Origin of the sequence: Nibribacter ruber, assembly GCF_009913235.1 — a bacterium.
Classification (GTDB): domain Bacteria; phylum Bacteroidota; class Bacteroidia; order Cytophagales; family Hymenobacteraceae; genus Nibribacter; species Nibribacter ruber.
The window spans coordinates 2,140,083-2,197,753 of the sequence record NZ_CP047897.1; the positions used below are offsets into that span (position 1 = coordinate 2,140,083).

The 57,671-nt window shown below is 51.6% G+C and carries 36 protein-coding genes (2 of these 36 cut by a window edge); 5 read left to right on the forward strand and 31 right to left on the reverse strand.

Annotation, left to right across the window (positions count from 1 at the left end; translation table 11 throughout):
• Window positions 1-602 carry the 3' portion of a DUF6929 family protein gene (locus GU926_RS09055; protein WP_160691108.1) on the forward strand. Its footprint begins 412 nt before the window's first position, so only the last 602 of its 1,014 coding nucleotides appear in the window; the start codon falls outside the window, past its left edge; it ends in the stop codon at window positions 600-602.
• A gap of 77 nt (window positions 603-679) precedes the next feature.
• On the opposite strand, the gene GU926_RS09060 is transcribed toward GU926_RS09055, so the two are convergent.
• From GU926_RS09060 to GU926_RS09140, 17 genes are all read right to left on the reverse strand, one after another.
• Complete coding sequence (locus GU926_RS09060) at window positions 680-1,090, reverse strand: T9SS type A sorting domain-containing protein (protein ID WP_160691110.1); 411 nt, start codon at window positions 1,088-1,090, stop codon at window positions 680-682.
• Between the two features lie 94 nt (window positions 1,091-1,184).
• Window positions 1,185-1,892, reverse strand: coding sequence for an SGNH/GDSL hydrolase family protein (locus tag GU926_RS09065; RefSeq protein WP_160691112.1), 708 nt, complete (start codon window positions 1,890-1,892; stop codon window positions 1,185-1,187).
• A gap of 156 nt (window positions 1,893-2,048) precedes the next feature.
• A complete protein-coding gene (locus tag GU926_RS09070) occupies window positions 2,049-3,413 on the reverse strand; it encodes a lysophospholipid acyltransferase family protein (protein WP_160691114.1) in 1,365 nt (454 codons plus the stop codon).
• Window positions 3,414-3,514: 101 nt separating this feature from the next.
• Window positions 3,515-4,249: an adenine nucleotide alpha hydrolase gene (locus GU926_RS09075; protein ID WP_160691116.1), complete on the reverse strand. Its 735-nt coding sequence runs from the start codon at window positions 4,247-4,249 to the stop codon at window positions 3,515-3,517.
• Window positions 4,250-4,326: 77 nt separating this feature from the next.
• Window positions 4,327-4,818: a DUF4112 domain-containing protein gene (locus GU926_RS09080; protein WP_160691118.1), complete on the reverse strand. Its 492-nt coding sequence runs from the start codon at window positions 4,816-4,818 to the stop codon at window positions 4,327-4,329.
• Between the two features lie 44 nt (window positions 4,819-4,862).
• Window positions 4,863-5,462 (reverse strand): GNAT family N-acetyltransferase, encoded by a 600-nt coding sequence (locus GU926_RS09085; protein ID WP_160691120.1) that lies wholly within the window; start codon window positions 5,460-5,462, stop codon window positions 4,863-4,865.
• Window positions 5,463-5,626: 164 nt separating this feature from the next.
• The gene (locus tag GU926_RS09090; protein ID WP_160691122.1) at window positions 5,627-7,081 is read right to left on the reverse strand and encodes a carbon starvation CstA family protein; all 1,455 of its coding nucleotides are present in this window, start codon (window positions 7,079-7,081) and stop codon (window positions 5,627-5,629) included.
• Window positions 7,082-7,213: 132 nt separating this feature from the next.
• A complete protein-coding gene (gene nagB, locus GU926_RS09095; protein WP_160691124.1) occupies window positions 7,214-9,133 on the reverse strand; it encodes a glucosamine-6-phosphate deaminase in 1,920 nt (639 codons plus the stop codon).
• A gap of 42 nt (window positions 9,134-9,175) precedes the next feature.
• Window positions 9,176-10,360 carry an AGE family epimerase/isomerase gene (locus GU926_RS09100; protein ID WP_160691126.1) on the reverse strand — a complete coding sequence of 395 codons (1,185 nt, stop codon included), beginning with the start codon at window positions 10,358-10,360 and terminating at the stop codon, window positions 9,176-9,178.
• 11 nt (window positions 10,361-10,371) lie between these two features.
• Complete coding sequence (locus GU926_RS09105; protein ID WP_160691128.1) at window positions 10,372-11,307, reverse strand: DUF4434 domain-containing protein; 936 nt, start codon at window positions 11,305-11,307, stop codon at window positions 10,372-10,374.
• 130 nt (window positions 11,308-11,437) lie between these two features.
• Window positions 11,438-12,127: a GDSL-type esterase/lipase family protein gene (locus GU926_RS09110; RefSeq protein ID WP_198001475.1), complete on the reverse strand. Its 690-nt coding sequence runs from the start codon at window positions 12,125-12,127 to the stop codon at window positions 11,438-11,440.
• Window positions 12,128-12,131: 4 nt separating this feature from the next.
• Window positions 12,132-14,009 carry a sodium:solute symporter family protein gene (locus GU926_RS09115; RefSeq protein WP_160691130.1) on the reverse strand — a complete coding sequence of 626 codons (1,878 nt, stop codon included), beginning with the start codon at window positions 14,007-14,009 and terminating at the stop codon, window positions 12,132-12,134.
• A 45-nt stretch (window positions 14,010-14,054) separates the two neighbouring features.
• Window positions 14,055-15,518 carry a DUF5009 domain-containing protein gene (locus GU926_RS09120; RefSeq protein ID WP_160691132.1) on the reverse strand — a complete coding sequence of 488 codons (1,464 nt, stop codon included), beginning with the start codon at window positions 15,516-15,518 and terminating at the stop codon, window positions 14,055-14,057.
• Window positions 15,519-15,770: 252 nt separating this feature from the next.
• A complete protein-coding gene (locus tag GU926_RS09125; RefSeq protein ID WP_160691134.1) occupies window positions 15,771-17,132 on the reverse strand; it encodes an alpha amylase family protein in 1,362 nt (453 codons plus the stop codon).
• Between the two features lie 101 nt (window positions 17,133-17,233).
• The gene (locus GU926_RS09130) at window positions 17,234-19,123 is read right to left on the reverse strand and encodes an FAD-dependent oxidoreductase (RefSeq protein WP_160691136.1); all 1,890 of its coding nucleotides are present in this window, start codon (window positions 19,121-19,123) and stop codon (window positions 17,234-17,236) included.
• A 261-nt stretch (window positions 19,124-19,384) separates the two neighbouring features.
• Entirely contained in the window at window positions 19,385-21,643 is a 2,259-nt protein-coding gene (locus tag GU926_RS09135) for a GH92 family glycosyl hydrolase (RefSeq protein ID WP_160691138.1), read from the reverse strand.
• Window positions 21,644-21,714: 71 nt separating this feature from the next.
• On the reverse strand, window positions 21,715-22,845 hold the full coding sequence (locus GU926_RS09140; RefSeq protein ID WP_232058475.1) for a glycoside hydrolase family 10 protein: 1,131 nt from the start codon (window positions 22,843-22,845) through the stop codon (window positions 21,715-21,717).
• 353 nt (window positions 22,846-23,198) lie between these two features.
• On the opposite strand from GU926_RS09140, the gene GU926_RS09145 reads away from it, so the two are divergent.
• Complete coding sequence (locus GU926_RS09145; RefSeq protein ID WP_160691142.1) at window positions 23,199-24,431, forward strand: ROK family transcriptional regulator; 1,233 nt, start codon at window positions 23,199-23,201, stop codon at window positions 24,429-24,431.
• A gap of 122 nt (window positions 24,432-24,553) precedes the next feature.
• Here the strand turns inward: GU926_RS09145 and GU926_RS09150 are convergent, their stop codons facing one another.
• The 11 genes from GU926_RS09150 to GU926_RS09200 all read right to left on the reverse strand — a co-directional run bounded on the left by GU926_RS09150 (window position 24,554) and on the right by GU926_RS09200 (window position 42,713).
• The gene (locus GU926_RS09150; protein ID WP_160691144.1) at window positions 24,554-26,221 is read right to left on the reverse strand and encodes a phosphodiester glycosidase family protein; all 1,668 of its coding nucleotides are present in this window, start codon (window positions 26,219-26,221) and stop codon (window positions 24,554-24,556) included.
• Window positions 26,222-26,293: 72 nt separating this feature from the next.
• On the reverse strand, window positions 26,294-28,150 hold the full coding sequence (locus GU926_RS09155) for a family 10 glycosylhydrolase (protein WP_160691146.1): 1,857 nt from the start codon (window positions 28,148-28,150) through the stop codon (window positions 26,294-26,296).
• 14 nt (window positions 28,151-28,164) lie between these two features.
• A complete protein-coding gene (locus GU926_RS09160; RefSeq protein ID WP_160691148.1) occupies window positions 28,165-30,381 on the reverse strand; it encodes a beta-N-acetylhexosaminidase in 2,217 nt (738 codons plus the stop codon).
• A gap of 86 nt (window positions 30,382-30,467) precedes the next feature.
• Window positions 30,468-31,163: an SGNH/GDSL hydrolase family protein gene (locus tag GU926_RS09165; RefSeq protein WP_160691150.1), complete on the reverse strand. Its 696-nt coding sequence runs from the start codon at window positions 31,161-31,163 to the stop codon at window positions 30,468-30,470.
• 84 nt (window positions 31,164-31,247) lie between these two features.
• The gene (locus GU926_RS09170; RefSeq protein ID WP_160691152.1) at window positions 31,248-32,381 is read right to left on the reverse strand and encodes an SGNH/GDSL hydrolase family protein; all 1,134 of its coding nucleotides are present in this window, start codon (window positions 32,379-32,381) and stop codon (window positions 31,248-31,250) included.
• A 32-nt stretch (window positions 32,382-32,413) separates the two neighbouring features.
• Window positions 32,414-33,589, reverse strand: coding sequence for a copper amine oxidase (locus tag GU926_RS09175; RefSeq protein WP_160691154.1), 1,176 nt, complete (start codon window positions 33,587-33,589; stop codon window positions 32,414-32,416).
• A 211-nt stretch (window positions 33,590-33,800) separates the two neighbouring features.
• Window positions 33,801-34,943, reverse strand: a complete 1,143-nt coding sequence (locus GU926_RS09180) for a glycoside hydrolase family 10 protein (RefSeq protein ID WP_160691156.1) — start codon at window positions 34,941-34,943, stop codon at window positions 33,801-33,803.
• 15 nt (window positions 34,944-34,958) lie between these two features.
• Entirely contained in the window at window positions 34,959-35,837 is an 879-nt protein-coding gene (locus GU926_RS09185) for a hypothetical protein (protein ID WP_160691158.1), read from the reverse strand.
• Window positions 35,838-35,920: 83 nt separating this feature from the next.
• The gene (locus tag GU926_RS09190; RefSeq protein ID WP_160691160.1) at window positions 35,921-37,729 is read right to left on the reverse strand and encodes a DUF5018 domain-containing protein; all 1,809 of its coding nucleotides are present in this window, start codon (window positions 37,727-37,729) and stop codon (window positions 35,921-35,923) included.
• 57 nt (window positions 37,730-37,786) lie between these two features.
• Window positions 37,787-39,664, reverse strand: a complete 1,878-nt coding sequence (locus GU926_RS09195; RefSeq protein ID WP_160691162.1) for a RagB/SusD family nutrient uptake outer membrane protein — start codon at window positions 39,662-39,664, stop codon at window positions 37,787-37,789.
• 19 nt (window positions 39,665-39,683) lie between these two features.
• Window positions 39,684-42,713, reverse strand: coding sequence for a SusC/RagA family TonB-linked outer membrane protein (locus GU926_RS09200; RefSeq protein ID WP_198001395.1), 3,030 nt, complete (start codon window positions 42,711-42,713; stop codon window positions 39,684-39,686).
• Window positions 42,714-43,234: 521 nt separating this feature from the next.
• Here GU926_RS09200 and GU926_RS09205 point away from each other — a divergent pair.
• The 3 genes from GU926_RS09205 (at window position 43,235) to GU926_RS09215 (ending at window position 48,616) form a co-directional block, all read left to right on the forward strand.
• Entirely contained in the window at window positions 43,235-43,987 is a 753-nt protein-coding gene (locus GU926_RS09205; RefSeq protein WP_160691164.1) for an SDR family oxidoreductase, read from the forward strand.
• A 186-nt stretch (window positions 43,988-44,173) separates the two neighbouring features.
• The gene (locus GU926_RS09210) at window positions 44,174-47,593 is read left to right on the forward strand and encodes an amidohydrolase family protein (protein ID WP_160691166.1); all 3,420 of its coding nucleotides are present in this window, start codon (window positions 44,174-44,176) and stop codon (window positions 47,591-47,593) included.
• A 363-nt stretch (window positions 47,594-47,956) separates the two neighbouring features.
• Window positions 47,957-48,616 (forward strand): 3-keto-disaccharide hydrolase, encoded by a 660-nt coding sequence (locus tag GU926_RS09215; protein WP_232058278.1) that lies wholly within the window; start codon window positions 47,957-47,959, stop codon window positions 48,614-48,616.
• A 143-nt stretch (window positions 48,617-48,759) separates the two neighbouring features.
• Here GU926_RS09215 and GU926_RS09220 read toward each other — a convergent pair whose 3' ends face one another.
• The 3 genes in view from GU926_RS09220 to GU926_RS09230 are tightly spaced (at most 20 nt apart) and all read right to left on the reverse strand, a layout consistent with a single transcriptional unit that may run on beyond the window.
• Window positions 48,760-49,923: an OmpA family protein gene (locus GU926_RS09220; protein ID WP_160691170.1), complete on the reverse strand. Its 1,164-nt coding sequence runs from the start codon at window positions 49,921-49,923 to the stop codon at window positions 48,760-48,762.
• 20 nt (window positions 49,924-49,943) lie between these two features.
• Window positions 49,944-50,939, reverse strand: coding sequence for a PorP/SprF family type IX secretion system membrane protein (locus GU926_RS09225; RefSeq protein WP_232058279.1), 996 nt, complete (start codon window positions 50,937-50,939; stop codon window positions 49,944-49,946).
• Window positions 50,939-57,671 carry the 3' portion of an HYR domain-containing protein gene (locus GU926_RS09230; RefSeq protein WP_232058280.1) on the reverse strand. It continues 71 nt past the right edge of the window, so 6,733 of the gene's 6,804 nt are visible here — the last part of the coding sequence; its start codon lies beyond the right edge, outside the window; its stop codon occupies window positions 50,939-50,941. The genes GU926_RS09225 and GU926_RS09230 overlap by 1 nt, the downstream gene beginning before the upstream one ends.

The following is a 57,671-nucleotide window of genomic DNA, read 5'->3' on the forward strand; positions in this document are numbered from 1 at the left end:
CGCAAGGCAAACCCGGCAAAGTGCGGCATATTGATCTAACGCCTCTGTACCAAACCCTGCGTGACAACCAGAGAGTGACCGGCTCTGGTGCTTTGAACATAGAAGGCGTGGCCGCCAATGAGGAGTTTCTGTACGTGCTGCAACGGTTTAACCCCGGCGGCGAGAATGTGCTGTTGCTGTATGCAATGGAAGAAATGGTTCCGTTCTTGATGGGCCTGTCACCGGCACCGGCGGCACGGCAGGTCCAACCTTGGGCGCTGCCCGATCTGGAGAACATCAAAACCGGGTTTTCAGGCGTGATGCCCTATGAGAACGGCCAGCTGTTGTTCACGGCGTCGGCAGAAGAAACGCCCAATGCCGTGCTGGACGGCGAGGTGTATGGCAGTCTGGTGGGTTGGATGTCTCCCACGTTTGGGACCAACAATATCCAGAAGCCCCAGCAGATAGCCGTGGTTACGGAACAGGACGGTACTACCTACAAAGGAAAACTAGAATCCATCTCCTTGGTAGAACCCTTGGCTGAGGGTGGTTACCAGGCCGTTGCCGTAGCCGACAGTGACGATGGCCGCTCTGAGCTGGTGGTCCTCAAACTCACATTCTAACTTGATTTGATACTCATAAGAAAGGCCTTCTGCACCATGGTGCGGAAGGCCTTTCCTATTTTGAAAGAGGTAGCCGGTTAGGGCTTAATTCTTAGTTTCTTCCAGTAAATGGTATTGCCGGTTTTCACTTCTACCAGGTACACGCCGTTGCGCAACACGCCCAGGTTCATGGGCGGCGCCAGCGTATGGTTTCCCGCCGAAAGATTTTTGGTAAACAACACTTTACCGGCACTGTTGGCCACCGTCAGGACACCATCCTCTATCAGGTTCTGCTGAAAGGAAAGCATGAAATCCTTGGACTTGCCTTTCTCCTCATACAGGTCAATGCCAGACAGAGTCTCGCGTCTAATCACTTTCTCAGGGCCTTTTTTGGCGGTGTCTGCCAGAGCTAGCGTTCCTTTGGCGGGCGTTTGGGCGTGCGTAGGCGTCCATAACGCACAGGCTCCCAACCATACTAACATTCCCAGGGTAGTCTTTTTCAGCTTCATTCTTTCCAACGGTAAGGTTCTTACAAAGACCGCTTGTGCGGCTGGTAAGCGCTATGCACATTCTGTTCCAAAAATGCAGTTTCCCTGAAAAAAATTATTCTTTGATAATGGCGACCGCCGTAGGCAGGGCGCGCTGGGCCCACAGTCCGTACATGGCGCCGCTGTAATGCAAACCGTCTGGCGCCACAAAACCCTGGTTGGAGGTTACCATTTTAGAAAGGTCATTTACGTTCACCACTACCACACTCGCCTTCTGGCCTTCCTCCAGAATCACGGTGTTAAACTTGTTGATCTGGCTGGTGATGGTGGTGGTATTGCGGCCGGTGGCATATGGGGTGAGGCCCCAGTCTGGAATGGTGAGCAGCATCACGTTTTTGGCGCTCTTGTTGGCCAGCCCCGTGGCAATGCTGATCAGGGACCGCAGCTCGCTCCTGAACTCCTCCAGGGAACGGTTTTGGTATTGGTTGTTGACACCAATCTGCAAGGTGACCAGGTCATAGTCACTGGGCATGCTCACGGTGCGCAGATAGCTTAACAGATTGCCGGTGGTCCAGCCGGTTTTGGCCACATACAGAGGCTCTCCCAGCTGTATGCCTTCCTTTTCTAACAAGACGGATAATTGCATGGGCCACCGCTCCGTGGGCAGGACCCCCTCGCCAATGGTGTAGGAGTCGCCCAGAGCCAGGAATTTGGCGGCCATGCCCGGCGCCGGAAGCGCGTCTTCCAGCTCATCCATGGGAGACTTTTCACAAGAAGTAAACAACGTAGCAATTACAATAAGCAGGGGGAGTAAATAACGCATAGACACATTATTAGCGTGAAACCTTTTCCTCAAATGGCCGTTTTAGGCCTCGCCAGCACAACAGGAATTGAAATATAATTGTTCAACCCCTTCCCGAATTTCAACACCACACACCCTCTCTTGAACTTTGATAAGATAAGCATTGTACGTATCAAATTAATTTTCAGGTACAGATGCCAAAAACTCTTTTCTGGCCTGTTCCAGTTCGGTCATGAGGTGTTGTCGTTGAGCCAACAAAAAGGCCAAAATAGTAGACCGCCGGGTAAAAAGCGAAAGAAAAATCCAGCCACGGCGGGCCACTTCAACGCGGTGCCAGTAGTGCAGCACAAAAAAGCCGGTGATGGGCAGCGTGACCAGGTAAGCCACCAGGCTCCAGCCGCTCAGGCCCAGCCAGGCATGCGCCGCCCAGCCCAGCAAGGCATAAAAAATGAGGAACGTGAACATGCCAATGGTCATCATCATGGGGGCGTGAAACTCCACGTCTTTGGTAAGCGATTTGGCAATCTTGGCGGGCAGGATGTAGGGCAGGTAATTGTGCAGCACCCCGTACACGTAAAACGGAAACCCCACCAACAGATATAACACCGTCTCTACCGTTCCCCAGGCCAGATGGCGGCGCTTGGGCAGGCTTTTGATGGCGCTGGGCCGTAGCCCTACGCGATCCAGATGGTCCAGGTACTCCTGCAAGTCTGTGCGCAGTTGGTGCACGCGCTCTGGCTGCGTGGTCTCAAAATGCTGGATGCTTTGTACAATGCCCTTGGTAATGAGAAACCGTTCTTCTGACTCGTTTTTGGCCAGGTCCAGTTCCTCCACCAGCGTGTCTTGGTAGACGGCTTCTACCTGGCGGGCCAGCAAATCTTCTTCGTCCGTCTCGGTGTGGATGACCAGTTCTTCCAGTCGTTCTTTGAGATGGTCTGTCAAGGTGTGCGCAGCCTGGAACGGGTCTTGCGCATACGCCTCCTCAAAATCTTTGACCTGGATGGGCTCGCCTACGTTCACAAACACCTCGCTCCTGAACCTGGAGGGGTCTGAATAGTTAAGCCCCACCGGAAGAATGCGCACGCCCAACTTGAAATCATGCTGAGCCTCGGCGCCTAGGGCAATGCGGGCCGTTCCCGTCTTGAGCGGCCGCAACCGGCGCTGCATAAAACTATTGCCCTCCGGAAACACCATAAGCGTGCCGCCCTTGCCCAGAAACTCATAGCATTTGACAAAGGTGGCGTCATTCTGGGCAGTGCCCCCGGTTCCTACGTCTTCGCGGCGGTACACGGGTATCATGAACAACTTGTGGAACAGCCAGCCCTGTATGCCCGGTTTGAAGAAACTGCTCTTGGCCAAGAAGTAGATGTTCTGCTTCATGAGCGAGGCCGTGACCACCGGGTCCATGAGCGTGTTGGGATGGTTAGAAACCACTATCAAAGGACCTTGCGCAGAAAGAAGGTGCTTGTGGTTGACCGTGAACCGGCTAAAGAACACGCGCAACGCCATCTGAAAGAGGGTCTTCAAAACGAAATACAGCATACAGGCTCTGGATTAACACAGGAAGCTACGCATTTTTGGCTTTATTTCTGGAAAACAGGCCAAAAACGGTACCAGGGCCTTCTCCTTCATAAGGCGATGGATCAACTGCCTGGCAACAAATCACAGAACCAGAAACCGGTGTCATAGGCGGGCGGGTTGGCGACAAAGCAGTCATCGTCGGCGGTTTGGCTGGCGGGTGCGTAGCTTTTGAAGACCGTCTCTCCTACCTGCACCGGCACGGGCGCTTTGAAATTGGGACCGTCATAGACAAAGGTGTGGTACTCGCCGTTTTCGCCGCAGGGGTCTATGCCGGCGGGCAAGTCTTTGATGAAGGCTTCGTCCAGGTCACGGCCCGCGAAGGAGGCGTCCAGGTGCTTGCCGTTCACGCAGACCACCTTCGCCTTGAACCCCAGCCGCCAGAATTCCTCCAACAGATCAGTGGTATCTTGCTGCCAGATGGGAAAGACCGCTTTCACGCCTACTTCGGCTAATTGGGTCTCCCGGTACTGGCGCAAATCCTCCAGATAAATATCTCCGAAGATGGCGTGCGTGACCCCGGCCTTGGTGAAATCTTGCCACGCGGTTTTCATGGCTTGGTTGTAGTCCGGCAAAGAAACGCCTTCTGGCAGAAACAAAGGTTTCCAGGGAAGGCCCAACTGCTGAAGTTGCTGGCGCATAAGTTCTTCGCGCACGCCGTGCATGGTCACGCGCTGGTGCGCCTGGCTCAATGAGGTGAACAGGGCGTGAAGGTGGAACTGGTCTTGTTGTTGCGTGCGGTGCAAGGCAAGGGCAGAGTCTTTGCCGCCGCTCCAGTTAAAGATGGCTGTAGGTTTCATGGCGACAAATTACGGAAAGCCCGCGCCCTGCAAAGGCGTTTTTGGCGTATTATCCAGAAAACAGGGCAAAAACGATGTTAGAACGCCGTAGACACCCAGTCCCAGCCAAAGGCTACCAATTGCCAGATGCCATACAACACCAACCCGAACAGCACCAGAAACACCAACAGTACGCCTACCACAAACCCGGTGCCGCGTCCCTGGTACTTGCCATGTATGTAATGGTGACGCAGCAGCTCTACGTTGCGTTGGTTGGCCTTGAACCCGAAGTCAAAAATCCAGCCCAGCACCGGAATGGCGCCCACCACCGCATCTAGCAGAATGTTGAACAGCATGCGCACCACCAGGGCACCGCTGGCCCCGTGCCGGGCCATGGTCATGACCATGACGCCTGACATGGCAAAAGAAGAGAGGCTGCCCACTACGGGTATGAAGTTGAGTACCGGGTCCACCCCAAACCGGAAATTGGTACCAGGCACCTTGAACTGGTTGTCCAGGAGCCGGGCCATGGACTCTACCCATTTGAGGCGGTCATCTAAGGGCATTTGCGGAGGGGGAGGCGTTTGCATGGTGGTTCGTTTTTTTCTCTCATACGCAGAACCGGCCTCCGGGATTATTTACCCCTGCCCTCTGCCAGCATCTGCTCCAGTCGCTGCTTCACCTCTGGCCACTCGCGGTCAAGTATGCTGAGCATGACGGTGTCCCGCACGCGGCCGGTAGAGGTGACCATATGGTTGCGCAGGATGCCTTCTTCCTTGGCGCCAATGCGCAGCATGGCGTTTCGGGAGCGCTGGTTCAGGACATCGGTCTTCAAGGCCACTCTAAGGCAGCCCAGGTCTTCAAAGGCATGGCGGAGCAAAAGGTATTTGGCCTCTGTGTTGACGCCCGTACGCTGGTAGGCAGGTATGATCCACGTCCACCCAATCTCCAGACCACCGTGGGCCACTTCAATGTTCCCGAAGCGGGTGCTCCCAATAATACCGCCCGTCACAGGATCTACCTGCACAAAAGGCAGAGCCGCGCCCGCAGCCTGGGCTTTCAAGGCGGTGTGCACGTAATGGGCCATGTCTTCCGGCGTCTTCACCACGCTTAAGCCAACGGTCCATAGACTCTCCTCCAGACCCACCCGGCACAACTCCGGAATGTCTGTTTCCTGCATGGGCCTAAGGAGGACGTGCTGACCGGTGAGGGTGATGGGCGTGGGCTGTTTCATGAAATCAAATAGTTGAATCCTGTAATCTTGAAGGCATCAAAAGGATAGAAAGTAAAAGTATAGTGCTAGGAGCTTAAAGCAAAAGCAGAAAACCGGGAATAGTTTTCTGCTTCTGAAAAATAAACAAACCAAACGAAATTCTTAACGGACGCGCGGCACCTGGCTTACTCTATTAAGGCTCCAACCGCTTGATATTCTTTTACTCGTGAAACCTTAAAGAGCGTAAAAATCAAAAGCACTGTGGCCATGCCAATACCTGCCCCATAAGCAATGGGAACGGGCAGCTGGAATCCTTCGGGGGCCACCAAGATATAAGAAGTGGCTACGGCGGTCATGAACACGGCAGGTATTAAAGACACCCAGTACTGCTTTCTTTCCTGAATCAAATATGCGGTAATCACCCACAGCACCACCGTGGCCAGGGATTGGTTGGTCCAGGCGAAATACCGCCAGACCACGCCAAAATCTATGCGGGTAAGGGCATAGCCGGCCGCAAAAAGCGGAATGCTGATGAGCAATCTATTTTTGAATGGGCCCTGGTCCGTTTTTATGAAATCGGCTATAATCAGGCGGGCACTCCTGAAGGCGGTATCACCAGAAGTAATGGGTGCGGCCACCACGCCCAAGAGCGCCAGCACACCCCCCACCTTGCCAAGCAATGAATTGGATATCTCACTCACCACCCAGGCCGCATTGCCGTTCTGCTGGGCCATGACCTCGTTCAGCTCGCTTACGCCGCCAAAGAAACTCATGCTAATGGCTGCCCAGATTAAGGCTACTATGCCTTCTGTGATCATGGCGCCGTAAAAAATACTTCGTCCTTGTTTTTCATTGGTCATGCAACGTGCCATCAATGGTGACTGTGAGGCATGGAAGCCCGAGATGGCCCCGCAGGCAACCGTCACGAACAGCATGGGAAACAACGGAAATTTTTCTGGATTGGCATGCAGGTTGGAAAGACTGGCCCAGGTAACCTCCGGCACATGCAATCCATCCTGAAACATCACAACCGAGATGCCCACCGCCATGAACAACATGGCCACGCCAAACAACGGGTACAGCTTGCCAATGAGTTTGTCTATGGGCAGAATGGTTGACAAGAAATAGTAGACGAAAATAATCCAAACCCACATGGTCACGCCGCCGCCTACCCCGTTGAACACGTCATCCAGAATCTTGGCTGGCCCCATGATGAAGACCGCGCCCAGCATGATCATTAAGATGATAGTGAACACCCGCATAAATTGCTTCATGCCATTGCCCAGGTACCGGCCGGTGGTTTCCGTGATGCTTTCGCCGCCGTGGCGCAGGGACAGCATACCAGAGAAATAGTCATGCACGCCGCCCGCAAAAATAGATCCCAGCACAATCCAGATGAACGCAGACGGGCCCCACATGGCGCCGGCCACGGCCCCGAAAATGGGCCCCAGGCCGGCAATGTTCAGGAACTGGATCAGGAAGATTTTCCATTGGGGCAAGGGCACGTAGTCCACGCCGTCTTGCATGGAAATGGCCGGCGTGGGGCGGGCAGGATCAATGACGAAGATGCGTTCTACCACCTTGGAATACAGGAAGTAGCCCACAACCAAAGCCAGTACCGAGAGCAGAAATGAAATCATACGAATGTTGGTTAATGCGTAAAAAAGAGCTGCCCTACCGTCCTGTAAATTCCTGACAGAGAAGAGCAGCTCTTTTTAATCTAATTCCAGAAAAACTGGCCAAAATCGCCTATTTATCTGGGAAAGCCTCTGTTAGTAATGGTACCTCACAAACGCTTCCATGGCCTCATAATCGGCTAGGCCCAGGCGGTCATAGCGGCGGGCGGTGTCACGGTTGCGCTCCTGCGCCCGCAGCCAAAACTCGCGCTCATCATCTCCCGGGAACACCGGCGTGTCTTTCTGGCTCTGGTGCTTGAAGATGGCGTTGCGCTTGCGGGCCACTTCTTGCGGAGAGAGGGGCACGGCCATCTCTACCTCATGGGTGGCAAATTCATGCCAGGCGCCGCGGTACATCCAGAGCCAGCAGTCCTGCACCCAACTCTCAGTTTGGCGCAGTCTCCTCAGGGCTTCCACTACAATGTTAAAGCAGACAATGTGGGTACCGTGCGGGTCTTCAAAGTCGCCGGCGGTAAACACTTGGTGCGGCTTCACTTGTTGCAGAAGGTTCATGGTTAGTTGAATGTCCTCTTCCTGCACCGTGGCCTTCTGGGTTTTGCCGTTCTCATAGAAAGGCAGGGCCTGAAAGTGAATGTGGTCATCTGCCAAGCCTGCGTAGCGCGCGCCGGCAATGGCCTCGCTCTTTCTAATGAAGGCCTTGACGTTCTGTATCTCGGGGGTGTCAATCTGGTTAGGCTGCTTCTGCTCAATAAATTGACGCATGTCCTCATAGATGCCTTTCAGGCGAGAACCCTCCTCGCCAATGCTTTGGTTGAAGTCAATGGCAAACTCCACATACCGCAGCACGTCATCATCCCAGACAGCGGTATTCCCCGAGGTCTGATAGGCCACGTGCACATCATGCCCCTGGTCCACCAGCCTAATGAAGGTACCACCCATGGAAATAACATCATCATCTGGATGCGGCGAGAAGATGATCGCGCGTTTCTGCTCTGGCAAGGCGCGCTCTGGCCTGCCGGCGTCATTGGCGTTTGGTTTGCCGCCGGGCCAGCCGGTAATGGTGTTCTGCAGCTTGTTGAAAATCTCAATGTTGATATTGTACACCGGCCCGCGGTCTACGGCCAGCTGGGCCATGCCGTGCGCATTGTAGTCTTCCTCGGTGAGCTTGAGAATGGGCTTTTGCAGGGTCTCAGACAGCCAGATGACCGCCTTTTTTGTCAAGACAGGGTCCCAGACGCAGTCTTTCACCAACCACGGGGTATTGAACCTGGTGAGGCCAGAGGCGGCATCCTGGTCTAAGACAAACTCCACATTGTCTGACAACTGCAGATAGGTAGCGGGTACCTCGCCGGAGATTTCACCCTCCACGGCTTTTTGCACAATGGGAGCTTTCTTGCCGTTCCAAGCCATGAGCACAATCTCACGGGCTTTGAAGATGGTGCCAATGCCCATGGTGATGGCCTTAGTGGGTACGTTGCCCTTCCCCCCGAAATCACGGGAGGCGTCACGGCGGGTAAGATCATCCAAGGTTACCAAACGGGTACCCGAGTTAGGCGCAGAACCAGGCTCATTGAAACCAATGTGACCGGTACGGCCAATGCCCAGCACTTGTAAATCCAGGCCACCCAGCTCCTCAATCTTCTTTTCATAGGCCAAACAGAACGCTGGAATCTCCTCTAACGCCAGGGTTCCGTCTGGGATGTTGACGTTGGCCTTGTCTATGTCTATGTGGTTGAACAGATTTTCATCCATGAACCGCACATAGCTCTGCGGCGCGGTGGGCTGCATGGGATAATACTCATCCAGGTTGAAGGTGATGACGTCTTTAAAGCTGAGGCCTTCCTCACGGTGCAGGCGCGCCAGTTCTGAGTATACACCTACGGGCGTAGCTCCCGTGGCCAATCCCAGCACCGTCTTCTGGCCTTGGGCCTGCTTTCTTTTGATAAGGTCAGAGATGCGGCGGGCCACTGCCTCTGAAGCCTCCTTCTGGTTGTCATAGACGGTGACCGGTACTTTCTCGTAGCGGGTTTCTTCCAATAGATTTAACCTACTCATAATTTTGCGGGGAATTTTTAATGATACGTCAGGGGTACGCCTTTACAGCTTCACCAACTCAGGTTGGTTTACTTCTACATTCTCCAGGGTCTTATACACCTGGTACAGTCCGCGCGGCACATGGAAACATCCTTTCCACTTGCCGCCTTTCAACGGCAATAATACTTCATTCCTTCGGTTCAAATAGCCAAACCACTCACCATACTGCTCATCTCTGAAGCTGTTCCAGGTGTAGTCATGCAGTTTGTCAAACCACTTCTGGCAACGCTCGTCACCGGTTGCGGCATAGGCTTTGGCCATGCACACCAATGCCTCTACGTGTGGCCACCAAAGTTTCTGATCCCACTCCAACTGCTGCGGCGGAAAGCCGTTAATGTCTTTAAAATAGAACAAACCACCAAATTCTTTATCCCAGCCATACTCCAAGGCATTCAAGGCAATTTCAATGGTTCTCTTTACCAATGCCTGATCTCCCTTGCGCACGGCCAGGTCCATGATAAACCACATGGCCTCTATGATATGGCCCGGGTTGATGACGCGTCCTTCAAAACAGTCGGCAAAAGAGCCGTCCTGGTAGACGTTCTCCAGAATAAGGCCGCTCTCTGGGTGAAAGAACACGCCCATCACCTCCTGGATAATTTCCTGACTCAGGGACTCAATCAGGCTTTTGTCCAACAGGTGCTCCATCTCCAGCGACAAATTGCTCAAAATCATGGGCAATGAGAAATTGCGCAGGTCACGGGTGCCTGGGTAGGCCTTGCTGTACTTGCCCTTGGGGTTCTCGCGACGGTTGAGAATGTTCTGGAAGGTGGTGCGGGCAATGTCTGCGTACTCGTCTTTGGGGTTCACTTTGTAGAGAGCGCCAAAGCCCATGGCTGCAAAACAGTCTGAGAAGATGTTGTAGGGCTGCACCAAGGGCTGCCCTTGTTGGTTCAAAGAAAAGTAAAAATTACCCTCGGCGTCGCGGCCGTGTTTTTTCAGGAAATCTGCGCCGTGCACAGCCATGTCTAGCCACTCCTGCTTCTGCTCTACTTTGTCATAGAGCATGGAGAACATCCAGGTCTCACGGCCTTGCAGCCAGATGAATTTATCAGTGTCAAATACGTTTCCAAATTGGTCTAAGCAAGTGAAAAAACCGCCGTGTTTCTCATCCTTAGAATGCTTCATCCAGAAAGGGATGACGTTCTCCAACAGCTCCTGCTTGTACAGCGTAGAATATTGCTTCATATAATCTTTGATTAGCGTAAACTCTGTAAGTATTCTTTGTATCTATTGTATAAATGGCCCGCCTGCAAATACGCGCTCTGCGGACTCATAAAATGTGAAAACTCAAACGTGATGGCCTTGTCATAACCGGCTTTGCGGGCTGCCTCTAACTTGAGCCGTAGTTTCTCAAACTTGATGGGCAGGAACTTGATGGGCATGTCGCGGTCAAAGCTCTCGGCGTTGGTCCAGCACTGCAGGCCAAACTGGTCAGCCATTTTCTTGTTCACCGCGAAGAAATCCTCTAGTTCATGGTAGTCAATGTGCCCGTCTTGGAACGCTACTGCGTCTACAGAGCCGTGCAGGCCTGAGAAAATCTCGCTCCATTCCTCTTCATGCTGGCGTAAAGAGACGGCATCCTCTTTAGACAACTGCGCCGTGGCCGCCATCACCGCTTTCTTACCGTCAATCCAAGGCGAGATGAACGTAGGCAGACCGCCGCTCACGTCTTTGCACTGCTGGCCCAGGGTCCTGAAAGCCTCAGTGGCGCCTTTGGTCTTGCGGCTGATTTCCATGCTCAGGTACCATCCCCCGAAGCTCTGGTAATGGCCGTACTGTTTCCAGACTTCGTCAATGACAAAGCGGTTGGCGTCCATCTCGTCCTGCAGGTTGCCGGTGTCCCAGTAGTGGCCGCTGTCATACAAGCCGAAGTAGAATTTCAGGCCGTGCTTGTCTGCCAGTTCCAGAAACATGCCTACTAAATCCACGGGCGGCGCATAGCAACCATAGTTCTGCTGCAGGTACTGTGACGGATAGGTAATGAACCGCCGGTAGCCGCTCCTGATCATAATAACCGTGTCAATGCCCACGGCTTTCATATAGGCAAAATCACGATCCCATTCCTCGCGGCCCCAGTTCTGGTGCGGAATGTCATGGGAGATTTCATCTATGAAGGTTCCTGTTATCTGCATGCTTTTTTAATGAGTGAATGAGTAGTTGAGAGAATGAGTGAATGTGTTTTGGGTCAATCCTTCTACCACTGGGGTTCCTTACGTTTTTAGACTGTTTCCTGGAAAAGAGGCTAAAAACGGCTTATCAACTTTACAGCGCCTTTTCCTTTTTTAATTGTTCTACCCACTTGATGTAGGCCACCAGTTTCAGGTGAAGCCCGTCGGTGGAGAGGTCTTTGTCTAGTTGGCCGGTGCTGTCTACCAGCGCCGGATGAATGTTCACGTACCGCACGTTCTTCTGGCCCTGGGCCAAGGCCTGCAACTGGGTGTTCAGTTCTTGAATGCGGGCGTTGGTGATGTTTTTGTAAATGGCGGCCAGCATGGGTTCGTTCACGGGCAGAATGCTCTGCAGGTACACCTTGGTCTTTGGCGACTCTTGTTGGATGCGCTGCAGCATACGACGGTAATTGTGCACAATGTAAGAGGTAGGCGTACCCCGCTTGATGTCATTCACGCCAATGGCGATGAAGATTTTAGCAGGTTTAGATGCCAGCACTTCGTCCAGCCTGGCCAACACGCCCCAGGACACGTCACCGCTTATGCCCCGGTTCACTACGGGCAGGCCCGGCAACAACTCCTGCCACTCGCCTACTTCGGTGATGCTGTTGCCCAGAAACACAATTTCTTTTTTCTGGTTAGGCATTTTGCGGTAGAAGTCCAGGCGCATGGTATAATGCCCGCCCAGGTAACTGCTGTCTACTTTAGCGGTTTCCTGTGCAAAACCTTTCTGACCCGCCAACAGGCAGAACAGTAGTATTATCAGTGAAGCTTGTCTCATCATGTGCTTAGCCTGCTTTAACTAATTCCTTTTCTTCCACCAAGGGAGCCGGCTCCTCATCGGCCTCTTTTAATTTATCCCACCAGTTTCTCTTCAGAAACACGCTGGTCACAATCAAAACCGCCACCCAGGCCGCAGTGTAGTAATTCTCTCTGATCATGAAGTAGATAGGAATGAGCACCTGCGCCATCTGCCAGACAATACCCACCAGAATATTAGAAGCATCACGGCCTAAGTCTTTATTGGGCACAAAGGTTGGGTCCTCGGCCATCACCTCACGCTTGATAGGTCCCCAGAAACCCCAGGGGCGGGTCTCGCGGTAGTAGTTCTTCACGGCTTCGCGGTTAGGCAATGGTGACATGTAGGTACCCACCAAACAGCCAATCAAAGAGAACAACAGAATGAGCGGAAACACATAAATGTCTACAATCTCTGGGAAGACGAACAGCTTGATGGTGGAGGCAATCAACCCGAACAGCATGCCGTAGAAGTACCCAAAGCCCGTAAAACGCCACCACACCCATTTGAGCAGGTTGGCTGCCACGTAACCACCGTACAGCGCCGAGGTAATCCAGAGCGTCAATTTATTCAGGGAACCCGCATTGAACCCGAACACGATGCCTATCATCACCAGCACAATGGACGAGATAATGCTCAGACGCACGTATTTTTTGTCTGAGGCCTTGTCATTGATGTACTTGCGGTAGATGTCATTCACAATATAGGCCGGGGCCGAGTTCACGAACGCCGAGAACGTACCCATAAACGCCGCCAGCAGACCGGCCAGCAGTAAGCCCCTGAACCCGTCTGGCACAAACTTGTTGATGGCCAGCGGCAGGATCTTCTCAAAGTCCATGTTGGCACCCATGCTGTTGAGTTCGGGCACCAGGTACACCAGCGCCAGCACCGCAAAACCCGCCACCATTAAATACCGTGGAATGTACATGACCCAGATAGTGGTAAAGCTCATCTTGGCCGCCTCTGAGGGCGTACGCGCCGAGAGCACCCGCTGCATGTCATAAGACGGTACCGGACCGGCAATGGACGCAAAAATACCTTTGAACAGCATCATCATGAACAGGAGGCCAAACAGGTCAAAGCCATCGGTGGCCAGTTTCTGATTGACTGCGGGGAACGGCGTGCCGCTCCAGTCCAGGTTCAGGTTCCAGCCAAAGGTGAGGTCTTTCCACCCCGGCGGAATGGCCGCATTGATCTGGTCTGCGCTTACAGAGGTATAGGCCACGTACCCAATCACGAAACACGAGATGGTCATGATGATGAACTGCAGAATCTCAGTAGCTACTACGCTGTACATGCCGCCTTTCACGGTGTAAAGCGTAGTGATGGCGCAGACAATCAAGGCGTATGACCGCGCCGAAGACACCAGCCAGTCACCCATGTAAAAGCTCATGTCCCAGGGCAGAATGATGACGCAGAGCTTGCCTATTCCTTCAAAGAAGTAGGCAATGAACCCCAGCACGCTGATCACGGCAAACGCTACAATGATGATGTGCGAGAGCTTGGCCCCTTTTCCATCGCCGAACCGGAAGGTAATCCACTGCGCACCCGTCATCACCTTGGAGCGGCGCATCCAGATGGCCAGAAACACAAACACGAACACCTGGTTCCAGACCGGCCACAGCCACGGGATCCAGGCGCTTTTGAGACCGTACACAAACAGAATCATGACCGTCCACATGGTGCCAGACACGTCAAACATGCCAGAGGCGTTGCTGAGGCCCAGGTAGTACCACTTCATGGTATTGCCGCCCAGAAAATAGCTCTGCATGTCTTTAGAGGCCCGCTTGGAGATGTAGAAGCCAATACCCAAAATACCCACTATGTAGGCGAAGATGATGGCAATATCTAAGACGCTTAAACTCATTGTATTCTAGCTATTGGGTAATTGGTTGAATCATTTTCAAAGTTTCTAGGTGCGCCAGAACCAGCCTTTGCGGGTGGTGAACGCGGTCACGGCCACCACGGCGCCCGTAATCACAAAGGTCTTCACCACGCCCAGGTACACATTGGCTTCGCGCAGGGACTCCAAGCCGCCATTAAGATGCGTGAGCGCCAGCAGCGGCGACACCAGAAATGCCGTGGCCACATACGCCACCATGGGGTTCTGGCCCGACTGGATGATGGACTTCCAGAACAGGTGGCGGGAGAAGCGCTGTGAAACAAGTTCACATAGGATATAGGCAAAGAAGGCCAGTCCGCTGGTCAAAAACCAGAAGCTGTAAGAAGAAGGGTCTTTCTTGATGCCGCCCTCATACGGTTCAAACGTAAGGCCCAGCGCCAGGAAAAATACTCCCCAGCCAAACAGTTTCTGAAACAGCTCTTCCTGCCTGATAACTGGTTTTCTCAGGAGCCACAACCCCGCGCCGCTCAGCACGGCATCTAGCGCCAGCGTCAGCTCCACCTGGCGGGTGTACAGGCCGTACAGGTTCACCACCAGAAAAGAAAAGCAGATCAGAGACAATACTCCTCTTGAGACACTCCCCTTCTGCTCTGTGGCAGCACTCCGGTACTTCAGAAGCAAATCTCCCAACACCGATCCCGGCAGTACAATGCACAGGTATTTCAAGAACATGAACTGGTACATCCAGCTAACACTTGGATGAAAGTCCCATATGGCACTGGTCCAGCTGCCTTCTATGTCATGGGTGAGCCGAATGGCGGCAAAAAACGCCAGCGTGCCCATGCGCAGCAAGAGGTTGTGGCGGGTGAGCATCCAGATGATGGACCCAAACACGGCCATGTTGGCCAGCACGACTATGATGATGTCGTTGCGGCTTTTGTCAAAGGTGAAATCCGTGAAGGCCAGGTGTGCGCCCAGCAAAGCGGCAATTACCATAAAGCCTAGCACCTTCAAGCCGGTGGCTTTGCCGCTGCCCAGCTTGGGAAAGCGCATGAAAACCAGAAAAAAGCACCCAAACGTGAGGAGAGAAGTCAATTGATCTACCCAGGCTGCGCCCTGCAGACCAAACCAGTTCAAGTGCCGGATGACCAGCGCAAAAAACAACAGCAGCGCCCCGCGTTTGAATACGTTCAAGATCACTTCGGACCATTGCCCCTGTTCCAGCTTTTTACGCATGGCCAGCGGGAACGCCGCTCCCATGGTAAACAGGAAAAACGGAAACACCAGGTCTACCCACGTAATTCCCGGCACCGCTGGGGTATAGGCGAAATCAGGTGGACCAACCTGGGCATGGAACATCCAGCCCGGCCACGGTGCCTCATGCGGAAACACCCCTGAAAACACCATGCCTATGATGGCCAGTCCCCGCAGTGCATCAATGCCCAAGGCACGCGCCGGCGCCGGTTGCTTCTCAGCTCCGGGAGACGGGGTGTGCGGCTTTGTATCTGGAACGGCGGCGGCAAGTGTAGCCATGTCTGCTGTGGGTTAGGGTAGTATTATTCTGTCTGGTAGGTGGTATTTCTTGTTAAAATCTTGTGGAGCCTTTGCCCATGTCAAGTTGGTTAATTGTCACCCTGCCCGGCCCTGGCTAACAATAGCGCCATGTGTGGAGAGCGCCCGCTGTTGGCCAGATGCTTCTGGGCAGGGATGACAATCAATGGGAAATATGCTACAAAAAAGTTCTTCCGTTTTTGGTCTCTTTTCTGGAAAACAGGCCAAAAACAGTTATTCCGTTAGGCCGCGTTTCAGTTCATTCCACCAGCCTTCATTGATCACGTGCACAATGTCAAAGACCATGGCCCCGTCTGACTTGGCGCGGCACATCTTCAGGGCTTTCACAAACTGCTCTGGATGCCCTTTGTACTGGTCTACATATACCCCGGCATACACGGGGGCTTTGCCTTTCACAATGTTCATGGCCATCTCCGCAGAACCCTCCACGGTGTACCAGTCCTCAGTGCCTTTGTTTTGGCCGGCCTCGGTGCGGTTGACCGTGGTCACGTTAATGGTTTTGGCTTCTTTCTTCTCTACCTCAAAGTAGTAGCTGCCGGTGGTGTACAAGTCCAGGGCCTCGGCGTAGCCGAAGTTCTTGTAATTGGGTGTGGCCCAGCTGTAGGTCTGTGACGGGTCATATTCCTTGCTGGCCCAGTTCACGCCCACCTCATAATAAGTAGGGTACCAGGAACCGGTGTAATCCCCGAAGATGAGTTTAGGGTTAATGGCCTTCAGCTCTTGGCGGGCGGCGTACACAAAGTCATGAATCACTTTGGCGCGCCACTCAATCCATTGCTTGTATAAAGGGCCCGGCACGCGCTCGGCCTTGCCCTCTGGGGTTTTGGCGTCTTTGGAATAGGTGTAAATGTCTGCGGGGAAGTTGGCTACGGGCTTACCAATGTACTGCTCAAACATCTTTCTGGAAGCCGCTGAGAAATCAGCCTCTATGCCGTCATAGCGCACGCGGTCCAGGATGATGCCGTCCAGCTTGGGGTACAGGGTGATGAGCTCTTTGAGAATGCCCATCTCATACTGCTGCACGGCCGGCAACGCGGGGTTCACCATGGCCGAGTACTTGGTCTTAATCTGGGTGATAGGCGTCATACCCTGGGCAGTATAGTTCAACGACTGCCAGTCTTTCTTGGCTGGGTCTGCATACACCGGCCCGCGGTTGAAGTGGTTATGGCCCGCCACGAAAATATTGGTAGACGCGTGTACCGTCATGCCCAGTTTGTGCGCCTGCTCAATAAAGGCCGTCAACAGATCAAACTTCTCGGTTTTGGTGAAGCCCGCCCACTCGTTCATGACCGGCGCCAGTTTGCTGGGGTATAGTACCTCGCCTGAGATGGGTTTCACATCCACCACCACATCGGTCACGCCTGCGTCTTTAGACTTTTTGAGGTAGTAGGCAATGGAGTCTTGAAACGAGAAGCGCTTGAAATTGGCCGTGGCGTCAAAGTACAGCAGGTTGCGGTTCTTGAACCCGCCCATAGTTGAGGCAGAGCTTTGCGTGGCCGTAGTGACCGGACGGCCGCACATGCTCAGGGCACTTGCGGTTACCAGTAGGGCGCCAATTAAGATGGATTTCTTCATGAATGCGTGTAGGGGAAGTAGGTATTCAATGGGTTCATGGACAAGTCAGCAGATGGCCGTTTTTGGGCTGTTTTTTTAGAAAACAGCCCAAAAACGAAGATTTACTTTGAGCCCAGCGCGGCTGCCTGCTGCGTTAGCTGCCCGTTAAAATCAATGGGAAGCGCAAACGGGTTCAGGAAATGGTCTAGAATCACGGCGGCCTGGCATCTGGTCAGCTCTAATCCTTCAGAAGCCGGGGTGTTCAATTTTAACTGGCTCCAGTCTGCGGCCACTTTCTGGTAGGTAAGAGCCGGGTTGATGGTGGCCAGTACTTCGGTTAGATACTTGAGCGTGATTTTAGCGCCGGAGGCCTGGGTGGTTTTCAGTTGCGGGTAATAGGTTTTAAGGCCAGACACCACGTCATGTTCGCTGGCGGGGTACTCTGGGTAGAACCAAGTCTGGTTGGCCCACTTGTAAGCAATGCCGGTGCCTTTTAGAATGCCCGTGGCCCCTATGCGCTGCAAAGCGGCAAAATGCGCATCTTGCGGCTTCACGTCTATGAACGGCATGATGTAGGCATTGGAAGACAGCAAGGCCTGCTGCACGTCTCTGATGTTCACCTCTCTTGGCTGCACGTTCTTCTGGAGGCTCACCGCTGCCAAGGCGCCGGCTGCCTGGCCTAAGCCCAGCACCACCGGTTGCAGACGGGTGGCCCCGTTTACAATGTTGGTCACGCTAATGCTCTTCTCGGCCACAATCAACCCATCCACTCCCTGCGGAATGAGCGAACCCAGCGGCACGTTGTAAGACGGCACTTTTATCTTCACAAAGTCAATGTTAGGCGCCGACGGATTCTTGAGGTGGTGGTGGTCAATGGTGTAGTCCCCCACGGCCACGCCGGTGCGGTAGTAGGCTTCTTTCTGGTCATAAGGTTTTTCCACGTGGTGCACGGCCAGCTTGGCCAGGCCCTTCAGCCTTCTGGACTCGCGGTGGTACGGAATCATGGGCAATTTATCTGCCGTTGGGAATTCATCTTCTGCTATGCCAAAGTTCTTGAACCCTAGCTCCGTCTGCAGGTAGTACACAAACCGTAACGTGTGCAGCTTGGCCTCCTTGAGGGCTTCTGCGCGCTGGGCCGGCGTCTTCTCAATGATGTTCATATAAATATCATTGCCGCACTTAGGCCAGTTGATCATGTATTTGTTGTTGGGCAGCTTGCCGTAACCCATCATTTGCAGGCAGTTGTTGTTGGGACCGCCGTCTGCGGCAGGGTCAGAGACGTCACAGGCGCAGTCAAACTCCTTGGGGTTGTAGCCGGCCGGTTTTTTAATGGTCTTGTCCTGTCCTTTGGGGTATTCTTTTAAGATGACCACGTAAGTCAAATCCTGTACAATGTCATTGGCCTGTGCTGGGGCGTATTCTTCACCGCTTACCGAGCGACTGTCCATACCAATGTCATATTTAGCACCGGCACGAGCCATGACATCACCTAACTCGGTGGCGTCTAGCAGCATTTTGGCTTCAATGGTACGGCTCTTCTTCCCGGTTTTCACGGTCACCTTCCAACCGTTGCCTTGTCTTTTTATGTCTTGCCACGCGGTATTGTACACTACAGACAGGTTCTTTTCTTTGGCAACCAGCTCTTTTAAGATGCGGTTACCGGTGCTGGGCTCAAACAGGGTATTGCTCACCCAGCCGGTTTCTACCGCTGCCGGCCCGCCGTAGTAGTTGTAGAGCTGTTGCCTGAACTCGCCCCACAAGCCTGAGGGCATTTGATGGTTACCGTCTATGGCAGACACTCCCGCCGAGGTGAGCATGCCTCCCAGCCAAGGCGTTTCTTCCACAATGACCACCTTCACTCCCATGCGGGCCGCCTGAATACCAGCCGTGGTACCGCTGGCACCGCCACCAATAATCAACAAATCTGTCTTAAGCGTTTGCGCCTGGGTAGAGAGTAGTCCTAAACAGAGGAAAAGGACCACAGAGAGGAGAGTGGAAAAGAAGTGTCGCATAGCGGTAGTTTGTACACCTCTAAATTATTCCTCTTTTTTAATAACCGCAAACTATTATTAATTTTTTTTATTAAGTTTTATTATTTATTAAATCTATACAGTTTCCTGATGCCACTGAGCAATTGCCTTGCCTGTGCTTGGTTGTGGTGAATGAACATTGCCAGAAAACCTCTTAGGGAATAAAAAGCCACCCGTCGTTTTTGGGCTGTTTCTGAGAAAACAAGCCAAAAACGACGGGCGGCGCATGAAGTGTCCCTCCTTTTACTTGGCGGTCATGGAGGGCGGCCGCTGCGTCTCCTGGCTTGCCCAGGTCTTGTTGGGTTGGCTGCCCATGGTAAAGGTCAACTTACCACCGGCCATTACCTCCTGGTGCGTAATGTAGGAGCGCTGGAGTGGTTGTCCGTTCAAAGAAACCGCCTGGATGTATTTGTTCTGGGTGTTGTTGTTTTTGGCTTCCACCTCAAAATACCTTCCCCTGCCCACGTTTATCTTTGCCTGTTTCACCAGTGGACTGCCCAGCACATACTTGCCATCTGCTGGGTTTACCGGATAAAAGCCCATTGCACTGAACACGTACCAAGCACTCATTTGACCGCAGTCTTCATTCCCCGCCAACCCGTCTGGCTGCGCGCTGTACATGGTGGTTAAGATCTGCCTTACCTTCTCCTGGGTTTTCCAGGGCTGACCGGCATAGTTGTACAGGTAGGCAATGTGGTGGCTGGGCTCGTTGCCGTGGGCGTACTGGCCAATCAAACCAGAAATGTCCGGAGACACGTTTTCCCCCTCCATCTTTGAAGAGGCATTGAAGGTAGAATCTATGTGCTGTACAAAGGCTCTTTCTGAGCCGAACAGGTTGATAAGCCCCTGCACGTCATGTGGTACAAACCAGCTGTGCTGCCAGGTGGTGCCCTCAATGTATGCCCCCTCAAACCCGTGCTCAGAGTAGAACGGATTAAAAGGCGTTACCCACGAACCGTCTGCCTTCTTGCCCCGCATAAAAAGCATCTGCTTGTCAAAGAGGGCGCGGTAAGAGGCGGCACGTTTCAGGTATTTCTGGTAGTCTGCTTGCTTACCTAACTTCTTGGCCACTTGGGCAATGCACCAGTCATCATAAGCGTACTCCAGCGTCTTGGTCACTGACCAGCCGTCTTTGTCTGCCGGAATGTAGCCGTAGGTGCGGTAGAAGTCGGTGCCGCGCACGTTCTGGGCGGCGCTGGCTTCCATGGCGGCGTAAATCTCCTCGGCCTTGTCAGGAAGGAAGCCCTTTAAAAGCGCATCTGCCAGAACAGGCACGGCGTGGTAGCCGGTCATGGTGTTGGTTTCATTGCCAGACAGCTCCCAAACCGGCAACAGCTTATGTTCTTTGAACCCTTGCAACAGGGAGTGCATCATGTCTGGCACCCGGTCTTGCTGCGTGATGGTATACAGCGGGTGCGCCGCCCTGAACGTGTCCCAGAGGGAGAAGGTGCTGTACCGCTGAAAAGGCACCGTAGTGACAGAGTCTTTGGCTCCTTTGTACTGACCTTGCACATCTGAGAACAAGGTGGGCGCCAATGCGCTGTGGTACAGCGCCGAATAAAAGATGGTACTCATGCCCGGCTCTATGAAAGAAGCCTCAATCTTGTCCATCTCAGAAGTCCACTGCTTTCTGGCCTTTTGCGCCACTTGGGTAAAGCCCCAACCCGGCAGTTCCTTCTGAATGTTCTGCAACGCCCCCTTCTCACTCGCGCTGGAAATGCTCACTTTCACCAACAAAGGCGCCTTGCCCTTTTTGAACGTGAACAAGGCCTTGACTTTTCTTCCCTTTATCTGTCTTCCAGAGACTTTTTGCAGACTATCATATACGTCTACTTTCTGAATGGGCTCTGAGAAGACGGCAGCGAAATACACCCACTGCTGCCGGGCCCAGCCGCTGGACTTCCGGAGGCCGGTCACCAAGGTGTCATTCACCACGGTGAGGTTGGTCTCTGTGGGTTTGTCCCAATTGATGGCAAAGCCCAGGTCCAGCATAACACCTTTGGCAGAGTCTGCCGGAAACTGATATTGGTGCAAAGCCACCCGCTCCGTGGTGGTGAGCGCCACGGCAATGTGGTTGTCCAACTGCACGGTATACAAGCCCGGGGTGGCCGTCTCATTCTTATGCGAAAATTTCTGCCGGGGGTTCTTCTGTAGGTCAGACACGTACTGCGGCATAAGGGAAACATCCACTAAATCCCCGATGCCCGTACCGCTCAGGTGCGTCTGACTGAACCCGGCAATGAGACTGTCTGAGTAATGATACCCTGAGCACCAATCCCAACCCTGAGTGCCATTGTCTGGACTTGCCTGCACCATGCCAAACGGTACCGAGGCGCCGGGGTAGGTGTGCCCGTGACCGCCCGTTCCAATAAACGGATCTACTGCGTCTACCCCTGTTTTTTCCTTGTCGTTCCCGCCTTGTCTCTGCAGGGCGCAACCAGCCACCAGGCCCATGGTTACCAACACGCCCAATGCGCTTATTTTCAATGAGTGTATCTGCATGCTATACTGTAGTGTAGACTATTCGTTTTTGGCCTGTTTTCTGGAAAACTGGCCAAAAACGGAATGATGGATTACTTTTTCACCTGGTTTTTAAGGCTTGGAAACGGCAGAGGCTCTGGGTACATTCTCTTGAAGAATTCCTTATGCTTTTTGATACCCTCATAGAAAAAATACACCTCTCCCTGAATACCGCGGCCCCGGTTGTAGTCTATGATTTGGGTAAGCAGAGAATCTGGGGCCGTGTACTGGTCTACCTGCAACAGAACACCCGGGTAAAAGCCCTGCGGGTTGAAAGTACCTAATTGCTGCTCCAGAATCTTGTCCATTTCTCGCTGGTAGGGTGCAAAGTCGTAACGGTAGACTTGCGGAATGACCAGGTCCACCAACCCCATGTTGAGCCAGGCTGGCCAGTCCTGCAGGTAATTCTCTTCGGACCAAGGGTAAATGCTGGGAGCCATGGAGACAATCATGTGCGGTTTTTCCTTCCGGATGGTTGTCACCAAATCTTTAAGAAACAGATTGAGTTTACCCGAGCGCCATTTCACCCATTCATAGTCTTTCTCCTGGGCGGGTGGGGCCTTGCCGCTATGCTCGCTTTTGTACAGGTTTACGGTGTAGTCATCATAGCCTCCGTTGGTGGGCAGCGCGGGCAGGCGGTCGTCTCCCTGAATACCGTCCACGTCATATTTCTGCACCACTTCCAGCACCAGGCTCTTTACAAAGGCCTGTACCTCTGGGTGAAACGAGTTCATCCACTGGAAGTCATTTTTGGTGGTGATGTTGCCGGTCTTGTCCTTAGAGGCCCAATGCGGCTTTTTCTGTAGCAGAATACCGCCGGTAGAATCGCCCATGGAGGCGGCAAAGCCAAATTCAAACCAGGCAAAAACCTTGATGTTTTTTTTATGCGCTTCTTCAAGGAGCTCCTGCAACGGGTCGCGGCCGGCAAACTCAGGCATGATGGCGTGGCCGGTGAGGCCCTTCATGACTTCACTTGGGTAAAGGGTGTGCGCTTTGTTCAAGGTCACCACAAAAATGGTGTTGAACCCCAGCTCATGGCACAGCTCCACCGCTTCCTTGATGTTCTCTCTGGAATACAACGCGTCACTGGCCACGTTGGTAAGCCACACCCCTCGTACGCCGGTTTTACCTACGCTCTTCTGGGTAGGCTGTACACTAGCACAGCTAGGGGTAAGGAGCAACAAAGCGCTTAAGAAAACGACGCAAAGCGTGTTGTTGAGTTGGGAAGAGAGAAGCCTAGAAACCATATAAACAGAAGTAAACAAGCCGTACCTTAGTGTAATTAAGAGAAAAAGATTACTCCCTCTTTTCTGTTCTACAACAGAATGCAAAGCCTAAAGTAGCCGAAATACTCTAGCCGGCCTAAGTTTTTAATTTATTTTATTAAGTAATTTTACTTTCTACTCTCTACAAGCCTGTAGTATGGCGAATGGAATATATAGCAGAATGTGGAGTATGGAACGTAAGAAATGTATAAATTTGAGATTAGGGCACCTTCGTTTTGGAATGCTGCTCCTATACTCTTCGCACGTAAAAGATGACTACTAACTTTTTTGCTGAACTAAGCAGTGACCTTCCTACTGGGGTTGCCTACCGTAATGTGAACCAGAAGAAGAAGATTATTTCTTATTTTGCCATTACGGGCAATGCCACTATTGCAGAGTTGGGCAAGGAACTGAACCTGAGCATCCCTAAAATCACCAGCCTCTTAAATGACCTCATGCAGGACGGCCTGGTGAAAGACTACGGCAAGGTAGATTCTACTGGCGGCCGGCGGCCCAACTTGTATGGCTTGGCACCAGACTCTGGTTTCTTCGTGGGCATTGACGTCAAGAAGTTTCACATCAACATTGGCATCATTGACTTCCAGAAGAACCTGGTGAGCAGTTTTGAAAAGTATCCCTACCGCCTCACCAACAACCAGGAGTCTCTGGATGAGCTCTGCCAGATCATCAATTCCTTCATAGACGAGCTTACCATGCCCAGGGAGAAGATTCTGGGCATAGGCATTAACCTGTCTGGCAGGGTCAACAACAAGAAAGGCTACAGCTACAGCTTCTTCCATTTCCATGAAGATCCTTTGAGCAAGATCATTGAGTCTAAGGTGGGCATAAACGTGTTTCTGGAGAATGACTCCAGGGCCATGGCCTACGGCGAGTTCTGCTCTGGCGTGGTGAAACATGAGAAGGACGTGCTGTTCCTGAACCTGGATTACGGCATTGGCATGGGCATCATGATCAACAGCCAGTTGTACTACGGCAAGTCTGGGTACTCTGGGGAGTTTGGCCACATACCCCTGTTTCAGAACGAAATCATCTGCAAGTGCGGCAAGAAAGGCTGCCTGGAAACCGAAGGCTCTGGCTGGGCCCTGATAGAAATGTTCAAGGACCAGCTGCAGGCGGGGGCCTCTACAGTGGTCACCAAGCAGAACATCAATCCAGAGGACCTGCAACTGCAGGACATCATCAATGCCATTAACAATGATGACGTACTGGCCATTGAACTCATCTCCAAGATTGGCGAGAACATAGGCAAAGGCATAGCGCTGCTCATCAACATCTTTAATCCAGAACTGGTCATCTTGGGCGGCAGCCTGGCCACCACCGGCGAGTTCATCTTGCTGCCTATCAAAAGCGCCATCAAAAAATACTCGCTGAGCCTGGTCAACAATGACACCCAGTTGAAAATTTCTGCCCTGGGGGAACAAGCCGGGGTGATTGGCGCCTGCCTACTGGCCCGCAACAGACTGCTTGCCCTGGAAGATATATAGGCCCACCTGGACAGGCTTGGTTGAGTCAGGAAGTATGCTTACAACATCTGCGGTCCCGTTTTTGGCCTGTTTTCATGAAAACAGACCAAAAACGGGACCGCAGATGTTTACAGAAAGCCTCGTTATTGTTTCAATACGCGCTTCACTACTTTTCCCTCCGGGGACTCCAACACTACCAGGTAGACGCCGGCGGCAAGACCCTTCAGGTTGAGTTCCACCACGTTTTTAGAAAGCGTCTGTTGTGGTAGAACGGCATTACCAGCCAAACCCAGCACCTGCACTGTGCCTTTGCGTCTGAGCGCTTCTGGATACGTCACCATCAGTTTGCCGGTGGTGGGCACTGGGTAAGCGATTACGTCTTGTGCCAAAGCCATCTCTTTGGAACTGGCCGTGACGGCGCCTACTTTTTGCAGTCTGATCGCGTCAATGGTCACGTAGGTAGTAGCCTGGCCCGCCGTAGCCGATGCCTGGTTGGTTACTACCAGTGAGTCATTGGCACTCAGCTCAAACGTACCTACCGCATTGAACTTTGAACCGTTGGTAGACTGGTCCATCTTCACAACCGGCTGTGCCACTCCGTCATGGTAAATAGTATACGGCGTGTCTTTGGCTCTATTAGAGGACGCCACCCACCAGGAGCTGATCTCATATCGGCCGGGCTCCAGTCCCACAAATTTGTACGTGGCTCGTTTATCACCGGTACCGGTAGCCATGATTCTGGCCTTGGAAGTACCGTAAAACCCTGCATTGCCCGTCTCACCCCAGTTGCCGTTCCAGGTTTTGAAAGACTCGCTCATCTCCGTGTCCAGAATAATGGCCTCAGGAGCGCGCTGTTTTAAAATGAGCGCGGTGGGCATGGCTCTTTCGGTTCCATCTGAGGGCCTAATGGTGGTCTGGCCTTTCACTACCATGGAAGAAGACCCGCCTCCGTCCAGGTTAAGGGCCTCCACTGCGCCTAAGCTTATCATGACATCTGCCACCTCGCTTAAGGTAGCACCTTCGCCCACACCCAGATTGCCACCTTCAATAACCAATAAAATCAGCTTCTTATCAGCGGTATAGCCAATGGCCGTGCGGGCTCTGCGGGAGGTGTTGTCAATGACAATCATCTCCTCGGCGTCAGTGATTCTCTTCTCACCGTTCATGACCAGCACCGGCGAGCCGCCTATGCCCACAAAAGGTTTCCATTCTTCTCCATTGGAAGGGAATGTGGCACTGGGCACCGGTTGCGGCGCCTCTCCCAGCTTATTGGGGCTAGGCGCGGAGTAACTGTAGGTTTTATTGGCGGCGTCTACGCTATAAATCCAGGTGACGTCTGGGATGTTGTTGGCCATTATCCCAAAAGCGCCGCGTGTGGGATAGTATGCCGTAGAAGTACCGTTCAAATCACGGTTGAAGGTTTTGATGTTGGGTACCAATACGGCTCCTTCCTGTGCCACGTAACTATACGAAGCGTTGCCCCCGAAGAAGCCGCCGTTGATGGCCATATAGGCGGGTTCGCGCTGCTCGGCGGCAAAGTACTGCGAAGGCGTTTTAGAGGATGTGCCACCGCCATACACCGCTTTCAATTCAAGGGAAGGGTCTTTGATGTCTGCCAGCGTATAATAGGCTTTGGTGGCTACTCCCGGGGCCAAAGGCGTGGTGGAGGTAAACACTTCTACAGACGCGGGCAGTCCTGCGTTAAGCGCACTGGGCTTGGTCCAGACCATCTGCCCGAAGCTGGGCTGCATGACCACCAGGAACAACCCTGCCAGTGAGAGCCTTTTGAAAAGAGGTAAAGATGTTAGCATAGAATAGGTTTTAGTTGAGTTGGGGAAGATTTAGTGACATGCAAAATGAGAGCAGGATAAAGCGCAAGGCACCTACCGGATGGCTATTTTTTGAGTCTTCAGGTGAGCACCCTGTTGCACTTTCAGCACATAGATGCCAGGCCTCACTCCTGGTAGGTTCACTTGCAGGCTACCCATGGCATCTGGTGTCTTGTCCTGAATCTGTCTGATTAGCTTTCCGGCGGCATCCATCAAGAAGATGTTTTCTACTCTTTTTGCCTGGTCTAGTCCTGTGATGGTAAAGTTGCCCGTGGAAGGATTTGGATAGAGACCTAAGCCACCTTTCTGCTGCCAAACCGCATCTTCTATTCCTAAGGGACCCGGGGCGGGGGAAGCATCCAGCCGGCGGTTACGAATGATCATTACGGCATCTGCGCTCACCAACTTGCCGGCCTCTACGTTGTCATTAGTCAGTTGCACCACCTGGCGGCGGCCTGCCGTGAGATAGGCGTCACTAAGCTTGTTCCAGCCGGCCAGCAAAGGTTGCGTTTGGTTTACTGTTTTGGTAGTTATGGCTCCGGTATAGTCGTACACGATGTAGGGAGCGGCCGTGGTTCTGTTGGAAGCCGGCACATTGTATACATATACCTCATACCAGGCGTTGGCAGGCACTTGCACAAAGTAATCCAGCAGAACTCTTCCTTCCAGACCACCGTAGAGGCTTTTCCCTTGGTAACCCAGCATGCTGCTCTCGGCCCAGGCACCGGTACGGACGGCATCCTGGGTATTGCTCACCGCGGTAATGGCCTTGTATTCCCGCCAGTCTGGGGCGGCGTATGGCGGGTACATGGGCGTGGCAAAACGGGAATTTTTCAGGTAGTTGAACTTCCCCACTAAATCGTCATAGAACCACAGAGCTGCTCCTTTAAAACCTAAGGAGGTGTTCACGTTTAAGTAGTCCACCACTTCTGCCGGCGTAAGGGAAGTAGTTCCGGGGTTTACCGCAAACGAAGGATAAATGCTTTGATAGTTGCTGACGGCGTTTTTGGTATAGGTAAGCCAGTTTTGATACGTACTGATGTTGGATGTGTAACTCTGCATTTGCAGGTTGTCTACTTTATCATTGTTCACCCACCATTTCCAGTCCTGCAAGAGATTCTCATAGGCGGTGTAGGTAGAAGTTCCCATCTGGCTGGGCGCACTGGACACGTTTACCTTTGGATTTTCTGCCTTGAGCCTGTCATACAACAGGGCCACAAACTGATTGAGTTTATCTGCGCGCCAACGCATCCAGGCGGAGTCTGCCCCATTGACTGGCGGCTCTGCCCCATTATGCTCCTTCTTGTATAAGTCTACCGTGAACGGGTCATACCCGTAGTCTTTGCTGGAATACCGGATGCGGTCCATCTCAATGCCGTCCACGTCATACTTTTGGGCAATCTCAGTGGCCAGGCTTACCAGAAATTCCTGTACCTCTGGGTTGCTGTGCACCATCCAGTAGAAGTTGCTGGCATCTTTCTCCACCCCCGTTTGGGTTCGGGCCACCCAAGTAGGGTGGGCCTCAAAAATAGGTCCTTTAGAAGTGGTACCAGAGGGCGCATAGCCGGCTACAAAGCCGTACTCAAACCAAGCCTCTACGTGCAGCCCCACGCGGTGGCCTTCGGCAATGGCCTCTGCCAGAATATCGCGGCCGGTGTAGGCCGGGTCAATGGAAATGCCTGTATGCTGCCTGAACACCTCACTCTGCCACAGCGGGTAGCCTCTGCTCCACACGTTCACATAGACCACGTTAAAATTGGCGGCGGCCAGGCTATCCATTTGCGAGGCTATTTTGGCTTTGCTGCTGAAAGAGGAGCGTGCCATCCAGGTGCCTCTCAACTCCTGCGCCCTCACTTGGGTCATAAGAAGCAAAATCAGGAAAAGACTTATGAGTAAACCAATCTTTTTCATCTCTACAAAAGGTATTAGTGAACAATGATTTCGTCTGCCATCAGAAACGCCGAACCGCCTGCGCCAGGGTGTCCCGGTGGGCAGACTCCTATATTTTTAGCGATCACCTTAACATAGCGCACAGGAGTTTCATCCAAGGCTTGGGTGAACGATTGGATGACAGGCTTCTCCAGGGTTAGGGGCACTAGGTGCGACAGCACTCCCGCCTTTGCGTATTTCTGGTTGCTACCCGCCACCCAGACTTCTACCCTGGTGGGCAGGAAAATCCAGGAATTGGCGTCCTGCAAAAACCGAGTGGTGACTTTTGTAACCGTCTGCTCCTGGCCTAAGTCCAGGATCGCCTCCAGGTCTTGCTTCTCAAATCCCTGCCAGAAACCTTTGCGATAATCTGCATCGCCCAAAATCCCGTCAGTGAGCGCCATGGCCCCGCTGCCTTGGTAAGAACCATGGAATGGGTGCGTAAGCTTCGGCTCTTTGTATACTGCCTTGTGTTTGACAAAAACTGCTTCTACGGGCTCGCTGTAAGGCTTCCCATTTTTAAAGGGCGTTACTTTTAGCGTTACCGAGGAAGTGAAACCGATGGCCTTACCGGTATATAAAGCTGAGGCATAAGAAGGAAGAGAATTGTCTAGGGTATAGCGCAGTTCTGTGGACGGCAGCCCCGCCTGCAACCTTACCGCGAATGCTCCTGTGGCGGGAATGTAGGCAGGCAGCACGGTGACCGGCCATGTTTCAAAACCATAGGTCACTCCTTGCTTTTCCAGGACAGAATAATGGGCATTTAACCGGTTGCTGAAATTGTCAAAAGTGGGTTTGTTCTGGTGCCGCCAGAGGTTCTCTGAAAAGGCCAACAACCTGGGGAATACCATGGCATCTACCTTTTCCTGGGGAATGGTTTCTGTCCAGAGCGCCGCCTCAGCGCCTTTTATAAGGTTCTCCTGCTGCACAGAAAGCCCCGTAGGCACCAAGGGCGTATTGTACACTTTTTCCAGGGGTGTAATGCCGCTGTTAAGGTCCAGGTAAAAGCTACTGCGCGGTGATACAATTACCTGCCCGTGCTGGCGGGTAGCCTCCCGCACGGCTCCAGCCCCGTGCCAGGACTGTACCAAGGTTCCAGACGCAATGCCTCCTTTCAAGGCTTCATCCCAGACAATGACCTTTTTACCAAGAGGCGCTACTATGGCGGCCACGCGACGGGTGAAGTATGCCTGCAAGGCCTCCTCATCGGGTAGGCCTTCTGCCTTCATGCGCTCTTGGCATTTTGGACAAGACCTCCATCTGGTTTTGGGGGCCTCATCCCCACCCACGTGCACGTATTGCCCCGGGAACAAGCGCGCCACCTCCTGAAAAACGCTGGTTAAAAACGTATATGTCTGTTCGTTTCCGGCGCAGAGAATATCTGAGTGCACTCCTGCTTTGTTAGAAACCTGGAAAGGCCCACCGGTACAGGATAACTCTGGATAGGCCGCCAAGGCTGCCTGCACATGCCCGGGCACATCTATCTCCGGAATAATTGTAATGTTTCTGCTTTGTGCATAAGCCACTAGTTCCTGCACCTCGGTGGCCATATAAAAGCCGCCATGGGTGCTACCGTCTTCTTCCTTGCGCCAGGCCCCTACCTGGGTAAGCCGTGAGTATCCAGGAATTGGCAACCTCCACCCTTGGTCATCTGAAAGATGCAGGTGCAGAATATTTAACTTGTAGAAAGACAGTAGGTCCAAGTAGCGTTTGATAAACTCCTTGCTCATGAAATGCCGGCTTACGTCTAGCAAAAGGCCTCGCCAAGCGTAGGCAGGCTCATCTGTAATGGCCAAAGAAGGCAAGAGAACCTTTTTTGAAACTCCATGGACTGGTTGCAAGGCTACCAACTGCCTCAGGGTTTGCACTGCCCAAAAGAGTCCCCCCTGGGTTTTGGCGCTACAAACAATGCCGGTAGGTTGAATGGTGAGTTGGTACCCTTCCTGACCCAGGGCGAGCGTAGAATCAATGGTCAGCGAGATGGCACCTTCAACAGGCTTGCCTTTCGTCTTTACTGCCAGAGAACTCCCCACCGTTTCTTTAAATGATTGTGAGAGGAAGGTCGCTACCTGCCGTTCTTCTGGCGAGTTGTTTTTAACCTCCAGGATGGTAGAAGCAGATAAAGTAAACGTACCGGGCAGCTGTTGCAAGTGCTGGGGCATGGGAATAAGGCCCTCGCTAGACCTCACCACCGCCTCTTGCTTTGCCTGCATGGCGGTGGTGCAGGCTCCAAATGCCAGCCCTACACAGACGAAAAGGATAAGTGTATATAATTTACGCCAGGCGTTCCTCATGACGCCTATTTTTGGAGATGGGGCTCAATGATCTGATTCCAGAGCGCATATCCGGCAGGGGTCATGTGCAACCCGTCGCCAATGAACAACTCTGGTTTAGGTTTGCCGTCTGCGCCTAACATACCTGTGCCCACGTCTACAAACTTTACCTTGCGGTGCCAGAAGGCATACCGCTTGATTTTTTTGTTGGCGTCCTGCATGGCCGGGTACATCTCCCATCTGGATAAACTGGGCTTGATGGAAAGGTACACCAGTTCTGCCTCTGGCAATTCCTTTTTCATCTTTTTGGCGAAGACTTTGAACTGGGCAAACGTCATGTCTGCCGTCTTGCCGCTGGCAATGTCATTGTCTCCAGAGTACAGAAATACCTGTTTGGGTTGGTATTTTTTCACAATCCGGTCAAAGTAGAAGGTGGCGTCTCCTAGGCGCGAGCCGCCAAAGCCCCGCAGGATAATGGGGTATCCCGGAAAGTCTGCAGGGAGTGTGCGCCAACCTCTTATAGACGAGCTGCCCGTAAACACAATCCCCCCGGGGGCGGGCATCTGCAGGCTATCGCTTTTCTCAAAGGTCTGAATCTCTTTTTCCCAGAGCGCCGGGTTATCTGGCTTCTGCGCCAGTACCGGCGGCAATACCAGAAACAGCAATAAGAACAACCAGAGAGTAGAAAGAGAATGCTTGGTCATGGTATGAAGGAGGTTCATGCTTGAGTAATTCAATGGCTGTGTCGTTTTTGGCTTGTTTTCAAGAAATCAGGCCAAAAACGACACAGCCCAGAATGAGTAATCTTATTTAGCGCGCGCCAGGATGGTCTTTATTTCCTTGGCCATTGTTTTGCTTAATTGAGTAAAGCCCAAATCTGTCAGGTGAATGCCGTCTACGGTGCCCTCTCCGTTGGCGGGCACCAGGTTTTTGTTGGACAGGTAATACAGCCGCGAAATACCCTCCTTCTTTAACTGAGCGTAGGCTTCTTGTAAACGCTTGTTCTTTTGGCTCACCAAACCGGCCACGTGCAGGTCTACCCACTCATGGGCGTAGGGAATGTTTTCTACTAGCAGAATGGGGGCTTTTGCGTTACGCTCACGCAGGGTTTTCACCAGGGCCAATGTCTTAGGAAGCACCTCCTCGGGCTTAAGGTTGGGCAGGCAGTCTATCACGTACAAGGCAGGATTCAGGTCGGTGAGCAGTTTTCCCATGGCTGGCTCCATCTTACCATTGCCAGAAAAGCCCAGATTGATGGTCTCCCGGTTTAGTTGACGGCCCACCAATGCCGGATACGCCATACCGGGCCGTGAGGCGCACGCTCCCTGCGTGATGGAGGTACCATAAAACACAATAGGTTTCTGGGTGTTTTTTTCTACCCGTTTGATAGTGGCCCCGTCTTCAACGCCGATTGAAACGGAGTCTACCCCGTCATACAAGGGTAAATACAAGAGGAATTTTCTATCCTGAGCCACTGGGTTGACCACCAGTTCTGCTTCATTCTTCTTGCCAGTGGGCTTCCCTACGCCCACCCATTGCCAGCCTTTGGCTCCAAGCGCGTACAGATCAACGCCTTTCACCACGGTGGGCGCCATGTGGTTAAAGCTATTATTGCCGCGCACACTCCACTTCACTTTCAACTTCTTTGAGTTAGAGGAAAACACCACGTGCACACCGGCCGAATGTTGGCTCAGTTTCCAAACCTCATCGGTAACCTGTCCTTTGGCTGCTGCCGGAAGCCGGGTAAAGGTCTCCTCCAGTTCTGGCCATCCTAATCCCCGCACGCCAAACTCCTGTACCGCATGCCATTCCCAGCCGTCTCCAGCAATAGTGTCTGGGCTATTTTGAGCAGCTCGCATTTGTTTTCCTTCTGTGGCGAAGAAAATGAACAACAGAACGCCCATGAGCCAGGGCAAAAGGTTAGAACGCTTAGAGGGCATACAACACGTAATTGAAAGGCACAGAAATAGGCCTATTGCATATCAATGGGTACAAAAATGAGGGGTGTTGGCAGGCAGGAGGCGCCGGGCGGAGAATACGTGAACCTGATGGTCTGCTCTTCGCCGTTGGGAGCCGGCGGAAACACCTGAATCACAATCGCCTCAGGGTCTTTTTTGGTATTGAGGCGGTCACTGGGCAATTGAATGATGCCGGCGTCAAACTTGCCCTTGCTCATGACTATGGCAGCCGCCATGCCCCCGCACCACTGGTTGTCTTCTGCGCGGGAGTTGTAGGTGACCAAGGCCAGGCCTTTGCCGTCTGAGCTTTTCCATTTCATTTCCACCTCGTACATCACCCCGTAGTTACCGGCCAAAGTGGCAACCTCGTTTCGGCTGCTTTCACGGCCCTGCACCCAGGGGTCTTTCTTGCCATCGGCGATGATAATCTCGCTGGCTCCGTTTTTGGTGTCTAGCACGCCCTGCGTAATAATGCGGTAATTGCTCACGCCAAACACGCCGCGGCCGGCCCCGCTTTTACTTTTAGGAGGCAGCACGTCCTTGATTCTGGCAAATGCTGCCGGACCTGAGGTTTTTAGATCGGTTTGCAGCACTGCCACCTGGCCGGGCTGGTCAATGACAAACTCATAGAAGCCGTGCACCAGCTCATCATACTTCACCACGTTTTTCTCCAGGCGCTCGTCCAGGGCAATGGATTGGCCGGGCTTTACCGTGCGTACTTTGCTTTCTGGCTTTGAGGCGAAATAATCTGCCAGGCCTTCTTTACCAGCTTTAAAATAATTGGTGGTAGGGGCCTGTGAAGAGTACTTGAGCATGCGGATGTGCATGTCTGCCGTGCCCGTATTCTTGATGACCGCCGTAATCTTCCGGTCAATTTTCTCTAGCTCTTTGATGCCGTTCACATTGTACACATATAAGCGCACCGCACCAGGCTGTACTGGCTCTTGAAAAGCAATGGCTTCGGGCACGCGTATGTATTCTGGGTCATCTGAAATGAGGTACTGGGGACCGGGCGCAACAATCTTCTGGTATTCAATAGAGGTAAACTTCTGCTTCAAGAAGCCTGGCAATTCTACCACTGCCCCCTGCTTACTTTGCAGGATGGCTTGTGTTAGCTGGGCATCTAAGGTCTGGGCAGAAATTGTTTTTGCGAAACAGAGAGATAACAGGAGCAGGGGAATCTTCTTCATAGAAATGGGTAGATCGTAGAGGCTACATTCATTCAAATATTGCCCACATTTTAATACTGTTTTAAATATAAGAACAATTATTAAATATTATTAAAATGTAACGATAATTTATTTATCTTATTCTAAACATGAAAAATCCTCCGTTTTTGGCTTGTTTTCTAGGAAACAAGCCAAAAACGGAGGATCATCTTAATAATTAGTGATACGGTCTCTACTGAGCGACTTGCTGCTTATATGCGGCAAAGAATTCAGGGAATTTTTTGATGCCTTCAAAGAACCAGAAGCTCTCACCGGTGATGCCTTGTCTTCTGTTCTCGGCTACCATCTGGCTTAAAAATTCTGGAGACGGGTTATAGTCTGCATTCTGGATGAGTACGCCCGGAAAGAACTTACTGCGGTGCTGTGGTTCCAGGAAACTCAACTGCTGCTTAAGCACTGCCTGGTACGCGGTGATGTCATAGCGGTAGTGTTGGGGCAAGACCATGTCAGTATAGCCTTTGTTCAACCAGACGGGCCAGTCTTGCAGATATTCTTCTTTGGCCCAGGGGTAGATGCTTGGTGCCGTAGAAACAATTACGTTGGGTTTGATTTTCTTTACGGCCGCGTATAAGGAGCCTAAATAATCAGTTAAGAGGTTGGTACGCCAGGTAACCCAAGCGGCCTCTTTGTAATTAGAAGGCGGAGTGGCGTTGTTGTGCTGAGACTTGTATAGGTTTACTGTGTAGTCATCATAGCCACCAGTAGAAGGCAGTGCCGGCAACCGGTCATCTCCCTGTACGCCGTCCACGGCGTAGTTACTCACTACTTCTGTCACCAAGGAGGTCATGAATGCCTGTACCTCTGGGTGAAACGCGTTCATCCACTCAAAGCCGTTCTTTTTGAGGAGGTTTCCGCTGGCGTCTTTGGCCGCCCATTCTGGTTTGGTCTGCAGGATAAGGCCTCCGTTCTCATTGTTGGAAGCCGCAAAGCCATACTCAAACCAGGCATGCACCTTTATGTTCTTCTTGTGCGCCTCCTCTATCATTTCTGCTAAGGGATCACGGCCGGCAAACTTATCCGCAATGCGCACGCCAAACGTACTCTGCATGACTTGGCTGGGGTACAGCGTTCTGCCACGGTTCCAGACCACCATGAAGATGTTGTTGATGCCGTATTGTTCACACAAAGCAACAGCCTGCCGTATGTTCTCTCTGGAGTCCAAGGCGTTGCTGGCCACGTTGGTGATCCAAACTCCTGAGAACCGTTCTTTTTTCACTGGCGCAGGGGCAGGCTCCTCTTCTGCCTTGGCAGAGCAGCTGCTCACAGAGAAAAAAGCAAGCAGCAGACACAATAGTTTTAGGAAGCTAGTCTTCATATGTAATGGCACAGGCTAGTACCCGGCCCCGTTAATGTTAATGGCCTCTCCTCCTACTTTCCGCTCATCCTCAGACGCTATGATTTTGAAGTAGCTCACGTTAGGGCAGCGCATATCAGTGAACCGCTTGCTGTGCATAGGCACTTCTACTATTTTGCTTTCCCATAAACGGTACAGGCTGGTGCTCTTCCAGATAGCATTCTCCACTTTGGTTTTAGTGGCTTGCGCCGGCTTGCCTTCATTGGCTACCTGGTCAATGGCGTTCACGCGCTTAAAGTCGCCCAGGCTGCCTTGGTTGTAGCCGGCGGCGGCAAACTCCTTCTCATATTTTTTACCGGCCCCTTCAATGGTCAATTTCAGTTTACCAGCGCCTATGATCTGCACAGACATGGTCACTTCCTCGCCGGGGTACCAGTAATAACCAGCTTCTGCGGGTGCATTTTCATACAGGGCCACCTGGCCGCTGGGATGAGAGGTACGGCGCAGAAACGGCCTGAACGCTCTCCTATCTTGGGTCACATTGCCGTTGGCATCTCTGATGACTTCCCAGGTTAGCCCAATGTCCGTTTCCTGACCTCCCATGTTGCCGCCCATGTACACAGACGGATTGTCTAAATACTGCTGCGGTTTGGCCGGGTTCTTTCTTTCTGGGTCAAAGGTAATGGACGGTAGCACCACTTTGCCCGTTATGCCCAGCCAGACGTCCTTGCTGGACATCACTTTGCGGTAATAGGCCCCGGCAAAGCAAGGCGAGCTCACGGCGGGTCTCACCTCATTGGGAAAGAAGGTAGTAATGGGGTCTTCTGTTGCTTTGTCTGTGGGTGCTGGGTCCTGGCTGCTGCATGCCCAAAAGCAAATGCATACCGCCGCCATGATGGAGAGAAATAATTTCATGAGGGTATGGGAATAAAAAAAATCACTTGGGTGGACGCCTATCTCTTTTTAAGAGGGAAGCGCTCACCCAAGTGATTAAAGGTTTACTTTTCTAGTTTATACAGACGCATGCCAATATTGGTGCACACAAACGCGGCGTGCAACTTACCATTGACAACGGCCATGTCGGCATCCATGGTATTGTTGGCATTGGCGGCCGTAGACGGCATGAGGGAATTCATGATGGGGTTCTGGTAAGAAGCTGGCTGTCCGTCTGTGATGTCACAAACCCGCATATACGCTCCTTTGCCCGTCACGTACGCCGTATAAGCCAGATAGGTACGGCCATTGTGCACTTTCACCTTACAGTCTGTAGCCACAATGCCGGTTTGCTTGTGCAGCTCTGCCATGGTGTTGCTCAGGGAGATGATGCCGTTCAGGTTGTTGCCAGTGGCAGCACCCACGTAGCCTGTCATGGGCGCTGGAAGCGGTTCAATGCCGTAGTAGAAGCCAGCACCAGAATACGGGAAGTCATAGCGGGTTGGCGTTGGGTTGAGCACGCCACCCGTCACCGTCCAAACGAAAATATCCGTCTTTTGAGCCATGCCCACGGTAATGGTGGCATTACCGTCCAAGCTACCCGACACGTTGATACCGGCAGACCTTGGCACGTAGCTGAGGCCCAGCGAAGTCTTAGAGTATTTGATGTATGGTTCTGGCGAGGCGGTCACGCTGTTCCAGCGGTAAATGGTGTTCTCCGCATCATTGATACCCAGTGGCACGCCCAGGATTACCCCGTTGTCATCGGTGGCCAATTTTCTAAGGCTGTGCACAATGACAGTTCCCGTTTTATCCAAAACTCCTACCTGCTGGCCCGAGAAGTCATAGTAGTTAGGCCCCACCACCGTTGGTGCCACCGCAGAATAGTTAGGCACTACCAGGTAATTTCCGCTAAACCCAACGCTGTTCAAGTCATTGGCGCCAAACCCGAAGCTAGCATACTCTTTCGTGAACAAAGGCTTTATGGACAACTGCGGTTTACCAATGGTAAACTCCTTCACGATGCCATCTGTACCAGTGATCTTCACTTTGGAAGTACCCGCCAAAAGGTTTAGCCCCTGACCCGTGAACGCTGGGTCTATGCTGTTTCCAAAGCCGGTCTCTAATACCACGTTGGCAGAGGTGAAGTTAGTCAAGCCGGTCACGTATGGGATTAACGTAGAAGGAGCTTGCAGCACCACAGAATCTGTAGGAACGCCATTGATGGTCATGGCCTTCACGGATGCCGGTCCCACTTGCTCTGTGGTGATGATCAGGTCATAAGGGTACAAGGTTTCGCCGTCTACTCCTCTCAAGCTGAACGTCTTCTTGCCCCCAGAATAATCTACGGCTGCGCCATTTGTAAAGCCTACCAGGGTCCCGTTCACAAACTCCATGGTCACTTTGAGAGCGGATAGATCTGTCCCTTTGGGTACTTGCACAATCAAGGAACTGGCGCCCAGGTATATATCCTTTTTCTCTACGTTCAGACCCTCAATGATGAAAGAAGAAAGCGTAGGCGGCGACTGCACCTTGAGTACTACGTCAGAAGCTTCACCGTTGGAACCTTGTAATTTAAGGGCCATGGGTTTTCTCAAGTCATAGCGGGCATTGTTCTCAAAACCAACTACTTCCCCGTTGGCCACTAACAATTGCAACTTGGCATTAGACAGATCTTTGCCGCCGGGCAACATGACCGTTACCACGTTGCCTGCACCGTATCCTGGGGTAAACAGTTCATTGTTGATTTTTACGCCTACCACGCGTACAGACTCATAGTCCCTGGACAAGTCGTCTTCGGTACAAGCGGTCATTACCAACAACAGCAGCGCCATAAGAGCACCCTGCCATTTAAGAAACATTATCTTTTTCATATGATGATGAAGTTTTAATGTAGCCGAAGGAGATATTAACCTCCAGCCAGGTTGCTTTTATAAACCGTAACCTTTGTTTTGAGTGAGCCAAGGCGCCTTGTTGCGCTCCGTCTGCGGAATGGGCCACAGATAGAACATGTCGTTCCATTTGCGGTCTCTGTCACGGGTTCTGAGCTTGCTGGCATAGGCCTGGTAACTGGCAATGTCATTGATGTCTCTTTCTGAACCGCCTGCTCCAAAAGAAGGCACCATGTCTGGCGTAGCCTGATCATACCCATCTGGATAAATGCCCTGAGAAGCATTCACCCCCGTGGCCAATGGATAGCCGTAGGTTGGTTCTGCATTTTGCAGACCGCCAATTCTCCAGCGCCGCATGTCAAAGAAATGAAGAGACTCTTTGGCCAATTCCACCTTACGCTCACGACGCACAATCTGGCGCATCTTAAGTTGGTTTCCAGTTCTGCCGGGATCAGAAGTCAAGATACCGGGCATGCCCACTCTCGCTCTCACCTGGTCAATGGCGTTCACCACGGTGGCGTCAATCTCGCCTAGTTCAATTTTGGCCTCAGCGTAGGTAAGCAGAATCTCAGCGTAGCGCATTAAGATGATGTTATAGGTAGGCAAGGCGCTGCTCTCATCATCAAAGTGGTTGTATTTTCTCCAGGCAAAGCCCACGCCGCTTTGCACGTAGCCGTACTGGGCCACAGAACCGGTGTAGTCTTTGTTGTCAATCATTTTCAGGTTGCCGTTCTCATCCCAAGATTTGGTCTGCGGCTTGTATACCTCCATCAAGAACTTCATCTTATTGCTACCGGTGTTGCCTATGATGGTGTCATGGTGCGTGTAGATGGTGTATTTTAAGCGAGGGTCTCTGTTCTCAAACGGTTTTTTAGGATCATAGCCAGAACCTGCCTCGTCAATACGCTTGCCGTTAGACGTCTCATAAGTGTCTACCAACTGCTGCGTAGGGAAACGACCGCTTTGGCCAATCATACGCACCTGCTCTCCCAGAGACATGTACTGGGAGCTCTTGTCCCCGAAGTCTGAGAACATCATGAAGAACATGTTCTCGCGCTTGGCATCTGGTTTCATCTGTCCCACGCGGGTAAACAAGTCATTGTAGTTGTTGGCCAGGCCCTTTCCACCCTCATCCATTATTTTTTTTGCAGCCGCGGCAGAGATTCTAAAGTATTTCTCAGCCTGCGCAGGGTTCTTTTCAGCATCCATGCCGTAGCCAAACTTGTGCCATGAGCCGGCATACAGCGCAATGCGCGCTTTCAAGCCCTGGGCCACAGATTTGTCTACTCTTCCCCACTCGGTGGCCGTCCAGGGCAGATTAGTAGAGGCGTCATCCAGATCTGTAATGATAGCGTCTACCACTTCATTCCAAGGCGTTCTGTTCACATTCGTCAGTTGTTCTGAGGTCACAGACTTAGGGAAGTAAGGCACATCGCCGTAAATAGACACCAACTGGATGTAGAAGTGCGCCCTCAGCACCTTGATCTCTGCCAGGTATCTCTTGGCATTGTCATTCAACTCGCCGTAAAAAGGAGCGGCTCCGTCTAGTACGCTATTGGCCCTGGCCACCGACGTATACAAGGTAGACCACAGCAGTTCATTGGAGAAGTTGGTTCTCAGGTCAATGTTGCCCACGCCCACAGAACTGTTGTCTGCCCGCTCAATACCGAAGGGCGTGTACATGTCCCACAAGATGGAGAACGGGATGTTGCTGGTGCTGCCATGGTTCATTTTTAACCGTTGGTACACGCCATTGGCTCCTTGTTTTATAGCCCCTTCATTGTTATAAAAGTTTGAAGACAGGTAGTCACTCATGGGCTCGCGCTCCAGGTAGTCATCGCAACCACTCAAGGTTACCAAGCCCAGGGCACAAACTATTACTTTCGCCTTAAACAGCTTTTTTAGTATATTTTTCATTTTCAATCTGATGTCTGGATTAGAACTTTAGATCAACGCCAACCGTGTACGTCTGCATGATGGGGTAGAACTCACCGCCTACGCCGCCGCCATAGCTTACCTCTGGGTCATAGCCATCAAAGAAGTTGCTTCTGGTGAACAGGTTCTGGCCGCTCACGTAAACTCTAAAGCTTTCAATTTTGGCTTTCTGCGTGATGGCCTTTGGAATGGTATAGCCTAGCACCAAGTTTTTCAGTCTGGTGTAAGAACCGTCCCGCACCCATTTGTCTGAGCGCACAAAGTTGTCTGCTGAGTTCGCCTCTGGTACCAGCAAAGGATAAGACGCGTTTGGATTGTCTACCGTCCAGGAATCTAGCTGATGTTCAAACAAGTTACCGCCATTGAAGAACGGACGTAGACCTACGCCGCTCATGAAGGTGGAGCGCTTGCCCACGCCCTGCACAAAAGCGGTGAAGTCAAAGTTCTTCCAGCCAGCCGTTAAGTTTAAGCTGTATTCAAAGTGCGGGAAAGGATCACCCAGGTACACCAAGTCTCTGGAGTCAATGATCATGGGGTTCACGCCGTCGGCCACGTAAATCTTCTTGTACTTCACAAAGCCAGGACGCGCCGAGGTTCCTAACTTAGGAGAGTTGGCTACGTCATCCCAGTCACGGTAGTAGCCGTCTGTCAGGTACCCCCAGATGCCTTGGTTAGGATATCCTTCCACCATGGTTCTATCCTGAGAGTTCAAGCCGTTCAGGTTGGTGATTTCGTTTTGGTTATCGTTCAAGGTAAAGGTGGCCCCATAGGAGAAGTCGCCTAACTGGTTGCGGTGCGTGATGCCAATTTCCCAGCCTTTGTTTTCCATGTCGCCGGCATTGGTGAAGGCCGGGCTTAAGCCTGCGTAGTACGGGAGTGGGAACTTCATGAGCATGTCATAGATGCTCTTGATGTAATAGTCTGCCGTGAAAGATAGTTTTCCTTTCCAAAGGCTTGCATCTATCCCCACGTTGAACTGTTTTGACTTTTCCCAGCCAATGTTGGCATTCTCCAAGTCTGTCTGCGCCACCCCGGGCACCAGTTCTTTGTTATCACCCAGGTAATATCCGTAGCCAGGGCTGATGGTAGCGGTATACGGATAGTTACCAATGTTTTGGTTACCCAAAAGACCATAAGAGGCGCGTATCTTCAACAGGTCTACATGGCTAGCCAGGTTGTCCATGAACTTCTCTCTGGATAGTACCCAGCCTGTAGAAACCGAAGGGAAGAAGCCCCATCTGTTTTTGGCAATGAACCTGGAAGAACCGTCATAGCGACCACTCACCTCCAAAAGATACTTCTCATCAAACGTGTAGTTTAAGCGGGCGTAGCCAGACATAAGCGCCCAACTGCTGGCACCGCCGCCAGAGGTAGCGGTGGCTCCGTCTCCGTTGCCTAAGTAGTAGCGTTGCAGGTCAAATCCTTGCTTGGCCCCGAAGAACGAAGTGAACTCACTGTCTTCTGTCTGGAAACCCACCAATGCCTTGGCATAGTGTCTGCCTATCTCCTTTTCATAGGAAGTTTGCGCTCTAAAGGTATTATGCAACGTCTGAGACCATCCTTCGGTAAGACCGTCTTCCGCCGGATAGATGCCCATCACCTGACCCTTGAGGGAAGTAGTGTAAGGCGTTACCAGGCTTCTGCTTCTGCCAGTCACGTTACGGCGGGCGTACTGAGTTACAATCTCAAAGCCTTCAAAGGGAGTAGCCGTCAAGGTACCGTTCAACAGGATCTCTGAGCTCTTGTTTCTGTTCTCACCGCTGGCATACGCCTGGGCGGTGGGGTTGTCCCCGTTCTTGCCGTAGCCCCAGTTGCCGTCCAACTCTCTGGCGGCAGACAAGGTAGGTAGCATGTACAAAGATTTGTTGATGATGCTTTTAGGCGTGTTTACGCCCGGTGCTTTGGTGTTGGACTCCCTGATACTGGTTATGAGACCGGCCTTTAACCAGGACAGCACCTTGGCATCTGTATTCACCTGAATATTGGTGCGCTGGTAGTTGTTGTTTGGGATCAGGCCGTCTTGGAATACATAAGAACCAGAACCAAACATGCGTAGCTTTTCGGTTCCGCCGCCTACAGAGACGTTGTGCGTCTGCAACAAGGCATAGTCTTTCAGGGTCTCCTTTTTCCAGTCTGTGTCATAGCGGTTCCAGTTGTCTGGCTCCAAGTTTCTCTGGTCTTCAATAAGCTTAAGCTGTTGCTCTCTTTCTGAAGGAGACACGCTCACGCCGGCATTGTCTTTGGCTTGCAGTTCGGCCTGCAGGTATTGCCAGGCGTCCACCACTTTGGGCATGTTGGTAGGGCGTTGAACCGTGGCAGAACCACTGTAAGAAGTAGTGATGCTACCTTCCTTGCCCCGCTTAGTGGTAATCAAGATAACGCCGTTAGCCGCTCGTGAGCCGTAGATGGCAGCAGAGGCGGCATCTTTCAATACAGAAATGCTTTCTACAATGTTGGCATCTACCTGGTTGATGTCCATTTCCACGCCGTCTACCAAAACCAGCGGAAACGTGTTGGAGTTGATGGAGCCAATACCCCTGATTCTAATATTAGAACCATCTGCGCCAGGCTGGCCAGAAGTCTGCTGCACCGTTACACCCGGCATGGTGCCTTGCAAGGCGGTAGACAGAGAAGGCATTTTGCGTTGAGTAAGCGTTTCGCCGCTCACTGAAGCCACAGCCCCCGTTAAAGTTGCCTTCTTTTGCACGGCGTAACCAACCACTACCACCTCCTGCAACTCCTTGGCATTAGACTCCAGGTTAACATCCAACTGATTCTGACCGTTGTAGGCTACCTCTTTGGCAACATACCCAATATAAGAGAACACCAACACGTTGCCGTCCTTTACTTTAATACTGTACCCGCCGTTGACATCGGTGGTGGTGCCGTTGGTGGTGCCCTTCACCACAACGCTTACCCCTGGCAAAGGCTCAGACTTATCAGAAACAGTTCCTTTCAAGACAAAATCCTGGGCATACCCTGCCACGGATTTTATCAATAAGAACAACAATAGGGTAAAGACTTTTTTCATATGGTTGGCATTGGTTAAAGGGTATGGTGGTATGGATGACTCATTAGTTAAAAGGCGTTGCGCCAGAAGGCCTATAAAGGGAAGAGGTTAAATAAGCCTGTAATTACAGAGCCATCCCTCAGCTCTTCTATTGAAAGCAGCTGTTAGCCTAATCTTTTTAAAATCTCTAGTAATTGAATTGCCTGTAAAAGTTTATGACAATTGTAAAAAACCACTTACATCGCCTACCAAATATAAAAAAAGCATATTGAACCCACCAAATAAATAATGATTTTATTTTAAAAGATACCTCAATAACATGTTTTAGTTAAAATTCACACTATACTTTTTAATTTTTTATCAAAAGTTACTCTTAAGCATTCCATCACTCCGTGAGCTTTAATGCATTTCTCTCGAACTAACCATCCTAATCAATGACTAAAAGCAGAATGGATAGCAGGCAGATGCCAACACCTCGCTTTGCCAATCCCACCTTTTTTTATTTAGGAAGTATAGTGTACTAAACCATTCATCAGGCTTATATGAAACTAGCAGGAAATACCGTTTTAATAACCGGCGGAGCCTCGGGCATTGGGTTGGCCATCGCCCAACGATTTTTGCAAGCGGGTAGCACTGTCCTCGTCTGCGGGCGCCGCGAAGACAAACTTCAAGAAGCCCAACAACAACACCCTCAACTACACACCCGCGTTTGCGATGTGGCCAGAGAATCTGACAGAATAGATTTAGTGCACTGGGCTACCCAGAATTTCCCCCATCTGAACGTACTAGTGAACAACGCCGGCATCCAGCGGCGCGTGAACCCCGTTGAAACGCAGGAACCCTGGACCGAGACCCAGCAGGAACTGGCTATTAACCTAGAGGCCCCCATTCACCTGTGCATGTTGTTTGCTGAGCATTTGAAACAGCAGCAGAAAGCAGCCATCATCAATGTGACCTCGGGGTTGGCCTTTACACCGGCCGCCTTCGCGCCTATTTACTGCGCCACCAAAGCCGCCCTGCATTCCTTCACCGTATCCCTGCGGTTTCTGCTCTCCAAAACCAATGTAGAAGTGTTGGAGATTGTACCGCCGGCGGTCAACACAGATTTGGGCGGCGTAGGTTTGCACAATTTTGGAGAACCGTTAGATGCTTTCGCTGACTCAGTGATGCAACGCTTGGACCAAGGCGAACTGGAAGTAGGCTACGCCTCCTCTGAGGAACGCCGCCTAGCCTCCCGCCAAGAAAACGACGCCTTCTCTGAGCACATGAACCAGCGTATGTTTGGCGGCTCATAAGCTATCATCTGAAATTCCGTTTTTGGCCTGTTTCCCGGAAAACAGGCCAAAAACGAATTCAGACTCGTGACTCGCGACTCTAGACTCGCGACTAAACCGTAACTTATTCTTCCTCAGTGGTATTTACATTGTAGCGTTTGCTCCTTATCTTCAGGACAACAAACAAACACTACTAACCCTGACTGCATGAAGCATCTATTTCCCAGCCGCCCCGGCCGTTGGACCAAATCAGTGTTTCTGCTTTGCACACTAGGCTTGTTGTCTGACCCGGCTTCTGCCCAGACCACCCCTGCTGCAAAGAAAGACACCCCTAAAAAGGAAGAGAAAAAAGACCTGCCGCTAGAGGCGGGCCGCACCCTTGACATCAAAACCACTGAGGGTTCCTGGTTGGCGCTAGATGTGAGCCCAGACGGGCAGAAAATCATCTTTAGCATGCTGGGTGATTTGTACCTGCTGCCTATCACGGGCGGCAAACCGGAGCAACTCACCGAAGGCATGGCTATGGACGTTCAGCCACGTTTCAGCCCAGACGGCAAGTCTATTGTGTTCCTCTCTGACCGCGACGGCAATGACAACGTCTGGATTATGGAATTGGCCAACAAGAAGACGCGCCAAATCAGCAAGAGCAAAAACGAGAATTTTCAGGCCGCTGAGTGGACGCCAGACGGTGAGTACCTGGTAGTTTCCCAAGGACGCCGTAATTTAAAACTGCACCTATACCACAAAGAAAGCGGTTCTGGTACGCAGTTAATCAAAACACCAGAGACGCTAAAAACCGTTGAACCTGCCTTCGGCAATGACGGCCGCCACATCTGGTATTCTAAAAGAACCGGCGGCTGGAACTACAACGCTCAATTGCCGCAATACCAGCTTTCTACGTTTGACCGTGAAACCGGCGAGACCGATACCAGAACGTCACGTTATGGCTCCGCCTTTACACCTACCCTTTCACCGGACGGCAACTGGCTGGTATATGGCACGCGCTATAACAACCAAACGGGTTTAATTGCCCAGAACCTAAAGTCAGGTGATGAGAAATGGCTGGCCTATCCGGTACAGCGTGATGAGCAAGAGTCGGTGGCGCCATTGGGTGTGTTGCCAGCCATGTCCTTCACGCCAGACAGCAAAGAACTGGTGGCTTCTTACGGTGGTAAAATTTACCGTATCCCTATGAACGGGGGCGCCGCCAAGGAAATCCCGTTTGAGGTGAATACCAAAATCGCCATCGGTCCAAAGCTGGAATTCAAGTACCCTATCAAGGATGACAAGACCATGAAGGTGACGCAAATCAGAGACGCTGCGGTGTCTCCAGATGGCAAGCGCGTGGCCTTCACAGCTTTGGACAGATTGTACGTGATGGACTACCCAAGCGGAACTCCAAAACGCATCACCACCAATGACTTCACCGAGGCCCAGCCAGCTTGGTCGCCTGACGGTAAGAGCCTGGCATTTGTAACTTGGCATGAGAAAACCGGCGGTGCTATTTATAAAGTAGCAGCCACCGGCAAAGGCAAACCCGAAAAACTGACGGTAGAGAACTCTGTTTTCCAGGAGCCGGTTTGGACACCTAAAGGCGACAAGATTGTGTTTGTGAAAGGCTCTGCGCAGACCTACCGCGAGTCAGCGGGTCCGGGTGCGTTTGATGCCCGTCAGACTATTAACTGGATTTCCAGCAAAGGCGGCACCAGCACCTTTGTGACCAAAGCCAACCTGGGTGCCAACCCACACTTCGTGCAAGGCGATGACCGTATTTACCTGTACAGTTCTTCTGACGGATTGATTTCTATCCGTTGGGATGGTACCGACAAGAAGCCGTACGTGAAGGTGAAAGGCATTACCACCTATGGTTCTTTCGCGGATATGCTGGAAGAGGAGATGAGCCACAACACGCATGTGAACGAGAAGGAGCCTACCATGCAGGCCTCCACCGCCACCACGGTGATTAAAGCCCCTAAAGGCGACAAGGCTTTGGCTCTCATCAACAATGAGATTTACGTGGTAACCATTCCGTTTGTGGGTGGTGAGACGCCAACTATCTCGGTGGCAGACGTAACCAGCTCTCAATTCCCAAGCTGGAAGTTAACTGACATTGGTGGTCAGTTCCCAAGCTGGTCCGCCGACGGTAAATCTGTGTACTGGTCTATCGGTAACGCGTTCTTCGCTTATAACTTAGATGATGCGTTTGCCAGAAAAAGAGAACTGGAACTAGCCGAAGAGAAAAAGAAAGACGCCAAGCCAGAAGTGGCTGTTAAGACCGACAGCACCGGCGCCAAAGAGGCCGTGAAGATTGAAGGCTATAAGCCGAAGGAGATGAAAATAGCGGTAGAAGTGCCACGTGACATCCCTCAGGGCTTAGTGTTATTGCAAGGTGCCCGCATCATTACCATGAACGGCGATGAGGTGATTGAAAACGGCGACATTTTAGTAGAGAACAACCGCATTAAAGCAGTGGGTGCCTCAGGAACCTTGAACGCTCCTAAGACCGCCACGGTGGTGAATGTGAAAGGCAAAACCATCACGCCTGGCTTTATTGACACCCACGCGCACATGTGGCCACGCTGGGGCGTTCACTCTAACCAGGTTTGGATTTACGCCGCTAACCTGGCCTACGGTGTGACCACCACCCGCGACCCACAGACCGCCACTACCGACGTGTTGACTTACTCTGACATGGTGGAGACCGGCAAGATGATTGGACCGCGCGTGTACTCAACCGGACCGGGCGTTGGTTACTGGGGTTATAACCTGAAGAGCCTTGACCACACCCGCAACGTCTTGAAGCAGTATTCTGAGTACTACAACACCAAGACCATTAAGATGTACATGGTGGGTAATCGCCAGCACCGCCAGTGGGTCATCATGGCGGCCAAAGAGCAAGGCCTGATGCCAACCACCGAGGGCGGTCTTGACTTCAAGAGCAACCTGACTGAGATTCTGGACGGCTATCCGGGCCATGAGCACTCCTACCCAATCTACCCGCTGTACAAAGATGTGATTGACTTTGTGTCTCAGTCGCAGATTGCCTACACGCCTACCTTGTTGGTGTCCTACGGTGGACCTTGGGCCGAGAACTATTACTACGCCACCGAAGACCTGAAAGGCGACAAGAAACTCAACTACTTCACGCCTAAAGTAGAGTTGGATGAGAAGTCTAGACGCCGTGCTGGCTGGTTCATGAAAGAAGAGCACATCTTTGACCGCCACGCGCAGTTTGTGAACAACCTGGTGAAAGCCGGTGGTTTGGCAGGCGTTGGGTCACATGGTCAGTTGCAGGGCTTGGGTTACCACTGGGAGCTTTGGTCTATGCAGTCTGGTGGCATGAGCAACATGGACGCCTTGAAAACTGCCACCATCTTAGGCGCTAAGTCTCTGGGCTTAGAAGGCGACTTAGGCTCTATCCAGAATGGCAAACTAGCCGACTTGGTTATTATGGACCAGAACCCGCTAGAGAACATCCGTAACACCAACACAGTGCAGTACGTGATGCGCAACGGCCGTCTGTATGATGCCAACACCTTGGATGAGCTAGCCCCAACCAAGAAGAAAGCTCCGGACTTTGACTGGCACAGCGCGCTACCGGTTGGCGTACCTGGCGTTCAGGAATAAGCTGGATTATAGAATTAGAAAGTGCCTCACTTGGAAACAGGTGAGGCCTTTTCGTTTTTAGGCTGTTTTCTGGAAAACAGCCTAAAAACCGCTTTCCAACTGGCAGATGGTTTACATCAAATTTCAAGATTGAAGCGGCATAGATTAGGGCGCTACATTTCGCAGTCTTGCTTTCTACTCTATAGAATTGCAGGAAGAAAATTTTGCGCTTGTGTCGTTTTTGGCCTAGTTTCCAGAAAATAAGCCAAAAACGAGTTGCGTTTATAAATCTAGGTAATACACTCCATGCTTCTAAGAAACTGTTTATTCTTCCTCCCACTGATGGCAATGCTTTCCTGTCAGACATCCTCAAAAACTACTACCATGGAAACACAGGCTCAGGCAAAGCAACACGAAGAATGGCAACTGTTGTTTGATGGCAAGACCACCACCGGCTGGCATACTTACGGTGAAAAGACCATCGGCAAAGCTTGGAAGGTTGAAGACGGTACTCTCCGTTTAGATGCTTCTTCTAAGAAAGATTGGCAAACGGCTGAAGGCGGAGATATTGTCACCGACCAAAGTTTTGACAACTTTCATTTGAAGATGGAATGGAAGATTGCGCCCAATGGAAACAGCGGCATTATTCTGTTTGTGCAGGAAGACTCAGCCCTCTATCCCTACCCCTGGAGTACGGGGCCAGAGATTCAGGTATTAGATAATGCCGGCCACCCAGATGCTAAAATCCAGAAGCACCGAGCCGGCGATTTGTATGACCTCATTGCCAGCAGTCCAGAAACCGTGAAGCCCGCCGGTCAATGGAACCAAGTGGAGATTATTAGCCAGAACAGCCAGTTGACGGTTACTTTGAATGGGACGCAGGTGGTAGCTACCACTCTTTGGGATGATGCTTGGAAGCAACTGATTGCTAAGAGCAAGTTTGCCCAGATGCCTGGTTTTGGCATGTTCCAGTCTGGTAAGATAGCCTTGCAAGACCACGGCGATGATGTCTGGTACCGCCACATTATGATTAAGCGCCTTTAAGCTACATCCTCGTTTTTGGCCTATTTTTCTGAAAACAAGCCAAAACGACCCGTTATCTACGCAAGGAATCGGGTTAGCTAGCATATAAAAAGAAGCCCCTCTGCATATACAAAGGGGCTTCTTACTATTTAAAACCAGTTAGACTAGTCGTGCTTGTGGATTTCCACTTTGCGCGAGTCACGGCCGGCGGTGCCTAAGACATCACTGGAGGTTTCAACCTTGAACAGGCGGTCTGTGTGGTACCTTTCTATGTACTTCTTCAGGAATTCGGCGCGTTTTCTGGCTACGCTTTTCTTGGCCTTGTCCGGCCCGATGCTGTCTGAATAACCTTTCACCCAAATGGTAGCGCCGGTTGGCTGCAGGGCCAGAAACGCATCTAGCGAGGCGGCATCAGCGGTGCTCATGAACACCTCGTTTAAGCCATAGTTCACCTCCATCTCTTTGGCTACAGGAGCCTCGGGCTGAGGAGTTGGCGCGGCTACCACTTCTGGTTCTGGCTCTGCTACCGGTGGCACTACAATGGGAGCCGGCTCTAGAATGTAAGCCGTGTGCACGCCGTCTGCGGTGCGCGTAATCCAGAGTTGCTTTTCACCTATGCGCTTGTAGCCGGCGTTAAAGGCATTCTGTTTGTTGATGACGCTTCTCAGCATAGCTGGTTCTCCCGTAGGAAGAGAGGCCCGCATAGGCACTGCGTAAACGTACCCGTGGTCACCGCTCTTCTGGGAGAAGAACAGGGAGTCGTTCACTACAAACGGGGCAAACTCAGACTCGCGGGAGTTGATGGGCTTGTCAAAATTGAAAGGCTTGGTCCACTTGCCGTTTTCCCATTTGCTCAGGTATAGGTCATCATAGCCTTTGGTCTTGCGCAGACCGGCGGTGATGATGAGCGTGTTCTGGTCTGGTGAGAGATGGGCACCCATGTTATAGGAGTGGTTTCTGAACTTAGGGAAAGGCTTCTCCCCAGTTTTCTGGAAACCAGCCCCGTCCCAGCGGTAAATGGCAATTCTTTCCTGCTTACGATCTACCTTTTGGTAGACGTACAGTTCGTTCCCAGCAGCATTGGAGCCAATAAGTGCGTTGACCGCCCCACCATTGAGAGACGCCTCTTTGTGGTAGGAGCCTTGGTCGCCGCGCTTTTCGGTGTAGAGAAACTGGCCGTTGGTTTCCTTGATGGTGTACACCAGCAGGTCTTCGCCTACCAGATAGAAATCGGCTAGGTTGTCTTTGGTTTCACGTACGGCCGTCTGAGCTTGGCCCACCGTCCAGGATGACAGCAGGATGGCTATTGTGTAAAGGGTTCTTTTCATTGTATCTAGCTAAACTCAGATTACCACATGGTTACTTTTTTACCCAGTCTAGGGTATTTGACAGGGAAGAGGTTATAAGTCACCATGAACTCGCTGGTGTTCTTGCCTATGTAGTTGGCTTTGCCGGTGGGCATCTCCAACACATACCCTATCCTGAACTGGTTTAAGCGCACGCCCGCGTTCACGGTGTAGGCCAGGTCATGGCGGTAGCCGCCTCCTGCCCAAAACGTGTTCTGGAAAACGGCCTTTGCCTGCACCTCGGTGGTTTCCTCCTGAAAGCTGTCATACCGGAAGATACCGTTGGCCACCAGTCCAATCTGGTCTGAAACCGCGGCGCGGTACCCCAACTGCACCACGTGTTGCAAGGCGTAGCTGCCATCCAAGAACTTGTCGCCAGAAGAGATTTCGCCTTTGGCGATGTCCTGCAGAGCGTAGCCCAGATAGGCATTCTCTCCTGTGAGCATCACGCCCAGGTTCATGTCTAGCTTGCCGGCCCGGTTTTCTTTGCCCAGGTATTCAGCATATTCCTGGTCTCCGTCCTGGTCAATGACCAGTTTGTTGCCGTTCAGGCGTTGAATGCCGTAGGTCAAACCCACGCCGGCCCGCAGGCTCATCTTCTCAGAGAGCCTAATGCGCGAGCCGTAGCTCAACTGCACCTGCGTTTCTACAAACGGCCCGAAGGAGTCATGCAGCACCGACAACCCGTAGGCATGCTTGGCGCCCGCCTGCCGGTTGTAGTAGTCTGGGTTGCGGGTTTTCATCACGTCAGAATTTCTCCAGGCAGTGATGTCTGCGGCGTCTAGCTCTACAGAGGCAAAAATGGTGCGTGGGGCGTCTTCAAAGCCGGTCCACTGATCACGGTAAAAGGTTTTTACCATGGAGCCTTCATACCCGGTCAAGGCCGGGTTGAAGTACTGCTGGAACAGGGAGAAGTTGGCAATATGCTTCCGGCTCTGGGCAGAAGCGCCCAGAGCGGTAAGCAGTATACAAATAGATATGGTTAACTTTTTCATCATTATTGTTTCTTAAGGATGGTCACCGTTCCTCTCTTCACAAAGTTGATATCCTTGATGTGGATGATGTACAGGTAAGGACCTACCAATACTCTGCCGTTGGTGTCTCTTCCGTTCCAGCCCTCTTCTGGGTTGGTAGTATGGAACAAGCGCACCCCAGAACGGTCAAACACCTGTACTTCCACGCTGTTGTAGAACCTCAGTTCTGGCACGGTCCAGGTGTCATTGACTCCGTCTCCGTTGGGAGAGAAAGCGTTCACAATCTTCAGGTCAACGGTTTCTTTGCTGTAGGCTTCTTTGGTGATGGTGAAGACCTTCTCAAAGGTGTTGTCATAAGGATCTGTGGCCAATACTCTAATGGAGAAAGTGGTTCTACCAGACAAGCCTTTGTTGGACAACAAGTACAGCTTGCCGTCTCTGATGTCAAAGAGGTCATTGTCTGTGCTGCCGGCACCGGTGATAAGGTCAAAGCGATGCTGGTTCTCTGGTAGGTTGTCAATTGGATCATCCACGTCTACCGCAGTAAAGGTGCCGATGGCTTGGTCAGGCAGAATGCTTGGCTGGAAGGTAGCCTTGCTTAGCTTGATGTCTGTAGGCGCCTGGTTAGGCAACACGCGCACGGTCCATTTAGCTACCACATTGTCTACGTTAGACTTGTCTGACGGCACATTTAGAATGCCCGTCAGCTCATAATCGCCGGCCACCAGGCCGTTGTAGGTTCCTGGCTGCCAAGTGACTGGCACCTGTGCCTTGTTTCCGTCTGTGAAGGTCACTTCTACGGTGGCAGGCTTAGGCACCTGCGCAAAAGTGGTTCTGATCTTCACTTCTACCATGGCGGGCTTGGCTACAGAAACCGCGTTTGGTCTAACAGTAACCGTTTGTGTGGCCGTTGCGGTGTTGCCAGAAGCGTCCGTCACGGTCCAGGTGACAGTGGTGGTGCCGGTTGGGTATTCAGCCGGGCCATTGTTGTTGAACGTGGTGGCGGAGCAATTGTCTGCCGTTACCGGCGTGCCGAGGGCCACATTAGAAGCCGTGGTTTTGCCCGGATCAACGTTTACCGTCACATTGGCCGGAGCCGTAATGGTTGGGTTGGTTTTGTCTTCTACCGTTATGATCACCTGGGCAGTGGCTGCGTTGCCATTTACATCTGTCACGGTAAAGGTTACCACGTTGGCCCCTACGTTGCTGCAGTCAAACACAGACTTAGACAGCACCATGGACGCAATGCCACAGTTGTCTGAAGAGTTTGCGTTTACATCTGCCGCGGTAATGGTAGCCGCGCCGTTGGCATCTAACTGTATAGTCAGGTTCTGCGCCAGTACCACTGGGCCCACCTTGTCTTCTACGGTTACTATTGCTTTGGCCGTGTGCGTGTTACCGCTTTGGTCAGTTACCGTGATGGTGACCTCATTGTCTCCTACGTTCGCGCAGGTGAAGTCCGTCTTGTCAACAGTGATAGTCGCTATGGTGCAATTGTCTGTAGAACCGCCATCTACCTGAGCAGCCGTGATGGCAACTTTCCCTGTGGCATCTAGCTGTACCGTCAAGTTTTTGGCAACAGCCACCGGCGCCACCTTGTCTTCCACCGTAACAATGGCCTCCACTGTGGCACTGTTTCCATTCTTATCTGTAACCGTCAAGACAACCGTGTTCTGTCCTAGATGACCGCAGTCAAAGTCTGTCTTAGACACTGTCATGGAGGCAATGCCGCAGGCGTCTGAACTACCGTTGTCCAGGTCAGCAGCTGCAATGATGACTTTGCCCGTGGCATCTAACTGAACCTTGATGTTTCTGGCAACGGCTACCGGAGCAACCTTGTCTTCAATTTTCACTGTGGCTGTGCCCGTAGAGACGTTGCCATGGATGTCAGTTACCGTTAGGGTCACCACATTGTCTCCTACATTCTCACAGCTGAAGTTAGCCTTGTCTATGGTGACAGATTGGATTCCGCAGTTGTCCTTAGAACCATTGTCCACTTGAGCAGCTGTAATACTGGCATTGCCGGCTGCGTCTAGTTGCACCGTGATGTTCTGCGCAGTCACTACCGGAGCCATTTTGTCCACAATGGTAATGACAGCAGAAGCAGAGTTGGTGTTTCCGCTCTTATCAGTTATGGTGAGCGTCACTGTGTTTTCACCAACATTGCTGCAGTTGAAATCAGTCTTGGAGAGCACTAGTGTACCAATTCCGCAGTTGTCTGTTGAATTGTTGTTTACCTGAGCTGCCGTCACCGTTGCCTCACCGTTTGCATCTAGCTCTACCGTGATGTTTTTAGCGATGGCTACCGGGGCGATCTCTTCTACTACCGTGACAATGGCATCTGCCGTAGACACATTTCCGTTCACATCGGTTACCGTCAGGGTTACCGTATTAGGGCCAGTGGCAGTACAGTCAAATGTAGTTTTAGACAATGTCATGGAGGCAATGCCACAGGCATCTGAGCTTCCGTTGTCAATGTCTGCCACCATGATAGAAACAGTACCGTTGGCCCCAAGTGGAGCAGTAATGTTTTTGGCAATGGCCGTAGGCGCCACTTTGTCCTGTACGGTGATAGTCACTACGGCTGTAGACACATTGTTATTATTGTCTGTTACTGTTATTGTTACTGGGTTAGCCCCCACATTGCTACAGTCAAAATCTGATTTAGACAAAGTCATGGAAGCAATGCCGCAGGCGTCTGAGCTACCATTGTCTACATCAGCGGTGGTAACCACCACTTTACCTGTGGCATCTAACTGTGCGGTGAAGTTCTTGGCAAGTACCACCGGCGCAATTCTGTCTTCTACCGTCACGATAGCGTCTATTGCGTGCATGTTGCCGCTCTTGTCTGCCACCGTTAACGTCACCGTGTTTGGCCCAATGTTACCACAGTCAAAGGCTGTCTTTGAAAGGGTCATCATTTCAATACCGCAGTTGTCTGTAGAGCTATTATTCACCTGAGCGGCGGCAACAGATACTTTACCTGTGGCATCTAGCTGTACTGTAATGTTTTTGGCAATGGCCACTGGGGCGATTACGTCTTGAACAGTCACCACAGCAGTGGCCGTATGTACGTTGCCACTGTTGTCTGTAGCCGTTAGCACTACTGTGTTCTCGCCAAGGTTAATGCAGTCAAAGTTGGCTGTAGAAAGCGCTAAAGTGACAGGGCTGCATTGGTCTGCAGAACCATTGTCTACCATGGCTGGCGTGATGGTTGCCACTCCGTTCGCATCTAGTTGTACCGCAATGTTCTTGGCTTTGGCCATTGGCAGATTTTTGTCTTCAATGGTTACTGTGGCCGTCTTCGTCTGGGAGTTGCCGTTCACGTCTGTTACGGTCAACGTCACCGTGTTCGCACCCACATTGGTACAGTCAAAGCTGGTTTTGTCCAGGCTATACCCGTTGGATGGTATAGAGCAATTGTCTGTAGAGCCATTGTTGATCTGCGCCGGAGTGATAACAGCTGTACCATTGGCGTCTAACGCTACTATAATGTTCTGGGTAAGGACGGTTGGCTTCTGCGTATCCGTTACGGTCACATCAAAGCTGGTAGTGGTAATATTACCGGCCGCGTCTTTTGCTTCAAACGTGTTGGTAGTTGTACCTACTGGGAACAAAGAACCAGAGGCAAGACCAGCTGTTTGGGTGATGGTTACAGGACTGGTGCAGTTGTCAGTGGCGGTTACTCCTCCTGGGCTACCGCCTGAAATTTCAAATACAACTGTTAGAACCTGTGAAGGTCCATTACACGTTTGTGAACCTGCACCACCCCAGTTAGGATTTCCGAAGTTAACATCAATACAAGGTCTAACTGTGTACCCATTTTGACAACTACACATTGATCCACTGGCTGTTAGTTCAATAGCAGGCTGGTTGTTTCCGTCTGTTCCACAGAAACCAACATTCCAAGTCCTGCCGTTCTCAGTTACAGAAGTTGACGTTCTGGTATGTAATGCATTGGCAATTTGAGCTATTAAAGCAGGATCTGAAATAGATACTCCTGTCTGGTCCAAAGAACCCTTAATAGTTAATTTTGAAAAATTTAAGCTTGGTAATAGTTGATCTTGGAAAGCCTTCCACTCATCACAATGAGGAGAGGTTTGCCCTTCAACAAATGCCTGAGAGAAAGTAATCTTTTCTGGAGCATCATAATTTACAATAGCTCCACACTTGTCTACCTCATTGGTCTTAGTGATAGAAGCAACAGTTGCAAACACAGGTGCCGTTACGTCTTTCACTACTACGGTTTGAGTTTGAGTTTCTATGTTGCCGCTGCCGTCATCATACTTCCAGGTGATGGTGTAGCTTCCTTGGGCCGTATAAGTTAATGGATCAGTGGTAGTTGCCGTAATGGTTCCTGCCGTGTTGTCTGTGGCCGTTGGAGCAATTACCGTGGCAGAGCATTCGCCTGTGATGGTTGCCAAGGGGTTCACATTAGGTACTGGCTTGGTCTGGTCTGTAGCGGTTACAGTGAACGTCTGGGTTCCTTTATTACCAGAAGCATCTGTAGCGGTCAAGGTTACTGTGACAGGTACGTTCTTAGCAAGAGCGGTTCCTGCTGCTGGTGATTGCGTGATAGCAACTGAGCCTGAGTTATCCGTGGCAGAGGCCAGGGCTGCGTAATCTTTCAAAGAGGCCGTGCCTGTAATGGCATCTAAGGCTACTATTTCATTGCCCTGCGAAGAGGTAAATACCGGGTTGGTGTTGTCCAGTACCGTCACCGTGGCTGTGGCAGTATTCACGTTGCCGTTCACATCTGTGGCGGTAAGCGTTATGGGATTGGTTCCCAGGTTAGTCGCTGTGAAACTGGTTTTGTCAACGGTAACAGAGGCAATGCCGCAGTTATCTGTAACACCAGCATTTACGTCTGCCGCCGTGATGCTGGCGTTGCCGTTGGCATCTAAGAAGACCGTGGCATTTTTAGCAAAAAGGCCTGCATCTGTTTGCACAAATACGTGGAGCTTTTTGGTTGTGTAGGTATTGGCGTTAAAAGCAAACGTCCAGTCTGGATTCCCCACGCCCTGGTTGCCAATTCCTACGTCTGAAAACCCACCTACAGTTTCTGACCATCTATTATAGGCAAGAAGCGTCTGTTTTGCTCCATAATTATGGACTTGAAAGGACCCATAACAGTTGGCACCATCTCTGGTATCATCAAAATCATAGACACCTGCATTAGCTCCCGGTAAATTGGTGGCATTTCCTGTTGCATAACAGTTAGACCAGATTTCAACATTACCGGTTGCAATGCCCGTGCCAGTGGTCACACCAGCATTAGAGCTAGCAAAGACATTCAAGTTGTTCACTTTCTGCTGGAAGCCAGTTGCTCCGGTTGGGATACCCAACTCAGAAACGTTTTGGCTAAAAGCATCCATAGATACCCATACCCATTTGTTATCCAGTTCTAAAGCATAGGCAATGCGCGTAATAGCCTTCCCCTGTAGGGACGATGCATTGTTTACTGCATAGAGAATATCATCTGGGCTGTTGTAATCTGCAGTATTAGGTATGTTCAACGTATAGGCCAGATTGAAATTAGCCGCCTCAGAGACATTAGCCAGCAAGTTGGAAGGCGCTGCAAACGCAACCACTCCAGGTTTTTGAGTATCTTTCACTACAACCTTTTGCTGAGCCGTAGAACTATTTCCATTCCCGTCATTGAAGGTCCAGGTAATGGTAAACTCGCCTTGCGTATTGTACACCAAAGGATCTGTGGTAGTACCTGTGATGGTGCCTGCACAATTGTCTGTAGTGGTAGGGGCCGTCACAGTAGCCGAACACTGACCCGTTACATCTGCCAAAACAGGAACTATTGGCTTGGTCGTATCTTCTATGACTACCACCTGAGCCGTAGCAGAGGCAGTGCAACCCGTCTGGGTTACAATGACGTTGTAACTACCTGATGCGGTGGCAGTATAGGTGTTGTTGGTTGCTCCGTTGATTGGAGTTCCGTCTTTGGTCCATTGGTAGGTGCTTCCTGCCGCTGAGGTAGCCGTAAACACAACAGAGCTACCACTACACTGGGTAAGGGGGTTATTGGTCGTGAAGGATACGGTAGGTGCTACAAACGCTGGAGCAGTACCAGTTACTTTACCAGCTACCCAGTTAGAAGAAGCTCCCGTAAGGGCAAAGTTGGACAAGGTTCCGTCCATACCCCCCACTAAGTCAGCTACAGTAGTAACACCAGCGTTATCTTCTCCAACATTGCCGTGGTTAAACTTATAGTAAGATACCAAACCTGTTTGCGGAAGGGTCAATTCAGCATTCATGCTGTTCTTAAGTTCGCCTTCGCACAATACCCGGTTCCACAATCTTACCTCATCAATGGATCCGGCAAAGATTCCGTTTTGCAGAGGAACGCCCGGCTTATATCCAATACCCCTTAAGGATAGGTTAAAGCCCGTTAGATTATTCGAGCCGCTGCCATCTGGCTCGCCATTGATGTAAATTTTAACGGCACCGGTGGTAAAATCACGGGTAGCCGCTACAAACACCCATTCATTGAGTGGAATGGTTTGCGCTGACTCAGTGGCATTTCCCCAAGTGTTGCCATTTCCGAAGTTGACGTGCAACTTGTTGTTGGCATTGTTGATAGACATGGAGCTAATGTTATCCTTCGCCCAAATCTCATCATAGCCAAATCCATTGTTAGCTGTTCTGTAAATCCAGGCACTGATGGTAAGTGACTCCAGGCTATTGTGAACATTGCCTAAATCAACAATATCATCTACACCATCAAAGTTAAGGGCTGTTGCA

Excerpts from the sequence above, each read along its gene's own strand:
- GU926_RS09060 (WP_160691110.1), bottom strand. The coding sequence starts at position 1,090 with ATGAAGCTGAAAAAGACTACCCTGGGAATGTTAGTATGGTTGGGAGCC.
- GU926_RS09065 (WP_160691112.1), bottom strand. The coding sequence starts at position 1,892 with ATGCGTTATTTACTCCCCCTGCTTATTGTAATTGCTACGTTGTTTACT.
- GU926_RS09070 (WP_160691114.1), bottom strand. The coding sequence starts at position 3,413 with ATGCTGTATTTCGTTTTGAAGACCCTCTTTCAGATGGCGTTGCGCGTG.
- GU926_RS09075 (WP_160691116.1), bottom strand. The coding sequence starts at position 4,249 with ATGAAACCTACAGCCATCTTTAACTGGAGCGGCGGCAAAGACTCTGCC.
- GU926_RS09080 (WP_160691118.1), bottom strand. The coding sequence starts at position 4,818 with ATGCAAACGCCTCCCCCTCCGCAAATGCCCTTAGATGACCGCCTCAAA.
- GU926_RS09085 (WP_160691120.1), bottom strand. The coding sequence starts at position 5,462 with ATGAAACAGCCCACGCCCATCACCCTCACCGGTCAGCACGTCCTCCTT.
- GU926_RS09090 (WP_160691122.1), bottom strand. The coding sequence starts at position 7,081 with ATGATTTCATTTCTGCTCTCGGTACTGGCTTTGGTTGTGGGCTACTTC.
- nagB (WP_160691124.1), bottom strand. The coding sequence starts at position 9,133 with ATGAGTAGGTTAAATCTATTGGAAGAAACCCGCTACGAGAAAGTACCG.
- GU926_RS09100 (WP_160691126.1), bottom strand. The coding sequence starts at position 10,360 with ATGAAGCAATATTCTACGCTGTACAAGCAGGAGCTGTTGGAGAACGTC.
- GU926_RS09105 (WP_160691128.1), bottom strand. The coding sequence starts at position 11,307 with ATGCAGATAACAGGAACCTTCATAGATGAAATCTCCCATGACATTCCG.
- GU926_RS09110 (WP_198001475.1), bottom strand. The coding sequence starts at position 12,127 with ATGATGAGACAAGCTTCACTGATAATACTACTGTTCTGCCTGTTGGCG.
- GU926_RS09115 (WP_160691130.1), bottom strand. The coding sequence starts at position 14,009 with ATGAGTTTAAGCGTCTTAGATATTGCCATCATCTTCGCCTACATAGTG.
- GU926_RS09120 (WP_160691132.1), bottom strand. The coding sequence starts at position 15,518 with ATGGCTACACTTGCCGCCGCCGTTCCAGATACAAAGCCGCACACCCCG.
- GU926_RS09125 (WP_160691134.1), bottom strand. The coding sequence starts at position 17,132 with ATGAAGAAATCCATCTTAATTGGCGCCCTACTGGTAACCGCAAGTGCC.
- GU926_RS09130 (WP_160691136.1), bottom strand. The coding sequence starts at position 19,123 with ATGCGACACTTCTTTTCCACTCTCCTCTCTGTGGTCCTTTTCCTCTGT.
- GU926_RS09135 (WP_160691138.1), bottom strand. The coding sequence starts at position 21,643 with ATGCAGATACACTCATTGAAAATAAGCGCATTGGGCGTGTTGGTAACC.
- GU926_RS09145 (WP_160691142.1), top strand. The coding sequence starts at position 23,199 with ATGACTACTAACTTTTTTGCTGAACTAAGCAGTGACCTTCCTACTGGG.
- GU926_RS09150 (WP_160691144.1), bottom strand. The coding sequence starts at position 26,221 with ATGCTAACATCTTTACCTCTTTTCAAAAGGCTCTCACTGGCAGGGTTG.
- GU926_RS09155 (WP_160691146.1), bottom strand. The coding sequence starts at position 28,150 with ATGAAAAAGATTGGTTTACTCATAAGTCTTTTCCTGATTTTGCTTCTT.
- GU926_RS09160 (WP_160691148.1), bottom strand. The coding sequence starts at position 30,381 with ATGCAGGCAAAGCAAGAGGCGGTGGTGAGGTCTAGCGAGGGCCTTATT.
- GU926_RS09165 (WP_160691150.1), bottom strand. The coding sequence starts at position 31,163 with ATGAACCTCCTTCATACCATGACCAAGCATTCTCTTTCTACTCTCTGG.
- GU926_RS09170 (WP_160691152.1), bottom strand. The coding sequence starts at position 32,381 with ATGCCCTCTAAGCGTTCTAACCTTTTGCCCTGGCTCATGGGCGTTCTG.
- GU926_RS09175 (WP_160691154.1), bottom strand. The coding sequence starts at position 33,589 with ATGAAGAAGATTCCCCTGCTCCTGTTATCTCTCTGTTTCGCAAAAACA.
- GU926_RS09180 (WP_160691156.1), bottom strand. The coding sequence starts at position 34,943 with ATGAAGACTAGCTTCCTAAAACTATTGTGTCTGCTGCTTGCTTTTTTC.
- GU926_RS09185 (WP_160691158.1), bottom strand. The coding sequence starts at position 35,837 with ATGAAATTATTTCTCTCCATCATGGCGGCGGTATGCATTTGCTTTTGG.
- GU926_RS09190 (WP_160691160.1), bottom strand. The coding sequence starts at position 37,729 with ATGAAAAAGATAATGTTTCTTAAATGGCAGGGTGCTCTTATGGCGCTG.
- GU926_RS09195 (WP_160691162.1), bottom strand. The coding sequence starts at position 39,664 with ATGAAAAATATACTAAAAAAGCTGTTTAAGGCGAAAGTAATAGTTTGT.
- GU926_RS09200 (WP_198001395.1), bottom strand. The coding sequence starts at position 42,713 with ATGAAAAAAGTCTTTACCCTATTGTTGTTCTTATTGATAAAATCCGTG.
- GU926_RS09205 (WP_160691164.1), top strand. The coding sequence starts at position 43,235 with ATGAAACTAGCAGGAAATACCGTTTTAATAACCGGCGGAGCCTCGGGC.
- GU926_RS09210 (WP_160691166.1), top strand. The coding sequence starts at position 44,174 with ATGAAGCATCTATTTCCCAGCCGCCCCGGCCGTTGGACCAAATCAGTG.
- GU926_RS09215 (WP_232058278.1), top strand. The coding sequence starts at position 47,957 with ATGGAAACACAGGCTCAGGCAAAGCAACACGAAGAATGGCAACTGTTG.
- GU926_RS09220 (WP_160691170.1), bottom strand. The coding sequence starts at position 49,923 with ATGAAAAGAACCCTTTACACAATAGCCATCCTGCTGTCATCCTGGACG.
- GU926_RS09225 (WP_232058279.1), bottom strand. The coding sequence starts at position 50,939 with ATGATGAAAAAGTTAACCATATCTATTTGTATACTGCTTACCGCTCTG.